Genomic DNA, 56,762 nt, shown 5'->3' on the forward strand with positions numbered 1-56,762 from the left:
CGCCCATGATCGCACCCGCGGTGCCTCACCCTCCGGGCGCGGGGCACTAGGGTTCGCACCATGATCGCGCGGCCCGCCGGGCTCTCCCGGGCAGTTCCCGCGCTGTATTCGCTGGCGCTCGCGGCCCTGATCCTCGGTCCCCTGCTCGGCCCGGGATACCTGCTGCTGCGCGACGCGGTGAGCACCCCGCGCTCCTTCCTCACCGATTCGGCGCTGGGGCTGACCGACGCCGCCGCGCGCGCGGTCCCGCAGGACGCCGCGATCGCCGCGCTGACCTCGCTGCTGGACGGCGGCCTGGTGGTGAAGGCGATCCTGCTGGCGGCGCTGTGGCTGGCGGGCTGGGGCGCGGCCCGGATGGTCGCCGCGCTACTCCCCACGACCGGGCTCGGCCCGCAGCTGCTGGCCTCGACGGTGATGCTGTGGAACCCGTACGTGGCCGAGCGGCTGCTGCAGGGGCACTGGAGCCTGCTGACCGGGTACGCGGCGCTGCCGTGGGCGGTGCTCGCCGCGCTGCGCCTGCGACGCTCGGCGCGTCCGTGGTCGCCGGGGTCGTGGTGCCCGCTCGGGTTGACGCTGGCGGCGGCCGGGCTCACCCCGACCGGCGCGCTGCTCGCCACCACCCTGGCCGCGGTGCTGCTGGCCGCCCCCGGTGGCGCGGGCTCGCGGTGGCCGCGCCTCGCGGTGGCCGCGGCGCTCGCCGCGTCGGCGTCGGCGCCGTGGCTGACCGCGACCGCGCTCTCCGGCGCCGGGGCGCAGGGGTCGGACCCGACCGGGGTGGCCGCGTTCGCCGCGCGCGCCGAGCCGGGACTCGGGACGCTCGGCAGCCTGGCCGGGCTGGGCGGGATCTGGAACTCCGCGGCGGTCCCGGCGACCAGGACGGGGCTGTTCGCCGTCGCGGGAACCGTGGTGCTGCTGGCGGTGGTCGCGTGCGGCCTGCCCGCGCTGTGGCGGCGCCGCGGCAACCCGGTGATCGCCGCTCTGGCTGTGGTCGCGGCCGCGGCCGTGCTGCTGCCCGCGCTGGCCGCGACCGGATGGGGCATGACCGCGGGCGAATGGGCGGTGACCCGGGTCCCCGGTGCCGGGTTGCTGCGCGACGCGCAGAAATGGGTGGCGCTGGCGGCGCCGTTCTACGCGCTGGCCGCCGCGGCCGGGGCCGGGACGCTCGGCCGGCTCGGCGTCCGGACGTCGGCCGGGCGGGTCCGGTCGGGGCAGGCCGCCGCCGTCGGGATCGTCGCGGTGCTGCTCGCGCTGCCCGACCTGGCCTGGGGCGTGGGCGGGGCGCTGCGGCCGGTGCACTATCCGCCGGCCTGGGAGCGCGTCGCCTGGCAGCTGCGGGCCGCCGACGAGAGCGGCGACGTCGCGGTGCTGCCCGCCGGGATGTTCCGGCTGTTCCCCTACAGCGGCGACGCCCCGGTGCTCGACCCGGCGCCGCGGATGCTGCCCGAGGACGTGCTGCAGACCGGCGAGCTGATCGTCGCGGCGGGCACCGTCGAGGGCGAGGGCGGCCGGGCCCGCGACGTCGAACGGCTGTTGCTGGCCGGCGAGGACGCGGACGGACTCGCCCGGCTGGGGGTGCGGTGGGTGCTGGTCGAACACGGCACGCCCGGCCCGCTGGGGCAGTCGCGCCGCACCCTCGACCGGCTCGACGAGGTGTACTCCGACGAGGAGTTGTCGCTGCACCGGGTGGCCGGGGACGTCGCCGCTACCGGTGCCGAGGCCGGCAGGAGGGCGGCCTCGGTCGTCGCCCATCTGGTGTGGGCGGCGCTGCTAGCCGGCAGCGCGTCGGTTCTGCTCGCCCATCACGTCCGCACCGGTCGGGGCCGGGGCCGCGCCGATCAGGCCTGAGACCGGCCGGCCCGCCGCCGACGCCGTCAGCACGGTGCGCACGCCGGACGCGGTCTGCGTCCAGGAGAACTCCGCGGCCCGTGCGCGGGCCTTCTCGCCGAGCTCGGCGCGCCGCTCAGCGTCCACGAGCAGCGACTCCACCGCCTCGGTCAGGTCCGCGACGTCGCCCGCCGCGACCTCGTCGCCGCCGACCAGCGACCCGGTGACGCCGTCGATGATCGAATCGGTCAGGCCCCGCGAGCTGCGGTAGCCGACGGTCGGGACACCGTGCAGGGCGGCCTCGATCACCGCGAGACCCCAGCCCTCCTTGCGGGAGGGCATCACGTGCACCCAGGCCCGGGAGAGCAGCTCGTGCTTGCGTTCCTCGGGAACGTGCCCGTGGAAGGTGACCGCGTCGGCGATCCCGAGCTCGTGTGCGCGCTCGCGGAGGTTCTCCTCCCACCAGCCGCCGCCGATCACGTCCAGATGCAGGTCCGGGGTGTCGCGGCGCAGCGTCGCGACCGCGGAGAGCGCGTCCTCGATCTGCTTGTGCGGCACCAGGCGCGAGAGCACGCAGACGCTGGGGTGCTCGGTGCGGGTGTCCTCGGACCCGATCCGCACGGCGGGCGGGACCGAGTCGGCGCCGTTGCGCACCACGGCGATCCGCTCCCGGTCGACGCCGAGCGCGGTGAGCTCCTCCGCGGACGGCAGCGACACCGTCAGGTACTGGTTGCGGCGGTGCACCCGCGGCGACAGGGTCGACTCCACCCACCAGCCGACGCGCGCCATCAACCGGCCGGCCACCGGCCACTGTTCGCGGTGGCAGTGGTGCACCAGCACCGTGACCGGCGCGCCCGCGACCGCACGCGCGAAGAAGGGGATGCCGTTCTGGGTGTCGATCACCGCGTCGGGGCGCACGCCCTTGAGCGGTCCGAACCCCAGCCGACCGAGCGCGATCGCGGCCAGCGCCCGCGGGTAGACCGTGAGCCGTCCGCCGCCGCGGCTGATCGCGATGCCGTCGAGGGTGTCGGTGCGGGGCGCCCCCCGGTAGCGGGCCGTGCGCAGGGTGACCTTGATCCCCTGCTCCGCGAGACCGGCCCCGACCTGCTCCAGGTACCGCTCGCTGCCGCCGCCCTGCGGGTGCCCGCTGTCACGCCAGCACAACAGCAGAACCTCGCGCACGGTCACAACTCCTGGATCGGATGGCTACGGCCGCGGTGGCGGTCAAGAGGACACAATAACCGCTGCGCAGCGCGCTGGTGTCCGCTACGGTGATCCGTCGATCCGGGCACCGCGGCACGGCCGCTATGGTTCCTACCCGTGACCGCGCTTCCCGTGACCCGCATTTTCGCCCGCCGGGCCACCCTCCGACGGTCCGTCGGACTGCTCGGCGACTTCCGCCACGAGCAGGACGATCCCGACCTGTTCTACGGGTCGCTGGCGCGCGATTCGCTGGAACTGATCGAGGACCTGTACGCCGGGATGACGGGCCAGGACCTCACCGGCCGGACCGTGCTCGACGTCGGCGGCGGTCCCGGGTACTTCGCGGAGGCCTTCCACCGCGCCGGCGCGCGATACATCCCGGTCGAGCCCGACCCGACCGAGATGCACGCGGCGGGACTGACGGTCGGCGGCGCGATCAGGGGATCCGGGATGGCGCTGCCGTTCCGCGACGACAGCGTCGACATCTGCTTCTCCTCCAACGTCGCCGAGCACGTCCCCGAGCCGTGGACCATGGCCGACGAGATGCTGCGGGTCACCAAGCCGGGCGGGCTGATGGTGCTCTCGTACACGCTCTGGTGGGGACCGTTCGGCGGACACGAGACCGGCCCCTGGCACGTGTTCGGCGGCGAGTACGCGGCCCGCCGCTACGCCCGCAAGAACGGCCGCGAGCCCAAGAACCGGTTCGGGGTGTCGCTGTTCGACGTCGGGGCCGCCGACGGATTGCGCTGGGCGCGTTCCACTCCCGACGGCGAACTGCTCGCCGCGTTCCCGAGGTATCACCCGCGCTGGGCCTGGTGGATGGTCCGCGTCCCCGCCCTGCGCGAACTGCTGGTGAGCAACCTCGTGGTGGTGCTCCGCAAGCGGTAGGCGCTTCGCGCTCGTGCGCGGTTGACGAGTGTCTGGACTCGTCAACCGCGCACGGGCGGCGCAGCCGCCTACGCTTCTGGGCCATGACCGGACTGGCCCTGGACATCGGTGGCACCAAGCTCGCGGCGGGACTGATCTCCCGCGAGGGGGAACTGCTCACCGAGAAGCGCACCCCGACCCCGACGAGCGGGGTGTGGGACGCCGCGGCGACGCTGCTGCGCACCGTCGCCGACGGACACACCGTCACCGGCATCGGCATCGCCTCCGCGGGACCGGTCGACATCGAGGCCGGCACCGTCAGCCCGCTGAACATCCCCGACTGGCGCGACTTCCCGGTCGTCGAGGCGGTGCGCGGGCTGTTCCCCGGGGTGCCGGTGCGGATGGCGATGGACGGGACCTGCACGGCGCTGGGCGAGTACCACTTCGGTGCGGGCCGCGGGACCGGCAACATGCTCGGCATGATCGTCTCCACCGGGGTGGGCGGCGGGGTGGTGCTCGGCGGCCGGGCCGTCGGCGGCCGCACCGGGAACGCCGGGCACATCGGGCACGTCGTGGTGCCGGGCGCCGAGGACGTCGCCTGCGCGTGCGGCGGCCTCGGTTGCCTGGAGGCGGTGGCCAGCGGGCCGTCGTCGGTGCGGTGGGCGAACGCGCGCGGCTGGGCGGGCTCGACCGGGCTCGAGCTCGCCGAGTCCGCGCGGGCGGGGGACGCCGTCGCGCTGGCCGCGCTGCGCAGGTCCGGGTCCGCGGTGGGGGTGGCGATCGCCTCGGCGGCCGCGCTCCTGGACCTGGACCTGGCGGTCGTCGGCGGCGGATTCGCGCAGGCGGGACCGCCGATGTGGGAGCCCATGGTCGAGGCCGCCGCCCGTCGTGCCCGGCTGTCCTTCACCCGCGATCTGCGGATCGTGCCCGCGGCGCTCGGCGGGCGCGCGACGCTGATCGGCGCGGGGGCGTTGACGCTGGTCGACTAGCCTTTTCCATTTTCGTTACGGTCCCGACCGAAACTGGGTCTTGTTTACCCTCCACGATTCTGTAACGTGTTCTAGTGTGCTTCTCACCACACTTCGACTTCCCGCGAGGGAACGACGGATCGAGGGCTTGTGAGCACAACAGGAACCGCCCCGGACAACGCGGCCGAGATCGCCCGGCCCAGCGACTCCAAGCGCGACCCCGAGGACCTGCGCCGCGCGCTGCAGGGCTGGCTGACCGGCCGCCTCCACAAGGGCGCAGACCCCCAGGTCTCGGATGTCCGGCTGCCCGACGCCAACGGCATCTCCAGCGAGACCATCCTCTTCGACGCGACCTGGACCGAATCCGCCGAAGATGCGGTCCATGCGGAGCCCGGCGCCCGCAGGACCCACGAACTGGTGGCCCGCGTCGAGCCGACCGCCGTGTCGATGCCGGTCTTTCCCAGCTACGCGATGGGCACCCAGTTCGACGTGATGAAGGCGGTCGGCGAACTCTCCGACGTGCCCGTCCCGACGGCCTACTGGTCCGAATCCGACCCCGCCGCGCTGGGTGCGCCCTTCTTCGTGATGCAACGCATCGAGGGCATCGTCCCGCCCGATGTGATGCCCTACAACTTCGGGTCGTGGCTCTCGGAGGCCAGCGACGAGCAGCGCGGCACCCTGCAGGACGAATCGGTCTCGGTGCTCGCCCGGCTGCATGCCATCGAGGATCCGCACCGGCACTTCGACTTCCTGCGCCTGCACGACGCGGGCCCCGGCGCCGAGGAGTCGTTCCGGGCGCACCTGGCCCGCCAGCGCGGCTACTACGAGTGGGCGACGGCCGCCGGGCCGCGCTCGCCGCTGATCGAGAAGTGCCTCGACTGGCTCGAGGCGAACGTGCCTGCCGACGATTCCCCCGCCGTGCTCTGTTGGGGCGACGCGCGGATCGGCAACATCATGTACCGCGACTTCCAGCCGGTGGCGGTGCTCGACTGGGAGATGGCGGCGCTCGGCCCCCGCGAGATGGACGTGGCGTGGATGTACTTCCTGCACAGGTTCTTCGAGGACCTCGCCGGTGTCGCCGGGCTGCCCGGCCTGCCCGAGTTCATGCGCCGCGACGACATGATCGCGCAGTACGAGGCGCGCACCGGGCACCGCTGCCAGAACTTCGACTACTACAGCCTGTACGCGGCGTTGCGGCACGCGACGATCATGTTCCGCGTGCAGTCCCGCGCGATCGCCTTCGGCCAGGCGCAGCAGCCGCAGGACCCGGACGACATGATCCTGCACCGCGGCACGCTCGAGTCCATGCTCGACGGCACCTACTGGGCGCGGCTGTCGTGACGCCGCCGCGTACCGAGGAGGGGCCGACGCCGTAACCGTTCCAGGCCAGCGAACTCCGACACGACAACCGAAATCCGGACCAGCAAGGAAGATTCCATGACTGACTACGACAAGCTCTTCATCGGCGGGAAGTGGGTGGCCCCCGCCACCGACGAACGCCTCGAGGTGTTCTCGCCCGCGACCGAGGAGCGGGTGGGCAGCGTCCCGGTCGCCGCCCCCGCCGACATCGACGCCGCGATCGCCGCCGCCCGCACGGCACTCGAGACCGGACCCTGGCCGCAGACCACCCCGGCGCAGCGTGCCGAGATCCTCGTCAAGGCGGCGAAGCTGATCGAGGAGCGTTCCGACGAGCTGTGCACGCTGATCACGTCCGAGATGGGCGCGCCGCGGGCGGGCGTCGAACTGATGCAGAAGACCCCGACGCTAGCCGTGCTGAACAGCTACGCGGCGCTGGCCGAGACGTTCTCCTGGGAGGAGGAGCGCACCGGACCGTTCGGCCTCTGCAAGGTCATGCGCGAGCCGGTCGGTGTCGTCGCCGCCGTCATCGCCTGGAACGTCCCGCTGTTCCTACTGGTCAACAAGCTGGCACCCGCCATCATCTCCGGCTGCACCATGGTGCTCAAGCCCGCGCCGGAGACCCCGATGAACGCCAACCTGGTCGCGGAGATCTTCGCCGAGGCCGGCCTGCCCGAGGGCGTGCTGTCCATCGTCCCCGGCGGCGCGGAGACCGGCGAGTACCTGGTCTCGCACCCCGACGTCGACAAGATCACCTTCACCGGCAGCAGCGCCGTCGGGCGCAAGATCGGCGCGATCGCCGCGCAGAACCTCAAGCGTTGTTCGCTCGAGCTCGGTGGCAAGTCCGCCGCGATCCTGCTCGAGGACATGGACGTCCCGGCGACCATGCCGATGCTGATCATGTCGGGCCTGATGAACTCCGGCCAGGCGTGCGTCGGCCAGACCCGCATCCTGGCACCGCGGTCTCGGTACGACGAGATCGTGGAGTCCATGGTGCAGTTCGCCGGGTTCATGCCGATGGGCATGCCCGATGACCCGGCCGCCCAGCTCGGCCCGATCATCACCGAGAAGCAGCGCGACAAGGTGCTCGGCTACATCGAGAAGGGCAAGGAGGAGGGCGCCCGTCTCGTCCTCGGTGGCGGCGTGCCTGCCGGCCTCGAGCAGGGCTACTTCGTCGAGCCGACCATCTTCGCCGATGTCGACAACTCGATGACGATCGCGCGCGAGGAGATCTTCGGACCGGTCCTGTCGGTGATCCCCTACGACACCATCGACGACGCGATCAAGATCGCCAACGACTCGGACTACGGCCTGGCCGGGTCGGTGTACACCACCGACATCGAGAAGGGCCTCGAGGTCGCCAAGCAGATCCGCACCGGCACCTTCGGGATCAACTGGTACGCCTTCGATCCCGGTTCGCCGTTCGGCGGCTACAAGAACTCCGGCATCGGCCGAGAGAACGGGCCCGAGGGCCTCGACGAGTACTGCGAGCTCAAGTCGGTGCTGATGCCCCCCGGCTACGGCGCCTGATCGGCGACAGGACCCAGAACGGCCCCGCGAACCATCCGGTTCGCGGGGCCGTTCGTCTGTTGTTGGCTAGCTGCCGAAGGAGAGGGCGGAGCTGCCGTCGGAGCTGCCGCCGGGCAGGAGACCCACCTGCATGACCTGGGGCTCGTCGATGACGGGGTGCATCAGGTCGAGCAGGGCCACGCAGCCGCCGACGACGCCGTACAGCCCGGTCGGGATCTCGTGGGTGGTGCTGTTGACGGTCTGGCCGGGCAGCGCACCGAACAGCGTCAGCGGGTTGGACACGTTCGGGTACACGACGACGCCCGGATCGAGCAGCTTGGCCGGGTTGTCGACCACCGCGGGGACGTCCTTCGCGTTGATCACGAAGGCCTGGCATCCGGTCAGGCTCAGGATGGGGTTCGGGTTCTTGATGGACATGGTGATGCTGTTGCCCGACGACGACGCCTTGACCACGGGCGGCAGGATCGCCGCCGCGGACGCCGTGGCCGGCATGGTCATCGTGACGGTGGCGACGGTGGCGACGGCGATCGCTGCGCCGCCGGCGAGACGCTTGAGACCGCCCCGGGTTGCTGCCTGCATATTCGACCCTCTCAACTGAACGTGTGTCCACATGAACACTGACAAACCGAAAGGGTAAGGCGTCGGCCGGTTCTCGCGCGGACGTTCGACGAAACCGTTGAACAATTCACACGGCACGGCCGCCCGGGCACCTATCCTTCGGGAGTGAACCGGCCTGCCCCCAACCCGAAACAGAACTCGACCACCGACGACGAGAGCACGCTCACCGTGATCCTCGCCTTCGGCGCGAATCTTGCGATAGCCGTGGCGAAGTCGTTCGCCGCCGCCCTGACCGGATCCGCGTCGATGGTCGCGGAGGCGACCCACTCCTGGGCGGACACCGGCAACGAGGTGCTCCTGCTCATCGCCAACCGGCGGTCCCGGCGCCCGGCCGACCCGGCGCATCCGCTCGGGTTCGGCCGCGAGGCCTACATCTGGTCCATGTTCGCGGCGCTCGGACTGTTCGCGCTCGGCGCCGGGGTCTCCATCACGCACGGCGTCCAGGAACTGCTCGACCCGGAACCGGCCGGCGACTTCGGGGTGGCCTATGCGGTGCTGGGGATCTCGTTCGTGCTCGAGGCGATCTCGTTCCGGCAGGCGTTCCGGCAGCTGCGCACGGAGGCATCCGATGCCGACCGGGACCTGCTCGAGCACGCTCTCAACACCTCCGACCCGACGGTCCGCGCCGTCTTCGCCGAGGACGCCGCCGCGCTCATCGGGCTCGTCATCGCCTTCGCGGGCGTGCTCGCACACCAGCTGACCGGATCCCCGATCCCCGACGCCATCGGCTCGATCGCGGTCGGTGTCCTGCTCGGCGTGATCGCGGTGATCCTCATCGACCGCAACCGGAGGTTCCTGGTCGGTGAGGAGGCCTCACCGCAGCTGCGCGGCGCCGGCCTCGAGGCACTGCTCGCACTGCCCGAGGTGAGCCGGGTGACCCTGCTGCGGATGGAGTACCTCGGACCGCGCCAGGTGTACCTGGTCGCGGGGGTCGACCTGGTGGGCGATCTCGCCGAGCACACCGTGGCCGGCATCCTGCGCGACCTGGAGGCGCGGCTCGAGGCGCGCCCGCACATCGTCAAGGCCGTGCTCACGCTGTCGAACGCGGACGAACCGAGCCTGCGGGCCTGATCACGCCCGCTCACCGTCGCCGAAACGGCCGATGCCGCATCGGTTCACGCGCGTGAACCGATGCGGCATCGGAGAAGAGCGGCGGGTCGGACTATCCCAGACGCTGCTTGAGCGCCTCGAACTCGTCGCGGATGCCGGAGGGCACCTTCTCGCCGAGGAACTCGAACCACTCGGTGATGAGCGGGATCTCCTGCTTCCACTCGTCGACGTTGACGGCCAGCGCCTCGTCGACGTCGGCGGCATCCACGTCCAGTCCGGTCAGCTCCAGGTCCGCGGCGGTCGGCACGAAGCCGATCGGGGTGGTCTGCGCGCCCGCCTTGTGCTCGATGCGGTCGACGATCCACTTGAGCACGCGGGAGTTCTCACCGAACCCGGGCCACAGGAACCGGCCGTCGTCGCCGCGACGGAACCAGTTCACGTAGAAGATCTTCGGGAGCTTCTCCGAGTCGGCGTTCTTGCCGAGGGTGATCCAGTGGTTCAGGTAGTCGCCGGCGTTGTAGCCGATGAACGGGATCATCGCCATCGGGTCGCGACGCACGGTGCCCACCGCGCCCTCGGCGGCCGCGGTCTGCTCGGAGGACAGGGTGGCACCGAGGAAGGTGCCGTGCTGCCAGTCGAAGGACTCGCTCACCAGCGGGACGGTCGTCTTGCGGCGTCCACCGAACAGGATGGCCGAGATCGGCACGCCCTGCGGGTCGTCCCACTCGGGGGCCAGGATCGGGCACTGCGACATCGGGGTGCAGTAGCGCGAGTTCGGGTGGGCGGCCTTCTCCCCGGACTCGGGGGTCCAGTCGTTGCCCTTCCAGTCGACCAGGTGCTGCGGGTCGCCCTCGAGCCCCTCCCACCACACGTCGCCGTCGTCGGTCAGGCCGACGTTCGTGTACAGCGAGTTGCCGGCCTCGAGCGTCTTCATGGCGTTCGGGTTCGAGCCGTAGTTGGTGCCCGGCGCGACGCCGAAGAAGCCGAACTCCGGGTTCACGGCGTACAGGCGGCCGTCCTCACCGAAGCGCATCCACGCGATGTCGTCGCCGAGGGTCTCGGCGCGCCAGCCGGGGATGGTCGGCTGGATCATCGCGAGGTTGGTCTTGCCACACGCGGACGGGAACGCCGCCGCGACGTAGTAGGCCTTGTCCTCCGGGGAGATCAGCTTGAGGATCAGCATGTGCTCGGCCAGCCAGCCCTCGTCGTGGGCCATGGCCGACGCGATGCGCAGCGAGTAGCACTTCTTGCCCAGGAGGGCGTTGCCGCCGTAGCCGGAGCCGTAGCTCCAGATCTCGCGGTCCTCGGGGAAGTGGGTGATGTACTTGGTGTCGTTGCAGGGCCACGGCACGTCGGCCTGACCCTCGGCCAGCGGCGCACCCACGGAGTGCAGGGCCTTCACGAACGGCTTGTCGGTGCCCAGCTTGTCCAGCGCCGCCTGGCCCATGCGGGTCATGATGCGCATGGAGACGACGACGTACTCGGAGTCGGTGATCTCTACGCCCAGCTTCGGGTCGTCGGCACCGAGCGGGCCCATGCAGAACGGCACCACGTACATGGTTCGTCCACGCATGCTGCCGCGGTACAGGTCGGTCATCAGGCCGCGCATCTCGGCCGGGTCCATCCAATTGTTGGTGGGGCCGGCGTCGATCTCCTCGCGGGAGCAGATGTAGGTCCGCGACTCGACGCGGGCGACATCGGAGGGATCCGAGTTGCCGAGGAACGAGTTCGGCTTCTTCTCGGCGTTGAGCCGCGTGAAGGTGCCCGCCTCGACCAGCTTGTCGGTGAGCCGCTCCCACTCCTCGTCGGAGCCGTCGGCGAACACGACGCGGTCGGGCTGGGTGAGCTCGGCAACCTCTTGCACCCAGGCGAGCAGCTCGCTGTGCGAGGTGGGTGCGGTGCCGTCAGTTCCGTTCAGACCGGGAATGGTCGCTGAGGTCATCAAACTCTCCTGGGTGTGCCGGAACCTTTCAAACCACCGTCAGCTGCACGAATGCATCTGGCGATGTGGCCGGTTTTCCCCTCTCGGCGGGGCGCATCCCGCTGCTCCATCGCCGCATGCGTGCGAACGCAAACGGCAATCGGAGGACACGGGCGCCGGGTGTCCTGGTACGAGGTTAACGCTGAGTGTCTCCCCGTAGGGAATCGGGTCTTGTCCGATGAGTCACAAGACCGATTCAGTGATCGCTTGCGGGGCGTTCCGGGATCTCATCCGGGACGTTCTGGCCGCTCTCCAGGGCCGACGGGGCACACCTTTTGACAGCATCGCACCCCTACTGGGCGCGCAACGCGGGTGCGTTCGCGTCGGCAGGGATGCGCAAGGGGGCCGGGCTGTGGACAATGTCGCGCGCGAGGCCTGAGACGGCCGGAGACAGACGAACACCCCCGGTGTCGACCCGAGGACGAGCGCTCGTCCTGAAGGAGGGGAACCCCGACGGTCCCCTCCGCCGACTCCGGAGGTGTTCGTGTCTAGCCGTTCAGATGGGCCTAGCTACCGTTGTTGATGACGTTGGTGATGGTGTCGCCGAGAACGTCGCTGATCGAGCCGGTGGAGCTGAGCTGGCCCTCGGCCGAGCCGAGGCCGGCACCGTCCGCGACGCTGAGCACGGTCTCACCCGGGTTCGGGATGCGCACGGTGAAGCAGGCGGTCAGGTTCGGCATTTCCTCGCTGACGCCGACGGTGCCGGCCACACCGGTGCCCCGGCTGGTGATCTGCGAGCCGGGAGCGGAGTTCTCCGGGACCTTGTAGGTCATCTTCAGGGTGACCGGGTTGCCGGAGTTGACGAACCAGCCGGTGTGGGTGACCTTCCAGCCGTCGCCGTTCTTGGTGGGGGTCACCACCTCCTCGTTCTGACCGGTGGGGATGCCCACCTGGAACGCCGTCACGGTCGCCTTGACGGGAGCACCGAAGCCCACCGGCGGGATGTCGTTGATGGTGTTGACGTACGGGTTGCCGATGCCGGTGGTGGAGACGACCGTCGTGTAGGTCACGAGGGTGCCGGGTGCGGCCTGGGCGTTCGAGACCGTCTTGGAGTAGTTGTGCGTGATCCCCCAGGTGGAGGCGTTGTTCTTGCTGTGGGTGCTGGACTGGTTGCACGCGGCGGCGCTCGCGGTACCGGCGCTGAGGCCGACGGTCAGACCGGTCGCGACGAGGGCCGCGGACGCAGCCACGGCCGCGGCGCGGCGCATCGGGGTGTGGGACATGTGGAGATCTCCATTCGATCAGTTGCAGGGCCAACCACGTAATGCCGACCTGTTGCGGCCCACGGGGCGCCAGATTTACCTGAGTGGGCGATGTCATCGCACCGTGACCTTTATACGGACAAGTGTCCAACCCCACAGGGGAATGCGAAAATCCGTTCAGGGCACAGCTCGGGCCCGGCGTGGTCCACCCCGTCCACGGCCGCGGAGGGGCACTCTCGGAGTGCGGCGCCCTAGAGGCTGCCGTGATCGGTGCGGGCCCAGCGGACCTCGCCGTCGGCCCCGCGGTGGGCCTGCCAGGACTCGTACCCGCCCCCGCCGTCGACGGTGGTGACGTGATCGGCGAGCCCGTCTTCGTCCAGGTCAGACGCGACATAGAGGGTCGCGCCCGTCGAGTAGGTCCTGGTGTCGAGTTCGCCGTCCCCGTCGAGGTCCACGGTCGGGGCGTGCAACTCCCACTCCCCGGCTTCCGGGCTCATCGGGTGCGGGGCGGTCCCGAGCGTGCCGAGCAGCAGCATGTCGTCGTGCATCATCGCCGCGGCTCCTTCCTTGGGATGGACTGGTCGCTGGATAGTTGGACGCAGCGCGGCCCCGAACGGTTCCGCCGTTACCCAACGGTGACGTGTGCGAACGACTCGAGCACCGTCAGGTCACGCTCGCAGGCGGCCAGCTTTCCGGCCCGGCTGCCCGCCGTCTCCCTCAGCTGTCGGTCCAACGCGGCCAGCCGGGCCTCGGACTCGAGCAGGCGGTCGCGATGCGTCGCCAGGACCGCTTCGGCACACCGCGCTTCGACGTCGACGAGCCGCCCCAGCACCCGTTGTTCCAACACCGACCGCACCGTCGCCAGGGTCTCCACGGTCCACTGGCGCAGGTGTGTGCGGTCGGCGAGATGTCCGCGGGCCCGGGTCAGCCACCACGCCGCGGCGGCGCCGAGGAGCAGGGTGACCGGGATGCTGACCAGGTCGAGCGCGGGCATCGTCGACAGCGGCGCCATCACCATCCGGCCCAGACCCAGCCCGGCGGACGCCCCGAGCACGATCATCATCCGGTCCTCGATCCCACGGTGCCGCGGCGACGGCGGCTCGATCGACGGCACCGATGACAATCGGTTCTCGTCGGGCAACGCCGCGCCGAGCACCTGCCCGCCGATCTCGGCCAGGCGTGCGTCCGTCGCCTCGTCGACCCTCGCAGTGAGCTCCGCGACCGCCGCCCGCAATCGCGACGGATACGAGGCCAGCGCGGCGCGATCGGCCCGGTCGAGGGCCGCCCTGGCCGCGGCGGACTCGGCCCGAACCCGGTCGTTCACCTCGTGCACCAGGTCCACCCGGGCCAGCGCGGCGACCCGGCGCAGTACCGCGGCCCTTTCCGTCCGCCAGCCTTCCCGGTCCGCGATGAGCGCCGCGCGCTCGGCCCGCAGCGTCGCGGTGTCGTCGCCCGCACGGAGCGAGACGACGCTCGCGCGAACCAGCTCCCCGGTCCGTTCGGCCACGCCCGCGACCCGCTGCCGCAGCTGTGCCTCCCGCCGCGGGGCGGACTCGTGCGCCTCCAGCAGTGCGGCACGCAACTCGTCGAGTCCGGAACCGTCGGGCGCGGAGACCGGATGGATCACCACCCCCGCGAAACGGGGGGCGTGCGCGGCGAGCAGGTCGGCGTTGCGCCGCGCGACCGCCGCCCAACCGTCGTGCGCGTCGACCTTGGTGAGCGCGAACACCACCGTGTGCGCGAACTCGGCACCGCCCCGCAGCAGATCGAGTTCCTCCCGCCCGAGCGGCGCGGCTGCGTCCAGCACCATCAGCGCCACGCCTGCCGACGGATCGGGCAGCTCGGTGTAGCGCAGCGCACGACTGCGGGGCTCCGCCGCCGTCAGCGCGCCGATCAGGTCACCGCGACCGCTTCCGGACGCGCCGAGGACCGCGACCGACGCCGCACCGCCGCGCTCCGGCCCCGTCGGCGCCGGGCGTTCCAGGCCGGCCAGCGCGGCGGGGTTCCATCGGCGCAGGACGGCCGCCAGCTCCGGCGGCACCGGGTCGGTCACCGGACGTCCCCCCGGACCCACTCCCGGACCGCCTGCCGGTGCAGCGCGAGGGCGGCCCTGGTGCTGCACGCGCCGAAGCCGCCGTTCATGCGGCCCCGCCACGCCCGCGCCCGCCGCAGCGCGAGCCCTGGGTCGTCCGGCAACGCCTCCGGCGCCGCAGTCCGCTCGCTGGGGTGGATCGCCGCGACGGCGACGGCCAGCGCCTCGTCGCCCGCCAGGTATGCCTCCACCGCGTCTCGGACGTCGGCGGTCCCGGTCAGCGCCCGCAGCCCCGCCATCAGTGCCGCGGCGCGGGCGGACCGGACGGAGGCGATCCGCTCGAGCACCGCGGTCCGCATCTCGTCGACGCCGTCGGCCGCAGTCGTGAGAGCTCCGCCGCGCCGGGCGCTCACCGGCAGGCAGGGCGCGCCGAGGACGCTCGCGGCGCGCTCGGTGGCGGCGGCGGGGTCGGCGACGGTGTCCACCTTGTTCAGCACGGCCAGACCCCGCTCCCCCGCGACGCTCGCCGCGGCGACGTCCGCACGGCGCGGCGGGTCGCACGTGACGAGGACGACCACCTCCGCGGTCAGCGCCGGATCGTCGGCGCCCGGCACGTCCCAGGCCGCGGTCTCGACGACCTCGACGCCCACCGTCGGGCCGAGGGCCGCCACGACCGCGGACCTGCCGACGCCCGCGCGCCCGGTCACCTGCACCCGCACCGGCGCTCGATACCGCTCCACGGCCCGGGTCACCAGAGCCCCGGCCGCCGGATCAGCCTCCGTCACCGACCGGCGCAGGCCGTCCAAGGTCGCACCGAAATTCACCGACGCCACGGCGTCACCCCCCCCCCCCCCGAAAAGAAGAACGCGCCCACCCCCGGGCACGCACCGAATGATCGCAGCAACCGCGGCACCCTGCCCCGCGAGTCCCGGAAATACGTCGAGCATGTCGAGGAAACAGCAGGTCGAGGTGCCCCCGCGGGGAGTCAGCGCGGTGACGCGACGCGCGGGCGGGCCCCGACGCGACGGTGCTCGCTCGAGAAAGTCTCAACTTTCACTTCAGACCCACCTGCCACAACGCTCCGTCATGCGTGACAATGGTCGGGTGAATGACGCGAAATCCCGGGTGGCAGGGGCCGCCGAACAGGGTTCCCGCCTGTACCCCCGGGTGACCAGTTTCCGCTCGCGCCGCGGCGCCCTGACCGACCCTCAGCAGCAGACGTGGGACCGGCTGTGGCCCACGATCGGCACCGACGTGTCCGACGCCCCGCTGGACGTCGCCGGGTGGTTCGGCCGCGAGGCACCGACCATCGTGGAGATCGGCAGCGGCACCGGCACCGCGACCGCGGCGATGGCCAAGGCGGAGCCGCACGCGAACCTCATCGCGATCGAGGTGTACCGGCCGGGCCTGGCCCAGCTGCTGCAGGCGATCGAGCGGGACGCCATCCCCAACATCCGGGTGCTGCGCGGCGACGCCGTCGACGTGCTCGAGAACATGCTGGGACCGGAGTCCCTGATCGGTGTCCGGGTGTTCTTCCCCGACCCCTGGCCCAAGGCCCGCCACCACAAGCGCCGGCTGCTGCAGGCGCCGACGTTCAAGCTGATCGCGGAACGGCTGATGCCCGGCGGCGTGCTGCACGTCGCCACCGACCACGCCGAGTACGCCGAATGGATCGCCGAGGCCGGCAATGCCGAACCCCTGCTGACGCCGCTCGACTGGGATGATCTGGCGCAGGGCCCGGCCGATTCACCGATGACCCACGAACGACCGGTCACCAAGTTCGAGAACAAGGCGCAGCAGGTTGGCCGACCCATCACCGAGCTGATCTGGGGAAAGGTTCGAGCATGAGCGTGAGCGAACGGTTACCGGACACGTCACCGACGGACCCGATGGGCGCGAACTCACTCGCGGACGAGCCCCGTGAGATGAAGCACCAGAAGCGGGTCCTGCTGGTGTGGGACGCGCCGAACCTGGACATGGGCCTCGGCGCGATCCTCGGCGGCCGCCCCACCGCCGCCTACCGGCCACGATTCGACGCCCTCGGGCGCTGGCTGCTGGGCCGGACCGCCGAACTGTCCGGCACGAGCGCGGTGCGTCTCGAGCCGGAGGCGACGGTGTTCACGAACATCGCCTCGGGCAGTGCCGACGTTGTCCGCCCGTGGGTCGAAGCCTTGCGTAATGTGGGTTTCGCGGTGTTCGCCAAGCCGAAGATCGATGAGGACAGCGATGTCGACGCCGACATGCTCGACCACATCGCCCTTCGCGCTCGGGATGGTGGGCTGGCCGGGATCATGGTCGCCTCCGCCGACGGTCAGGCTTTTCGCGAGCCGTTGGAGGACATCGCCGCAACCGGTGTTCCGGTGCAGGTTCTGGGCTTCCGCGAGCACGCGAGCTGGGCGGTCGCCTCGGAGACCCTCGAGTTCGTCGATCTCGAGGACATCCCCGGGGTGTTCCGTGAGCCGCTGCCACGGGTGAGCCTGGAGTCCCTGCCCGACGAGGGTGCCTGGTTGCAGCCGTTCAGACCGCTGTCGGCCCTGCTCATCGGGCGTCAAGGAGTGCAATAGTGTTCGCCACCTGGGGTCGACTGGTCTACCGCCTCCGATTCGCCGTGATCGGAGCGATGGTCGGGCTGATGCTCGCCCTCGGTGCGTATGGCCTGGGCATCGAGAACCACCTCAGCCAGAGCGGCTGGGACGACCCCGGCTCCGAATCGGTGGCGGCGGCCAAGCTGGCCGACGGCACCTTCGGCCGCGACACCCTCGCCGACGTGATCCCGCTGTACACCGCGCCCGAGGGAAAGACCGTCGACGACCCGGCGTTCGGGGCCAAGATCACCAAGAGTCTCGACGACCTGGCGGCGAACAACCCGGACGAGATCCTCAAGGTCAACGCCAGCTACTGGTCGACCAAGCTCGCGGCGATGGCCGACAAGACCAAGGAGCACGCGTTCGCCAGCGTCGCCATCAAGGGCGACAACGACACCGAGGTCGCGGCCAACTTCAAGAAGGTCCGCGACCAGTTCTACATCGACGGCGTCGACGTCAAGCTCACCGGGCTGCAGCCGGTCACCGGCACGCTCAACGACACCATGGCCAACGACGTGAAGCGGATGGAGATCCTGGCCATCCCGGCGGTCGCCGTCCTGCTGTTCTTCATCTTCGGCGGCATCGTCGCTGCGGCGCTGCCGCTGATCGTCGGCGGCCTGACCATCATCGCCGCCAACGGCGTGGTCAAGCTGATCACCCAGTTCACCGAGGTCAACGCCTTCGTGCTGCCGGTGGTCTCGCTGATCGGCCTCGGCCTGGCGATCGACTACGGCCTGTTCATGGTGAGCCGCTTCCGCGAGGAGATCGCCGAGGGCTACAGCACCGGCGACGCGGTGCGCCGGACGGTGATGACCGCCGGGCGCACCGTGATCTTCTCGGCGACGATGATCGTCGCCAGCCTCGGCGGCCTGCTGATCTTCCCGCAGGGATTCCTCAAGTCGGTCGCCTACGGCGCCATCGCGGCCGTCATGCTGGCCGCGGTGATCTCGGTCACGGTGCTGCCTGCCATCCTCGGCATTCTCGGCCGCCGGGTGGACGCGCTGGGACTGAAGTTCATGCGCAAGACCAAGACCACCGACGAGATCGAGAACAGCTTCTGGGGCCGGCTGACCCAGTGGGTGATGAAGCACCCGCTCAAGGTGACCATCCCGATCGTGGTCGGCCTGCTGCTGCTCACCATCCCGATCTCGAACATCAAGTTCGGCGGCATCAACGAGACCTACCTGCCGCCGGACAACCCCACCCGCGTCGCGCAGGGCGAGTTCAACGACCTGTTCCCGAACTCCCGGTCCGAGCCGGTCAAGCTGGTGATCGACGGCGCCCAAGGGACGGCGCAGATCACCCAGATCGTCAGGGAGGCCAACGCCGCGCCCGGACTCATCGAGAAGTTCACGATCAACAACCCGACCAAGGACGGGGTGACGGTCTTCAAGGCCGGCCTGGTCGACCGCAACGACTCGGCCGAGACCATCGACTACCTCCGGGCCATGGACGTCCCCGACGGGGTGACCATGCTGGTCGGCGGGACACCCGCGATCGAGCAGGACTCGATCGCCGCGCTGCTGGACAACCTGCCGCTGATGGTCACCCTGGTGGTGCTGCTGACCACGCTGCTGATGTTCCTGGCCTTCGGGTCGCTGGTGCTGCCGATCAAGGCCGTGCTGATGACCGCGCTCGGGCTCGGCGCCACCCTCGGCATCCTGACCTGGATCTTCATCGACGGCAACGGCGCCGGGCTGCTCAACTTCACGCCGGGACCGATCATGTCGCCGGTGCTGGTGCTGATCATGGCGATCATCTACGGCCTGTCCACCGACTACGAGGTGTTCCTGCTGTCCCGGATGGTGGAGGCGCGGGCGCAGGGCGCCAGCACCACCGAGGCCGTCCGGGTCGGCACCGCGCACACCGGCCGCATCATCTCCGCGGCCGCGCTGATCCTCATCGTCGTCACCGGCGCCTTCGCGTTCTCCGAGCTGGTGATGATGAAGTACATCGCCTACGGCATGATCGCCGCACTCGTCATCGACGCCACCCTGATCCGCATGTTCCTGGTGCCCGCGACCATGAAGCTCCTCGGCGACGACTGCTGGTGGGCGCCGGCCTGGATGAAGCGCATCCAGGAGAAGCTGGGCCTGGGCGAGCCGATCCTCGCGGACGAGCGGATGCCGTCCGACGTGCCGGTGATCGCGACGCCGCCGATGCCCGTGCCGGTCGAGCCGCGGCCCGCGAACCCCACGCCGCTCACCCGGGCCGCGGTGGAGCGGGTCCTGCCCGCCCGCACGTCGGCCGCCACCGCCGTCGTGGAGCCCGCGGCGCCGCCGTCGGAACCGCTGACGGAACCGATCCCCCGGGCGCACCCTCCCGTCGTCGCGCCGGAGCGGGCCCCGCGTCGGGCGCCCACCCCGCGCCCGTCGGGTGCGGTCGAGCCCAAATCCGCCCAGGCCGAGCGGGATTCGCGCCCCATCGAGAGCTGGCTGGCCGAACTCAAGGTCCCGAAGCCCGCGCAGGCATCCGTGCCGCAGACCAACGGCTCGGACGAGTCCGCCGGCCAGGTGGAGGATCAGGGCAGGCACCGGCACTCGGCCGGCTCGCCGACCGTGAGCGTCAGCGAGCTGCTCGCCCGCCACCAGGAGGACTGAGGACGAGGGCGAGCAGCCGCAGGCCGGGTGGCTAGGCCTCCACCCGGCCGCGCTGGGCGCCCTCGGCGAACGCGCGGGCGTACCGGGTCCCCGCCGCCAGCAACAACAGCCCGACCCCGATGAACGCCAGCACCCGGAACATCCCATCCAACGTCGCCAGGTCGAACAGGAAGAGCTTGGCCAGCGCCGCGAAGGTGAGGGTCAGGCCCGCGCCGAGCGCGAGATGCGCCCGCTCCGGGTGCGCGAGCCCCCACCGGAGCGCCGCCGTCGCGAGCACCATCGCGACCAGGGTGGCCGCGCAGTGTCCGGCGATGAATCCCCTGTCCACACCCAGCGTCGCGACACCGGTGGCCACCACCGCCGCGGTGCCCGCGTAGAGCGCGCCGATCCCTGCCGCGACCCAGGCCACGTCTGCCCGCCGATCATCGAGTAGACCCATCGAATGCGCCTGCCCGACAACGAGAACCATCAGGGTCGCCAGCATCGCCCCGGACACGATGACGGCGAGCGAGCCGACCGCGTCGGCCTGATTCACCAGTACCCCCGGCGGGGCGGCGTCGAGGAACAGCAGCGCGCCGATCGCCCCGAAGCCGACCCCAGCGCCGTAGCCGATCCGGGAGCGGGCCTGCCCGGCGACCGCGACCAGTCCGAGCGCCACCGCGAGCAGCACCACCGGGAGCGCGTCCCGTGAGCTGGCGCCGATGCTCGCCTGCAGCACGGCCAGCGACGCGACCGCCGACATGGCGATCCGGGTGTGCCCGGGCAACGGGCGCACGACTGCCAGCACGGCGAGCAACCCGGCCGCGAGCCCGCACTGCAGCGCCACCTCGGTCCAGCGGCCCGCGACGCCGCCCGAGAACAGCAGCGGCAGCGCCGAGAGTGCGAGCATCACCGTCGCGGTGACGTCGCGGGCATTGCGCCGCACCAGCACCACCGCCGATCCGATACCGAACACGGCGACCACCACCGCCAGGGCCAGCAGCGCGGCCGCGACCGGACGGTGCGCGCCGGACCACGGCGAGGCCCCGGTCCAGGTGGCGTCGGCGAGGGCGATCAGCATCCCGAGCACCGCCGGAATCGCCCGTGCCGCATGCAGGTACGGCCAGTCCCGGCCGAGCTGCGGCGGGAACGCGGCGACCTGGAGGAGCACCAGGAAGACGAGCAGCGTGACGGTGAGCCCGTCGGCCAGCGCCGGGGCGAGGACCGCCACCGCGACCACGGTCAATGCGGCCAGCGGTTGCGACTGCCAGCGCATCGCCAGCGTCATCCCACCCGCGGCGATCCCGAAGGCGACCGCGAGGCCGAGCGCGGGCGGCAGCCAGCCGTAGTACGAGGTCGCGGCGATCACGTCCAGGTAGCCGCCCGCGACGCCGGTGCCGGCCAGGGCGATGCCGCCGACCCGGCCCCCCGGACGATCGAACACCCGGATGCCCGCGCCGACCAGGGCCGCGGCGAACACCGCACCGAAGACCACCCGGGCGACGGGGCCGAAGAACCCGGCCTGCGCGGCCAGCACCAGCAGCATCAGCACACCGATCAGGGTCACCGCCGCACCCGCGACAGCGAGCACGCGGCTGACCACGCCGTCGCGCTGCCACCACGGCTCCCGCGGCTCCCGCTCGGGGGCCTGCGGACGAATCGGCGGCCACGGGACGGGTGTCGACGGGGCCGGCGGTCCCGCGTGCGGAACGGGCTGCGGCGCAAGCCGAGTCGGCGGTGTTGGTTGCGGGAGGTACGTCGGTTGCTGCGGGACCGGCGGCGGTGCGTACGCCTGCGGCGCGGGGGTCTCGAGCTGCGACCGGAGCCGTGTCAGGTCCTCGGCGACCTCGCGCATGTGCAGCCCGAGCGCGTCGAACTCGCCGGACAGCCGCGCGACCAACTGCGGATCGACCTGGGGGCTTGCGGGATTGACCATGTATCAACGATCGGCGCACGGGCCGTCGGGGGCATGAGTAGTCCTACTCGATCGGCATGGGGGTTTTGTGTGGCATCGCCCCGGGGCGGTGCGCGGGGGTCAGCCCAGCATCCGCTTCCAGGTGGTGCCGAACGGGTGCTTGGCGGCCAGGGAGCCGAACCGCACCTTCCCCCGCACCACGAGGTGCAGCGGACCGATCGGGGGTCCGGTGCGCACCTTGTTGGTGGCGCTGCCTGCGACCGTCTCGACGCCGTTGAGGTCGACGGTGGCCTCCGGCGGGACGATGAGCGAGATGGAGCTGAAGTAATCGGCCACGATGATCTCCACGACCTGGCTCGTCATGATCGCCTCGGTGAAGTCCAGCGTGACGTCGGACATCATGCTGTCGACGTGCACCGTCGGCGGCACCTGCCACTTGCCCTTGCGGGTGACCGTCGACATCCGTCCCCGCAGCACGCTGCCGGGATGGGCGACCGCACCCTGGTACGGGTCGGCGGGCGCGAACTGCGGCTGCGGCTGCGGCTGCGGCTGCGGCTGCGGCTGCGGCTGTGCATAGGACACGGGCTGCGAATACGGTGCGGGCTGCGGATAGGGCGCGGGCTGCGGGGCGTACTCGCCGACCAGCTGTATTCCCGGAAGGTCGACGAGCACCACGTTCAGCTCGCCCCTGGTCCGCGCGGCAAGGGCGGTGTCCATCCGCTCGGTGAACTCACCGAGCGAGAGCATCCCCTGCCCGACCGCACGCTGGAGCAGCTGCCCGACGTGCTCTCGTTCCGCATCGGATACCCGCAGATCCTTCGCATCCATGCCAACACGATATGCGGATTCGCCGCAGTGGTGCACGTACGGAGGTCCCGCACTCCGTGTCCGCACCACTGCGGCGAAGCCGCATTCAGAGCCCGCGTTCGATGACGTACCGGGTCAGCTCGACGCGGTTCGCCAGCTGGAGCTTGCGGAGCGTGGCCTGGACATGGTTCTCGACCGTGCGGTGACTGAGCGTGAGCCGGGTGGCGATCTGCTTGGCGCTCAAGCCCTTCGCGACCAGCCGCAGCACCTCCGTCTCGCGTTCGGTGAGCCGGGGCGCCTCGGGGGCGCGGTCATCGGCGGGGCCGGCCGCCATCCGCCGGTACTCGCCGAGCACCAGCCCGGCCAGCCCCGGGGTGAACACCGCCTGGCCCGCGGCGGTGGCCCGGACGGCGTCCACCAGCTCGGCCGCCGACGCGCTCTTGACCAGATAGCCGGTGGCCCCCGCCTTGATCGCCTCGAGCACGTCCTCACGCTCCGCCGACGCCGACAACACCAGCACCGTCGAGTCCGGCGAGGCCGCCAGCACCTCGGCCGTGGCCTGGGCCCCGTTCCCGTCGGGGAGCTGCATGTCCATCAGCACGACCGCGGGCCGCACCGCCGCGGCCCTCGTGCGCGCCGCCGCCACGCCGTCCGCGGTGGCGACCACCGCGAAACCGGCCGCCTCGAGGTCGCGGGCCACGCCGTCCCGCCAGATCGGGTGGTCGTCGACGACCATGACCGTCAGCGGCTCCATCCCGTTCACCCCTTCCCCGACGCCTGCTTGCGTACCCGGATCTCCCATTCGACGCCCTCTCCCGGCGTGTTTTCAAGCGTCGCCGTGCCGCCGAGGTCCGCGACCCGGCCGAGGATGGAGCGCGAGACCCCCATCCGCCCCTCCGACTCGGCCTCCGCGAGCCGGCCGGGGGCGAACCCGATGCCGTCGTCGCGCACGGAGACGATGACCTCCTCGCCGATGTCCTCCAGCAGCACATAGGCTTTCGCGCCCGGACCCGCGTGCAGCGCGACGTTCGACAGCGCGGTCCGCACCACGGCCGCGACCTGCGTGGCCCGCTCCCGTGCCATCAGCACCGGGACGGCAGGCGCCGACACCGACACCGTGGTGCTCGCCTCGCCGCGCAGCAGCGGGCTCAGGTCCACGTCGCCGCCGCCCAGTACCGGCGTCGCCTGCTCGGAGATCAGCTCCCGCAGGGCCACCTCCTGCTCGCCCGCCAGGGTCGCCAATTCCGCCGTCGGGCCGCCGATCTCGGCGCCCCGACGGCGGACGTACGCGAGCACCTGCAACACCCCGTCGTGCACCTCGCGGCCGAGCCGCTCCCGTTCCTCCGCCGCGGCGGTCAGGCGCGCGGCGCGCTCGAGCTGCGCGTGCGATCGACGCGCGGTGTTGGCGGCCAGCCCCAGCGCGAGCCCCACCGAGATCAATACCGGCGCGGTGGCGTCGCGCCACAGATCGAGATCGATCTGGCCCCGGACCAGCGCGCTGACCACCGAGACCGCGGCCCCGGACACCACCCCGAGCCACGGCCCGCCCAGGATCGCCGCGGAGATCACCGCGTTCGTGGCCCACAGCGTGGTGGGCAGGGTCTGGTGCGTGGAGTACCAGTCCTGATCGGACACCAGGCGGGTCGAGGCCATCAACGCCACGACCACCACCTGGTCGGCCGCGACCAGCCACCGCCGCGCCGCCGCGTGCCGGGACAGCCCGACCGCCGCCAGCCCGGACCACACCACCATCAACGCGACCACGGCCCAGCTCAGCGTCGGCCGCGTGTAGTTCGACACCGACGCGACCTGGTAGCTGACCGCGTACACCAAGGTGGCCAACCGGAACACCTGCGCGGCCCGCCACAGCGGCTCGGTGGCCCGTGAGTCTTTCCGGTCCTCCTGCGAACCGCAGTGACTTTCGGCGGCGGTGCCGCCCCGACTCACGGCACCTCGTCCGGGGTCGCCGGGAACAGCGGGACCCGCGGGTCGGCGACCTCGACCTCGTCCGGCACCTCCTCCTGGTCGGAGGCGAGCAGCGACCGGACCGCGGTGTTGAGCACCGCGACGATCGGCACCGCGAGCAGACCGCCGACGATCCCGGCGAGCACGATGCCGGTGGTGATCGCCAGCACCACCGCCAGCGGGTGCAGCCGGACGGCACGCCCGAGCAGCAGCGGCTGCAGCACGTGCCCCTCGAGCTGCATGATCCCGATGATGATGCCGAGGGTGATCAGGGCCGTGATCAGCCCCTTCGTGACCAGCGCGACGAGGACCGCGACGAACCCGGTGACGAAGGCACCGACGATCGGGATGAACGCGCCGACGAAGACCAGCGAGGCCAGCGGCAACGCCAGCGGGACCCCGAGAATCGCCAGCCCGATCCCGATCCCGACGGCGTCGGCCGCCGCCACCGCGACGGTGGCCCGCACGTACCCGACGAGGGAACCGAAGCCCTGGCTGCCGGCCAGCCGGACCCGCTCGCGCGAGGCCGCCGGGATCACCCGCGTGACGAACTCCCAGATCTGGTCGCCGCCGTAGAGGAAGAAGATGACGGTGAACAGCGTCAGCGCGGCGCCGGTGAACAGCTCCCCGATCACCTTGCCGGTCGTCAGCGCCCCGCTGGTCACCGCCTCCTTGTTGTCCTGGATCGACTTGACCACCGAGTCGCCGGCCTGCCGGATCTGGTCCTCGGAGAAGTGGAAGGGGCCCGCGGTCAGCCATTGCTGCATCTGCTCGACGGAATGGGTGAACTGCTCGGTCAGCTCCGGCAGCCCCGCGATGAACTGCTCGACGACGAAGGTCATGATCCCGGCGACCACGCCGATCGCGACGACCAGCACCACCACCACGGCCGCCGACCTCGGCACGCCCTTGTTCTGCATCCAGTCCACCAGCGGGTAGAGCAGCGCGGCCGCCAGCAGGGCCAGGCCGACGGGGATGAGCACCGTGTCCAGCCTGCTGATCACGTATCCGAGGGTGAGCAGTCCGGCGAACAGCACGAGCAGACGCCACGTCCATTCGGCGCCGAGCCGGACGATCGGATGCACCGCACGGGCGTCACCGGCCTGCGGGAGGCCCGATCGCGGCTCGTTCGCGCTCACCTCAGCGAGACTATTCGGCCGACCCTGAGTTGTGCGGGAGGCGGTGATCGGCGCGGCCCGGCGGATGAGGTCCAGGTCACGCCGCGACGACGTGGTGCGCTCGGCAACTGGGCCGCACGACTAAGTTGGTCCTGTGCTGGCATCCTCCTATCGAGCGGTCGCGCTGACCATGCGTAGTCGGTGGCCGCTCTACATGGGTTCGATGATCTTGGCCAACTTCTTCGGCGCCGTGCTCGTGCTGGCCTTCATCCGGTACGGCCTACCCATCTCGGAGTCCCAGGCGATCATCGCGGACCGCGTCCGCAACGTCATCATCTTCGGCATCTACCTGTTCTTCGCCGGGATCGTCAGCCTCGGCGCGGCGGCGATGATGCTGCGGTCGGTGGTCCGCTGGCAGCTGCGCGGGGGCCCGCCGACCCGCAGCGAGCAGATGGCCGCGCTGCACGCCCCGCTCCGGCAGGCGATCGTGCACCTGGTCCTGTGGGTCATCGGCGGCATGCTGTTCGTCTTCCTCACCGTCTGGGAGATGCCGGAGCTCGCCGTCGCGGTCGTCGTGACGGTGTGCATGGCGGCGACCACCACCTTCGGGTTCACCTACATGCTCGGCGAGCGGATCCTGCGGCCGGTCGCCGCGAAGGCGCTGAGCGAGGGGCAGTTCGACCGCCTCCTCGCGCCGGGCGTCGGACCCCGGATGGCGATGACCTGGGGCCTGGGCACGCTGATGCCCGTCATCGGGATCATCCTGCTGTGTGCCACCCAGTTGAGCACCGACCTGCAGTTCTCGACCAACGCGCTGGCCGTCGCGATCATCCTGCTGTCCGGGCTGGCCATCACCACCGCGTTCTCCCTCTCCATGCTCACCGCCAGCCAGATCTCGGATCCGATCCGGCAGCTCCGCAGGGCCATCGAGCGGGTGCAGCGCGGGGCCACCGATGTCCAGGTGGAGGTGTTCGACGGCAGCGAGATCGGCCGGCTGCAGGTCGGGTTCAACCGGATGATGAAGGACGCGGGCGAGCGCAAGCTGCTGCGCGAGCTGTTCGGCCAGCACGTCGGGGAGGACGTGGCCCGCCGGGCGCTGCAGTTCGGCACGGAGCTGGGCGGCGAGACCCGGTTCGTGGCCGTGCTGTTCGTGGACATGGTCGGCTCGACCGGCGCGGCCGCCGAGCAGCCCCCCGGCGAGGTGGTCCGGCTGCTCAACGAGTTCTTCCGTGTCGTCGTCGACGTCGTCGACCAACACAACGGCTTCGTCAACAAGTTCATGGGCGACGCCGCGCTGGCCATCTTCGGCGCGCCGCTGGACCGGCCGGACGCGCCGTCGGCGGCGCTGGCCGCGGCCAGGGAGCTGCGCTTCGCGCTGAACGACATCACCGGGCTCGACATCGGTATCGGCGTGTCCGCCGGCCTGGCGGTGGCCGGGAACATCGGCGCCGCCGAGCGATTCGAGTACACCGTGATCGGCGACCCCGTCAACGAGGCGTCCCGGCTGACCGAGCTGGCCAAGCTGCGGCCGAGCCGGGTGCTGGCCTCGACCAGCGCCCTGTACTTCGCGGACGACGAGGAACAGGCCGAATGGGAGCTCGGTGATCAGGTTCAGCTGCGGGGCCGCAACCGGGTCACCCACCTCGCCTGGCCGGTGCAGTATCCCTAGCGGGGCGACCCCGCCTGGTTACGCTGGGCAGGTGGTCACGCCGCAGCCCGACCGGAGCGAGGTCGTCCCCCACTGGCCGGAGGGGTCCCTACCCGACCGTCCCCGCGGGCGGTTCTGGTGGCTCAAATGGGTCGCCGGGGTGTTGCTCGTCGCCCTGCTCGTGGCCGAGGGCGTGTATCTGTGGCCGCGGCTGCACGAATCGTGGACGGCGCTCTCCGAGATCCACTGGGGCTGGCTGGCCGCGTGCATCGTCGCGCAGGCCGTGTCGCTCAGCGGCTACGGGCGCGTCCAGAAGCAGCTGCTCCGGGCCGGCGGGGTGGCCGTGAGCCAGGGCAAGTCCGTCTCGGTGGTCTATGCGTCCACCGCGATGGCCGTGACGCTGCCTGCGGGGCAGGTCTTCTCGACCGCCTTCACCTACCGGGAAACCCGCCGCTGGGGCGCCAGTCCCGTCGTCGCATCGTGGCAGCTGGCGATCTCCGGGGTGATCGCGGGCGTCGGGTTGGCGCTGATCGGGGTCCTCGGTGCGCTGTTGGTCGGCGGCTCGGTCAGCCCCTTCACGCTGACCTTCTCCATCGCGGGACTGATCGCCCTCGTCTTCGCGGTCCGCTATGTCACGGCGCACCCGAACTCGATCGAGGCGGCCGTCCGCTGGGTGCTGGTGCGGGTCAACGCGATGCGCAGCAAGCCGGCCGACACGGGGATGGCCGCGGTCCGGGAGATGCTCGAGCAGCTCGAGTCGGTCCAGCTCGGCAGGCGCGACGGCGCGCTGACGCTCGGCTGGTCCGCGGTGCACCGGATCGGGGACCTCGCCTGCCTCGCCGCGGCCTGCTACGCCATCGGTGCCGAGCCCGCGCTGTCCGGGCTGCTGATCGCGTTCGCCGCGGGCAAGGCCGTCGCCACCATCCCGCTCGCGCCCGGCGGTCTGGTGTTCGTCGACGCCACCCTGATCGCCACCCTCACCACCGCCGCCAGCATCAGTGCCTCGCAGGCCGTGGCGGCCGCGTTCGTCTACCGCGGTGTGAGCTTCATCCTCGTCGCGATCGTCGGCTGGATCGTCTTCCTCTTCCTGTTCCGCCGCCATCAGCACGAGGATCTGGAGTTCGACGTCGAGCTCGAGCGCAGCGAAAAACGGGCGCTGCACGAGTCCCCCGCCGCCGAGAACACGGGCCTCGAGGGCCCGGAGCGCGAGCGATCACACCGGAAAAAGAGCTGATCAGCGGATAGTTTGAGCGCACTCGTCCTGCGGGGGTGCTTATCACCCGATTCGGGCGATTGCCTTCTCCGCAGTGGTCGATCTCACATAGCCTAACTCTCATGCCATGTACGGGCGACACGCCGTGAGCCGCGGAAAGCTCTGATCAGGTCTCTCTCCACCGCGGGATTCGAGTATGTCGACCGCCTCCTCTCACACCAGGAGCCGACATGAAGTGGAATCGCCAAGTCCCGTCCGGTATGCCGTCGCACCGCTACCGGTCGCATTTCGACCGGGTACCCACGCCACCCGACGACGGCATCGGACGTCAGTGGCCCTCCAACCGCCTCACCGCCGCCCCGCTGTGGGCGCCGGTCGATCTCCGCGACGGCAACCAGGCCCTCCCGGAGCCGATGGACACAGCCCGCAAGCGGCTGATGTTCGAACAGCTGGTCCGGATGGGATACAAGGAAATCGAGTGCGGTTACCCGGCCGCCAGCCAGGCCGACTTCGACTTCACCCGCGACCTGGTGACCTTCGACCTGGTGCCGGACGACGTGACCGTCGTGGCGTTCACCGCCGCCCGGCCCGAGCTGATCGACCGGACCTTCGAATCGGTGCGCGGCCTCGCCAACGTGGTGATCCACACCTACGTCCCCACGGCGCCGCTGTGGCGATCCATGGTGCTGGGCCAGGACCGCAAGGAGTTGCTGCGCCACATCCTGAAGTCCGCGGAGGACGTGGCCCGCGTCGGCGACACGATTCCGGGCATGCGGTACCAATTCGCCGCCGAGGTGTTCAACCTGACCGAGCCGGACTTCGTCCTCGAGATCTGCAACAGCCTCACCGAACTGTGGGACGCCAGCCCGGACCGGCCGGTCTCCCACAACTTCCCGACCACCGTCGAGACGGCCACACCGAACGTCTACGCCGATCAGATCGAGTACATGCACCGGCACCTCGACCGTCGCGAATCGGTGATCCTGTCGATCCACACGCACAACGACCGCGGCACCGGCGTCGCCTCCTCGGAGCTGGCGATGCTCGCGGGCGCGCAGCGGGTGGAGGGTTGCCTGTTCGGCAACGGCGAGCGGACCGGGAACGTGGACCTCGTGACGCTGGGGCTGAACCTGCACTCGCAGGGCGTCGACCCGATGATCGACTTCTCCGACCTCGACTCCGTGCGTCGAACGGTGGAGTACTGCAACAGGATCGACGTGCACCCGCGGCACCCGTACGGCGGCGACCTGGTGTTCACGGCCTTCTCCGGCTCCCATCAGGACGCGATCAAGAAGGGGTTCAGCAAGCACAACACCGAGGCGAAGTCCGCCGGGATCGAACCCATGCAGGCGGCGTGGGACATGCCGTACCTGCCGATCGACCCCGCCGACATCGGCCGCGACTACGAGGCGATCATCCGGGTGAACAGCCAGTCCGGAAAGGGCGGTGTCGCGTACCTGCTGCAGACCGGATACGGGCTGGACATGCCGCGCGGGCTGCAGATCGACTTCGCGCGCAGGGTGCAGCACATCACCGATGACGGCGGCGGCGAGGTCAGCGCCGAGGAGCTGTGGAAGCTGCTCACCTCGGAGTACGCCCACCACGGCGTGCTCGACAAGTGGTCGGTCCAGCACCTCGGGGACGGCCTCGACCACCTCGAGGTCCGCGCGACCCTCGGCGAGATGCAGATCGACGGCGAGGCCTCGGCCAGCGGGCCCGTCGAGGCGCTGACCCGGATCCTCGCCGCACACGGACGCGAGGTGGAGGTGCTGGCGATGGCGCTGCAGTCGGTCGCCGAGGGCGCGGGCGGCCAGGCCATCACCTTCGCCCAGTGCCGGGTGGACGGCAAGACCCAGTGGGGCATGGGTGTCGAGAAGTCGGTCACGGCCTCGACGCTGAGGGCCGTGCTGGCGGCGGCCGCGCCCGACTGATCCCGCGCACCGAACAGGCGATTCCCACGGGACCGCCGGCCGAGTCCTCGGCCGGCGGTCCCGTCGTGTGACCCACATCACCTCGCCGTCCGGAAATATCCCCGGCGGCGGCACCGTTGGACGAGGCACCTGCTTGAAAATTGAACTACTTACAAGGAGCCTTCATGACCACCGCCATCGCCCTCCCCACCCTGACCACCGGCACCTGGGCCATCGACCCCAGCCACTCGACCGTCGGCTTCTCGGTGCGCCACCTGATGGTCAGCAAGGTCCGCGGGCGGTTCCAGGACTTCTCCGGCGCCATCACCGTCGCCGAGGACGGCACCCCGTCCGTCAGCGCCGAGATCAAGGTCGCGTCCATCACCACCGACAACGAGCAGCGCGACAACCACCTCCGCGCGGCCGACTTCTTCGACGCCGAGCAGTTCCCGACCGCCACCTTCACCTCCACCGGCGTGCGCGCCAAGGGCGAGGACTTCGTGGTGGACGGCGACTTCACCCTGCACGGCGTGACCCGCCCGGTCGAGCTCAAGCTCGAGTTCAACGGCGTCAACCCGGGCATGGGCCACGGACCCGTCGCCGGCTTCGAGGCCAGCACCGTGATCAACCGCAAGGACTTCGGCATCAGCATCGACATGCCGCTCGAGGGCGGCGGCGCCGTCGTCGGCGACAAGATCACCATCACCCTCGAGATCGAGGCCGGTCTGCAGGCCTGACCCGCTCGCCTACCGCGCACCCGTCGCGTCCCAGCCCCCTGGGGACACGACGGGTGCGCGTTGTCGTGCGACGCTGCATCGCACCGGCTTCCGCGGGACGGGACGCGTCGACGGTCGCGGCGCGCGGGGCCCTCCACGACCGCCGCGGCGACCCGGCGGCCTACCCTGGACGCGTGAACAAGCGCCTACACGTCCTGGCCGTCCTGGCCGTCGACGTCGTGTTGGTCATCGTGTTCTGCGCGATCGGCCGCCGCACCCACGATGAGGCCAACGCGCTCGTCGGGCTCGCCACCACCGCATGGCCGTTCCTCGGGGGACTCGCGGTCGGCTGGCTGACGAACGAGGCGCTGTACCGCAACAAGTCGGTGCCGGAGTCGGTGTTCCCGGCCGGTGTGATCATCTGGTTGTGCACGGTCCTCGTCGGGATGATCCTGCGGGCGGTCAGCGGCCAGGGCACCGCGTTCAGCTTCATCGTCGTCGCGACCTGCGTTCTGGCGGCGTTCCTGCTCGGCTGGCGCGCGATCTACGGGGTCGTCCGGAGGCGCTCCACCGCCGCCTAACAACTTGGCCTCGAGTCCCGGCGGGGACTCGTCGCGCGTGAGACAGTTTGCCGATGAGCGAACTCACGTCGCCGCCCCGGGATCCCAAGGCCGACCGTGGTTTCTTCGGCCAGCCGGTCGCGCTCGCGAACCTGTTCGGCGTCGAGATGTGGGAACGGTTCTCGTTCTACGGGATGCAGGGCATCCTCATCTACTACCTGTACTACTCGGTGGCCGACGGTGGGCTCGGCATCTCCCAGGCCGCCGCGACCAGCATCGTCGGCGCGTACGGCGGCACCGTCTACCTCTCGACCATCCTCGGCGGCTGGGTGGCCGACCGCATCCTCGGCTCCGAGCGCACCCTGTTCTACAGCGCGATCCTGGTCATGTGCGGCCACATCGCGCTGGCCGCGATCCCGGGCCTGGCCGGCGTCGGGGTCGGCCTGGTCGCGATCGCGATCGGCAGCGGCGGCCTCAAGGCCAACGCCACCTCGCTGGTCGGCGACCTCTACGCGGAGAACGACGACCGCCGCGACGCCGGGTTCTCCATCTTCTACATGGGCATCAACCTGGGCGCCCTGATCGGACCGCTGCTGACCGGGTGGGCGCAGGACACGTGGGGATTCCACGTCGGTTTCGCGCTGGCCGCGATCGGGATGGCGCTGGGCCTGATCCAGTACACGCTCGGCCGCAAGCGGCTCGCCGGGATCGGCGAGCGGCCCCCGGACCCGATGCCGCACTCGCAACGGCTGCGGTACGCGGCGGTCGGCGCCGTCGCGTTGCTCGTGGTCCTCGCGCTCTGCCTGACCGGGGTCATCACCACCGACAACCTCTCCGACGTGGTCGTCGGCCTGACGATCGCCGCCTCGATCGCGTACTTCCTGGTGATCCTGACCAGCAAGCACATCACCAGCACCGAGCGCAGCCGCGTGATCGCGTTCATCCCGATGTTCCTGGCCAGCGCCGCGTTCTGGTCGCTGTTCCAGCAGCAGTTCACCGTCGTCGCGATCTACGCGGACAAACGGCTGGATCGCAACCTGTTCGGTTGGGACTTCCCGGCCTCCTGGGTGCAGTCGATCAATCCGGTCTTCATCATCATCTTCGCCGGTGTCTTCGCGGCCGCGTGGACCAAACTCGGCCCCCGCCAACCGTCCTCGCCGCTCAAGTTCGCGGCGGGCACCATCATCATGGGCCTGGCCTTCCTCGCGTTCCTGCCGTTCGCGGGTGGCGGGCCGAACAGCACCCCGCTGCTGGGCCTGATGTTCATCCTGTTGTTGTTCACCTTCGCCGAACTCTTCCTCTCCCCTGTCGGCCTGTCACTGTCGACAAAGTTGGCGCCCAAGGCATTTCACACCCAGATGGTCGCGCTGTTCTTCCTGTCGGTCGCCCTGGGCTCGTCGATGGCGGGCACGCTGGCGAAGTACTACAACGAGAACGACGAGGCGCCGTACTTCACCTGGGTGGGGGCGGCATCGATCTCGGTCGGCGTCGTGATGATCCTGCTCTCGCCGTGGATCAGCCGAATGATGCGCGGCGTGCACTAGCGACGCCCGCCGCCGGACCCCTTGTGCGCCGTGTCGCCGCGGGCGGACGATGGTTGGGAGCCATGAGGGGTGGCTCGACCACAGGTTCGTCCCAATCAAAAGGTGTGAGCACAATGTCCACCAGGATCACCAAAACCCTCGCTGCGACCGCGATCGCCCTGACAGTCGGTGTCTTCGCGGCCCCCGCCGCCTCCGCAAGCGAAACCGCGGCCGCGACGCCCGCCCTGGGCTCTGTCGCCCTGTGCTTCAGTCTCCCGCTCGGGTCCGCCGCCCTCGTCTGGTGCATCTGAACGCGCCGCGAGAAGCCCCGTCGCGATCGAGGGGCTGGATCGACCCTAGAACGACCAACTAAACGCACGCCGTCGGCCTGCGCGTTGTCAACGCGGGATCTGGGCCTGGATCGGTCGTAGGAACCGTCCGGCCGCATCCACCGCGGGGGCCGAGCTGTCCGCCCCCGCGACGAACACCGCAAACGCAATATCGTCGCCTGGGGGCCCCTCCCGCTTGCGGGGGACGATGCCGACGAACCAGCCGTGCGCGGCGGCGTCGCCGACCTCGGCGGTGCCGGTCTTGCCGCGCAGGTCGGCGATGTCCGCGAGCTGGGTGGCGGTGCCGGCCGTGACCGTCTCGCGCATCATGGTCCGCAGCTGCTCGGTGACCTGTGGGGGCGCCGGGGCAGGCGTCGTGTTCGCGACGCCCGGCATCCCCGCGACCAGCGTCGGCGCGGGCGTGGAGCCCTTGGCGATGGACGCCGCGACCAGCGCCATCCCGAACGGTGTCGCGGTCACCTGCCCCTGCCCGATCGCGGATTCGACGCGCTGCGCCGGGGTGTCCGCGGGCGGCACGCTGCCGGTGACCGTGGTCAGCCCGGGCGTCACGTAATCCACCCCGAGACCGAACTGCAGGGCCGCGTCGGGCAACGCGGTCGGCGGCAGCGCGACCGCGAGCGCGCCCATGGTGGTGTTGCAGGAACGGGCGAACGCGGTGTGCAGCGGCACCGAGCCGAGGTCGAAATTGTCGTCGTTGGGGATGGTGCGCCCCTCGATGTTCGCGCTGCCCGGGCACGGCAACACGGTGTCGGGGGTGACCGAACCTGCCTGCAGCGCAGCGGAAGTGGTGACCGTCTTGAAGGTCGACCCCGGCGGGTACAGTCCGGTCAGGGCGATCGGGCCCTGCGCGGCGGCGGCCGGGTTCTGCGCGACCGCGAGCACCGCCCCGGTCGACGGCCGCAGCGCGACGATCGCGGCCTGCTGCGGGAGCGCGGCGATGGCGGCCTGGGCGGCGCCCTGGATCGCGGGGTCGAGGGTGGTGGCGATGTCGGGCTGGGGCGTGCCGTCCTCACCGGCCAGCCGCTCCGCGGATCCGTTGGCGCGCACCAGCTGTACCGCCCAGCCGGCGGAGGCGTCCTGGCCCTGCTGCCACAACTTCCGGAGCCCGTCGAGGGTGGGTGAGGTCATGGCCTTGTCCGCGGTGAGCAACCGTGTCTGCTTCACCAGCTGCACGCCGGGGATCGCGGTGAGCCGGTCGGCGATCGGCTGGAAGTCCGTGTCCCGCAGCGTGATCGCGGTGACCGTCTTGCCCTGGGATCCGGCCAGATCCGCCTGCAGCGAGGCCGCGGTGATCGTGGGGGCCACCGGGCCGAGCAGCTGCGCGACCGCGGCGGCGGTACCGGCCGGGTCGGCGATCGTCGCCGGGTCGAGGTTGACCAGGGTGACGGTCTGCTCGGTCATCAGCGGGCGCCCCGCGGCGTCGAGCACCTGCGGGGAGCCCCCGGCGAGGGTGGTGTAGCGCAGCGTGGTGTCCGCGGTCAGTCCCGGCGCCAGCAGCTGCGGGTCCCAGGGGATCTTGCCGCCGTCGGCGACGGACTGGCCGCCGCCGGTGGTGGTGTAGCTCCAGGTGTGCGCCGAGTCGGGCTCGGCGGTCGGGGTGGCGCTCGTGGTCCCGGCCGCGGGCGTCGTCGTGGGCTCGGCGGCAGCTTCGGCGCCGAGGGTCCAGTCCGCGTCGAGGGTGAAGGTGCCCGCGTCGCTGTCGGTGCCCGCGACCACGAAGGTCGCGTCCCGGGCGGCGAGGCCGTCGAACATCTGGGTGATCGCGGCCGCCGCGGCGGCCGGGTCGCTGGTGAGATCGGCGGCCGCCTGCGCGTTCCGCTGGGTGAGCGCGTCCGCGAACTGCCGCGCGGCGACCTCCGTCTCCGTCTCCGACTGCCCGATGGTGCATCCGCCCAGTACCAGCGCCGACACCGCGATCCCCACCACACCCAGCTTCATCCGCATGGCCTCGAGGTTAGGCGGCCCCGCCGCCGGCGCGCCGATTTGGCACCGCGCGCCACCAAAAGGCTGAGTCGATCCGTAGCGCATTCACCGAAATGAGCGTATGACTGTAATCAAGTAATCATCGCAACCTTCGAGGTGAGTTCGATGGGATACACAGGACACGGCGGACGCAGATTCGGACGGCCGGGCGGCTGGCAGCAGGCCGATATCCCCGACGCCAGCGACGCGAGCGAGTGGTTCGCCGGGCGGCTGCCCGAGGACTGGTTCACCGGCCCGGCCACCGTGACGGTGGACCGCGAGGAGATCGTCGTCACCGGCGAGCTGCCCGCACCGGAGGAGACATCCCAGGCCGCCGTCGACGGCCGGATCTCCCGGTTCCGGGAGACCACCAGGGCGGACCGGATGCGGATCGCCGACGAGGCGGAGGCCCGCTACGGGCGCAAGGTGGCCTGGGGCGTCACCCTGGGCGAGCGGCACGTGCTGTTCACCCACCTGGCGGTGCCCGTGATGACCCGGTTGCGCCAGCCCGAGCGCCGGGTGCTCGACACCCTTGTCGACGCCGGAGTGGCCCGTTCCAGGGCGGACGCGCTGACCTGGGCGGTCAAGCTCGCGGGCGAGCACAGCGAACAGTGGCTGGCCGAACTGCGCGAGGCGATGGGCCGGGTGGACGAGCTGCGCTCCGAGGGACCGAACATCTGAGGCGCCGCTCATAAATCCCTTGTCGAACCGACGGGATCGCCCTATCGTGGTGGCCGTCTTGTTGTCGACGATCGGAGAAGGGCCCTTGCTCATCCAGAGGTAGTGAACGCATCGCGCCGTGTGCTCGTGCACGCCGGCGCCCGCACCCACCTCTAGGAGCACCCATGGCCCAGTCCTATCTCGCCCTTTCCGATCTCTCCTTCCACTGGCCCGACGGCGAACTCGCGTTCGATGGCCTCGACGCCGTATTCGGCACCGGCACAACCGGACTCGTCGGACTCAACGGCGCCGGCAAGTCCACCCTGCTGCGGCTGATCGCCGGCGAGCTGGCCCCCGACCGCGGCTCGGTGACCGTGCACGGGTCGATGGCGTACCTGCGCCAGGACCTCGCATTGGATCCGGATCGCCGAGTGGACGCCATCCTCGGCATCGAATCTCAGCGAAAGGCCCTGCACCGCATCGAATCCGGTGCAGGCACGGACGAGGACTTCGCCGGTGCCGCCGGACACTGGGACATCGAGGAGCGTGCCGTGGCCACCCTCGACCGGCTCGGGCTCGCGCACATCGCCCCGTCGACCGACGCGCTCGGCCGAACTGTCGGCACGCTGTCGGGCGGGGAGACGATGCTGCTCGGCCTCACCGCCGCGCTGCTCGGCGAACCGCAGGTGCTGCTGCTCGACGAACCGACCAACAACCTCGACCTGGCGGCGAAGGCCCGGCTCTACGCCGCGGTCGCGCAGTTCCCTGGCACCGCCATCGTGGTCAGCCACGACCGCGAGATGCTCGAGCGGGTGGATTCCATCGCCGAGCTGCGCCGCGGGGAACTGCGGATGTTCGGCGGCAACTTCAGCGCCTACCGGGCGGCGATCGACGCCGAGCAGGAGGCGGCCCGCGCGGCGGTCCGCGACGCGCGCAGCGACGTGCGCAAGCAGGGCCGTGAACTCGTCGAGGCGCAGACGAAGATCGCGCGCAGGGTGCGGTACGGGAAGAAGATGGAGGGCAGTGTCCCGCGAATCCTGGCCGGCGAACGCAAGCGTCAGGCCCAGGTGTCGGCGGGCAAGCTGCGCGGCAGCCACGTCGACAAGCTGGAGGAGGCGCGGCAGGCCCTCACCGAGGCGCAGGAGCTGATCCGCGACGACCGCGAGATCCGAATCGACCTGCCGGACACCGCAGTCCACCCGGGCCAGCGGGTGATCGAGCTCGAGGACGTCACGCTGGCCTGCGGTCCGACGGTGTCGCTGACGGTGTCCGGGCCGGAGCGCATCGCGTTGGTCGGGCGCAACGGGATCGGCAAGACCACCCTGCTGCGGGCCATCGCCGACGCTGGCCCGCGGGTGCCGTGGCGGTCGTTGCCGCAGCGTCTCGACATCTTCGACGGCGATCGGACCGTGGCACAGAACGTCGCCGATGCCGCTCCGCACGCGACACCGGAGCAGATCCGGGCCCGACTGGCCCGGTTCCTGTTTCGCGGTGCCGCGGCCGACACCCCCGCCTCGGCCCTGTCGGGCGGGGAACAGCTGCGGGCGGCACTGGCGCGGATCCTGTTGGCCGAGCCCGCGCCGCGACTGCTCATGCTCGACGAGCCGACCAACAACCTGGATCTGCCCAGCCTGGCGCACCTCACCTCGGCCCTCGCCGAGTTCCGGGGTGCGCTGGTGGTCGCCAGCCACGACCTGCCCTTCCTCCGGGAGATCGCAGCTACTCGATGGATCGAACTCACCGAGGACGGGCTACGGGAGGTGGATCCGCGCTAACCTCGGGTTCCGCCTGCCGCACCGCCGGACCGCCGTGCGGGCACATCTCGATCCGAGGACGCCGATGACACACGACGCACGCATCCATGCCTTTCGCGACGACGCCCTCGGCGACCTCGACGCCACCGGTGTCGCCGAGCGGATCGCCTCCGGTGAGCTGTCCTCCCACGACGCGGTGCTGGCCTCGATCGAACGCGCCGAGACGGTCCGGGACTCCCTGAACGCCATCGCCTTCCCCGACTTCGATCGGGCCCTGACCCGGGCCGCTGGGCCGCACGCGGGCGTCTTCGCGGGTGTCCCGACGATCGTCAAGGACAACGTCGACATCGCGGGCCTGCCGTCGAATCACGGCAGCGCGGCGTTCGCGGCGCGGCCCGCGCGAGCGGACAGCGACTTCGCCAGGCAGTTCCTGTCCACCGGCGCGGTCCCGATCGGCAAGAGCCGACTGCCCGAGTTCGGCTTCAGCGCCTCGAACGAGTACGCGACGGCCGAGCCCGTGCACAATCCGTGGAACCCGGAGTACTCCTCCGGAGCCTCCTCCGGTGGTTCTGCGGCGTTGGTCGCGGCGGGGGTGCTCCCGTTCGCGCACGCCAACGACGGCGGCGGGTCGATCCGGATCCCGGCGGCGGCGTGCGGTCTCGTCGGCCTCAAACCGACCCGGGGGCGCACGGTGGCGGACCCGGCGGACAAGGCGATGCCGATCCGGATCGTCGCGCAGGGGGTGCTGACGCGGTCGGTTCGGGACACCGCACGGTTCTATGCCGCGGCCGAAACCTATTACCGCAATCCGAAGCTCCCGCCGATCCGGCTCGTCGAGGGCCCCGGCCGCACCCGGCTACGGATCGGCGTGATCATCGACTCGATCACTGGGATCCCGACGGACGACGAGACGCGCGCCTCCGTTGCCGCGACCGCAAACCTGCTCACCGAACTCGGTCACCGCGTCGAGGAGGCGCCGCTGCCGGTCGGCCGGTCCTTCGTCGAGGACTTCTCGAACTACTGGGGATTCCTGTCGTTCGCGATCTGCGCGGGTGGGAAGAGAGTGCTCGGCCCGGACTTCGACCGGGCCAAGACCGACAACCTCACCCGCGGGCTGGACGCGATGTACCGCAGGAACATCGCGAAGACGCCGCAGGTGCTGTACCGGTTGCGGCGCACGCATCGGCAATACGCGCAGATGTTCCAGAAGTACGACGTGCTGCTCTCCCCCGTCCTCGCACACACCACCCCGAAGCTCGGATACCTCTCTCCGGCACAGAGTTTCGAGGAACTGTTCACCAGGCTGGTCAACTACACCGCGTTCACCCCGCTGAACAACGCGTCCGGCGGTCCCGCCATCTCGCTTCCGCTGCACGAGACCGCGGCGGGACTGCCCCTGGCCTCGCACTTCTCGGCCGATCACGGCGACGAGCGCACCCTGCTCGAGCTCGCGTACGAGCTGGAGCAGGCCCGGCCGTGGCGGCGGATCCAGGACTGAGGACCGCCCGGCGATCGACGCCCGGACCGGGTGCACGGCACCATGGGTGAGGTGAACTCGTACTGGGCGCAGTGGTCGGCCTACCTCCCCCTCGCCGTCGCCGCGGCGATGGTCCTGCTGGGCCCACTGTGGGCGGTGACCCGGCACGCGGTGACCCTCGTGCACGAAGCCGGACACGCGATCGCCGCGGTCGCGACGGGGCGACGGCTCACCGGGATCCGGCTGCACTCGGACACCTCGGGCCTGACCCTCTCGCGCGGTAAGCCCCGCGGCCCCGGCATGGTGCTCACCGCGGCGGCAGGCTTCCTGGCGCCCTCGCTCCTCGGCCTGGCGGGCGCGCTCCTGATCGCGTCCGGTCAGCTCCGGATGCTGCTGTGGGGTGCGGTCGCGCTGATCGTCGCGATGGTGCCGTTCATCCGCAACGTGTTCGGTCTGCTGGTGCTCGTGATCTGCGGATCGGCGGTCGGCATCGTCGCCTACTACGGATCACCGACGCTGCAACTGCATTTCGCGTACACCGGGATCTGGCTGCTGCTGTTCGGCAACCTGCACACCATCGTCGAGGCGGCCCGCACCCGCTCCGGCCGCTCGGACCTCGACCAGCTGCGGTCGCTGAGCCACCTGCCGCGGCTGCTGTGGGTGATCCTGCTCGTTGCGGTCGCGGTCGGGACCGGGGTGTTGGCCTGGCGGGCGCAGTACCTCGGTTGAGGGGTGTGTGCTGGACCGACCGGCCCAGTGTCAGCGGGCCCCCGCGTACGACCGCATCTCGTAGTCGTCGAGCGGGAAGCTGTGCGCCTCCCGGAACGCGTTCACCGTCGAAGTGGGCCGCAGGATCGCCGCCTCACCGTGCTGGTTGAAGTAGTAGCTGTGCGCGGTCTGGCAGCTGCCGCCGTAGAACACCGAGTCGCCCAGCTTCGCGGTCATCCGGTCCAGGAACTCTGCGTTCGCCTGCTCGGTCACCTCGAACACGTCGGCGCCGCGCCTGCGCAGCTCGCCGAACAGCCGGTCCATGTGCGCCATCTGCGACTCGATGGTGGTGAAGTACGACAGGCCGCTGTACGAGTACGGGCTGGCGAGGCTCAGGAAGTTCGGGAAGCGCGGCACCGACACGCCCTCGTATGCCTGGAACCGGTTGTCCCGCCACCACTTCCCCAGGTTGCGGCCCTCGCGGCCGATCACCTCGATGGCCGGGAAGTTCACGTCCCACAGGTTGAAGCCGGTGGCCAGGATCAGCGTGTCGATCTCGGTGCGGCTGCCGTCGGCGGTGACGATCGCATTCGGCTCGATCCGCTCGATCGTGCCGGTCTCCAGGCGCACGTGCGGCCTGGTGAACGTGCGGTAGTAGCTGTTGGAGAAGGTCGGCCGCTTGCAGCCGAAGTCGTAGTCCGGGGTCAGCTTGCGCCGCAGCTCCGCATCCCCGACCTGGGCTCGCAGGTGCGCACGCGCGGCCGCGGCCGCGGCCTTGTTCAGGAACTTCGCCTGCTTGAAGTGCAGCACCGCGCTCACCATCAGCAGCTCCAGCACCGATCCGCTCACCGCGCGGGCCGCCCTCTGCGCCAGCGGAATCCGCGCGAACAGTTTCTGCACCGGCCCGGGGATGGGCACGTCCACCTTCGGCACCACATAAATCGGGGTGCGCTGGTAGACCGTCAGCTCGGCCACCCGGCGGGCCACCTCCGGGATCAACTGCACGGCCGTGGCGCCGGTCCCGATGATGGCCGCGCGCCTGCCCGTCAGGTCGTAGGAGTCGTCCCAGGCGGTGGTGTGCACGACCTTTCCCTCGAACGACTCGATGCCGGGGATGTCCGGCAGGTGCGGCTGCGAAAGGAACCCGGTCGCGGTCAGCAGGTACCGCGCGGTGATCTGCTCGCCGCCCTCGACGGACACCACCCAGCGCTGGGCGTCCTCGTCCCAGCGGGCGCCCTCGACCACCGCACCGAAGCGCATGTGCCGGCGCAGGTCGTACTTGTCCGCGACGTGTCCGGCATACCTCTCGAGCTCCGCCCCCGGCGCGAACAGCCGCGACCAGTACGGGTTCGGTTCGAACGAGTACGAGTAGCTGACGGACGGGATGTCGACGGCGAGGCCCGGGTAGCGGTTGACGTGCCAGGTTCCGCCGAGCGCGTCCTCGCGCTCGAGGATCGCGATGTCGGTCAGGCCCATCCGCTTGAGCTGGATCGCGGCACCCATACCGCCGAATCCGGCGCCGACGATCACCGCGTCGTGATGCACGTTCTGGTCCACAGGTCCAACCCTTCGCCGATGTGCGTTACATGCAGTATCACGCACTTTTCGTCCCGGCAACACCCCCAATGCCTTCGGCTGTGGTGCGGATGCGGAGTCCCCGCCCTCCGTATCCGCACCACTGCGGCAACGCCGCATCAATCCCGGGGCAGCCCCAGCATCCGCTCACCGATTACGTTCAGCTGCACCTCGGTGGTGCCGCCGTAGATGGTGGTCGCGCGGCCGGCGATGAGCTGTTCCATCGCCTTGTCGCTCGGCTCCCCCGGCACCGCGACCGTGCCCGCGGCCCCCAGCTCCGCGACCACGAACTCCGAGATCGCCTGCCCCAGGCCCATGCCGAGCAGCTTCCCGACCGACGAGGTGGTGCTCACGTCGGCGCCGGAGAGCTGCTTCAGGACCACCCGCGACCCGATCAGGTCGATGGCCTGGCTCTCCGCGATCAGTTCACCGAAGCGGTACCGCCCGACCGGCCCCAGCTCCCGACCACGCACGAACTGCATCAGGTCGGCATCGCTGGCGTAGGCCTCCATCTTCTGGCTCAGCGCCACCCGCTCACCGGCGAGGGTGGTGCGCGCGACGTGCCAGCCGTCGTTCACCTCGCCGACCATGTTCGCGTCCGGGATGAAGACGTCGTCCAGGAACACCTCGTTGAACAGGGCCGAGCCCGTCATCTCGCGCAGCGGGCGCACGGTCACGCCCGGGGTCGACATGTCCAGCACGAAGTAGGTGATGCCCTCGTGCTTCGGCTTGGTCGGGTCGGTCCTGGCGATGAGCATCGCCCAGTCCGCGAACTGCGCCACGCTGGTCCAGATCTTCTGGCCGTTGATCGTCCAGCCGTCGTCGACCTTCTCCGCCCTGGTGGTCAGCGACGCGAGGTCCGAGCCGGCCCCCGGCTCCGAGAACAGCTGGCACCACACCAGATCACCGCGCAGTGTCGGGACCACCAGGTCCTGCTTCTGCTGCTCCGACCCGTGCCCGACCACGGCGGAGACCGCCCAGCCGCCCATCAGCAGCTGTGGCATCGCGATGCCGGCGGTCTTGACCTCCTGCGAGATGACGATCTGCTCCAGCGGTCCGGCGCCCCGCCCGTACGGCTTGGGCAGGTGCGGCTGCACCCAGCCGCCGTCGCCGAGCGCGATCAACTGATCGTCCTCGTCCTCGATCACCGCGATCGGGGCCAGCTCGGCCCGCACCGCGGCCCGGATGGCGTCGGCCTCTTCCGGGAGCTCGAGCACCGACGTCCGGGACACCCCGGCCAGGGCCTGCTCCGCCACCCGGTTCACCCGCTCCTCGCGGGTGCCCAGCACGCCCCGGATCGCGAGCGCCCGGCGGTAGTACAGGTGCGCGTCGTGCTCCCAGGTGAACCCGATCCCGCCGTGCACCTGGATGCAGTCCTGCGCCACCTGCACGGCGGCGTCGGCCACGATCACCGCCGCGACGTCGGCCGCGAAGTCCGCGGTCTCGTCACCCTTGTCGAGCGCCGACGCCGCGTCCCACACCACCGCGCGCGCCTTCTCCAGAGCGATGCCCATGTGCGCGCACTTGTGCTTGACGCCCTGGAACTGGCCGATCGGCCTGCCGAACTGCACCCGAGTCTTGGCATACTCGGCCGCCGTCGACACGCACCAGGACATGATGCCGATGGCTTCCGCCCCGAGCACCACCGCGGCGATCGCCCGCACCCGCTGCTCGCCCAGTCCGTCGAGCACCCGCTCCGCCGCCACCAGCACGCCGTCCGCCTCGACCCGCGCCGACCCCCGGAGCACGTCGATGCTGTCCTGGCCGGTCACCGTCAGATCGGCCGAATCAACCACCATCCAACGGATCTCATCACCGATCCGGGCGGGGAGCAGCAGCACGTCGGCGTGCTCGCCGCCCAGTACCGCGTCGGTGCCTCCGGTCAGCCGGTAACCCCCCTGATCGGGTTCCACGTGAAACGGCGTGCCGAGCGCGAGCGCCGCGGTGCGGGAGCCGTCGACAAGACCGGGCAGCACCTCGATGCCGGCCTTCGAATCGGCGGCCGCGAGCACCGCGGCCGCGAGCGCGGTGGGGACGAAGGGGCCGGGGGAAATGGTGCGGCCCAGCGCCTCCAGCGCCACGGCCAGAGTGAGCAGGCCGGCGCCGTGGCCACCGCGATCCTCCGGCACGTGCAGCCCCAGCAGGTCCTGGCCCACCAGCGCCTGCCAGAATCCCGGGAACTTGGCCTCGGACGTCGCCTCGACCGCGGCGCGAACCTGCTCGGTCGTGATGGTCCGCTCGGCGAACGCGCTCACCGAGTCGGCCAGCGCCGCATGCTCCTCACTCAGCCCGAGTCCGAGCTCATAACTGTTGCGCGCCATGCCGTTCCCGCCCTCAGCCCAGCCGGTTCGCGAGATCGCCGATGGTCCAGGGACCCTCGGATTCGATGGTCTCGCCGCCCTGCCAGTTGATCAGCTCGGTGACGGCGCCACCCTGGACCGCGTATACCTTGCCGGTGAGCTTGCAGTCGCCCGACGCGAGCCGGGCGACCAGCGGGGAGATGTTCGCCGGTGCGAAGGCGTCGAACTCGCCCTCAGGGACCTCGGCGGCGAACAGCGCGCCCATGCCGGGGGTGGCCAGCGTCAGCCGGGTGCGCGCGATCGGGGCGATCGCGTTGACCCGCACCCCGTATCGTTCGAGCTCGTCCGCGGCGACCAAGGTCAGCGCCGCGATGCCGGCCTTGGCCGCGCCGTAGTTGCCCTGGCCGGCGTTCGGCATGAACGTGCCCGAGGCGGAGGCGGTGTTGATGACCGACGCGTTGACTGCCTCGCCGGCCTTGCTCCGTGCCTTCCAGTAGGCGGCCGCGTGGTGCAGCGTGGCGGCGTGACCCTTGAGGTGCACGGCGATCACCGCGTCCCACTGACTCTCCTCCATGCCCGCGATGAACGCGTCGCGCAGGATGCCCGCGTTGTTCACCAGCACATCGAGGCCGCCGAACTCGCTCACGGCCTGGTCGACGAGCGCCTTGGCGCCCTCCCAGGTCGCCACGTTGTCGGTGTTCGCGACGGCCTTCCCGCCGGCCGCGACGATCTCGTCGACGACCTGCTGCGCCGGTCCGGCGTCGGAGCCGGTTCCGTCGTTGGCGCCGCCGAGATCGTTGACCACGACGCTGGCGCCCTCGGCGGCGAAGAGCAGGGCGTGTTCACGGCCGATCCCGCGGCCCGCGCCGGTGACGATCGCCACCCGTCCGTCCAGGCTTCTAATCGAACCAGTTCCCATCAGTTGTTCACTCCCAAGGTCGATGAAAGGTGTTGTGCCGAATCAGTTGTCGGAGATGACGGCGAGGCCGTCCTTGATCACCAGTTCGTCGCCGACGGTCGTCTCGTAGGCGTACGCCCGTGAGTCCTTGTGGCCCGCAGGGAAACCAGAAGGACTCACGGCCCAGAAGCGGGTGACGATGTCCTGCTCGGGCAGCACCGGCTTGGCGAACCGCACCGCGAGCCGGCGGAGCCGCTCGGTCCTGCCGTCGGCCAGCTGGGTGAGCGCGCCCCACGAGGTGAACGCCATCGTGCACAGACCGTGGTTGATGATCCCGGGCAGACCGGACATCTTGGCGATCTCGTCGTCCAGGTGGATCGGCATCGGGTCGCCCGACGCGGGCGAGTAGCGGAACGTCTGGTCCTTGTCGATATGCGCGAGCACCCGGGCCGCCGGGGTCAGCTCCCGCAGCGCCTCGTCGAAGCGGTGACCGGGCGCCTTGTCCCCGAGACCCGGGCCCGCGTCGACCTTCCGGAAGAAGGCGGTCATCCACTGCTCGTTGACCAGTTCACCCGTGTCCGTGCGGGTCTCGACGTACACGACCACGGTCGAGCCGTTCTCCCTGCCCTCGAACCCGATCGGTTTGGCGCGCACCACCAGGGTGTCGCCGGGGTAGATCGGGCGGTGGAAGTGGAAGTCCTGCTCGCCGTGCACCAGCTTCATCAGCAGCTCCACCGGGGCCACCGACAGCGCGGCGGGCGCCATCGAGAAGAAGGCGGGCACCACCGCGAACACCGGCGGGGCGATCTCGCCCCGCCGGTGCCGCTCGATCGGGTCGTTGGTGGCGGCCGCGTACTCGGCGATCCGCTCTGCGGTCACCTCGAACCGCTCCTCGTCCGTCCAGACGCCGAGGCCCGAGGTGTCGAATTGGACTGCGTTGCCTTTGTCGACGGGCTTCGTCATCGGACTCAGCCGACCAGCTCGGCGAACTTCGCGAGCGAGGCGTCGAGGTCCGCGGCGGCGTTCTTGGCGACGGCCTTGCCGATCGGCCCGACGATCATGGTGCCCTTGAAGCTCGCGTCGATGACGGCCTTCGAGCCCGAACCGGCCGGCTCGACCTTGAGGGTGAACTCGACGGTGACGCCGGCCATGCCGGTGCCGGCGATCTTGACGAGGTTCGGCGCGTCGACCTCGGTGACGGTCCACTCGATCTTGTTGGCCATGCCCATCACGGAGACGACCTCGGTGAAGGTCGCGCCGAGCGCGACCGCGGTGGGCAGTTCGCTCTTCCAGCCCTGATGGATGGTCAGCCAGTCCTCCCAGCGGGACAGGTCGGAGAGCGCGGCCCAGGTCTTCTCGGGCGCGGCGGGCAGGTCGGCTGAGACGGAGACGGTAGCCATGGTGAAACTCCTTGCGGGTGAGGTTGTTTGCTTTTCCTGAGGGTTCGTCGGTGCCCCGATCTGGCTAGCGGTCGGCCGGCTTGTACGCGGTGACGACGACGGCGCCGCCGAGGCCGATGTTGTGCTGCAGCGCGACCCCGGACTTCGTGGCCGCGGCCGGCACCTGACGCTTGTCCGCGGTGCCGCGCAGCTGCCAGGTGAGCTCACTGCACTGGGCCAGGCCGGTGGCGCCGAGCGGGTGCCCCTTGGAGATCAGGCCGCCGGACGGGTTGACCACCCACTGTCCGCCGTACGTGGTGGCACCGGCGTCGACCAGCTTGCCGCCGTCACCCTCGGGGCACAGCCCGAGCGCCTCGTAGGTGAGCAGCTCGTTGGCCGAGAAGCAGTCGTGCAGCTCGATGACATCCACATCGGCGGCGGTGATGCCGGCCTGCTCGTACACCTTTCGGGTCGCGACCCGGGTCATGTCGGCACCGACGAGGCTGATCGCGCTCTTGTCGGCGAAGGTGGACTCCATGTCGGTGACCATCGCCTGGCCGACGATCTCCACGGCCTGGCCGGCGAGTCCGTGCTTGTCCACGAACGCCTCGCTCGCGACGATCACGGCGCCGGAGCCGTCCGAGGTCGGCGAGCACTGCAGCTTGGTCAGCGGGCCGTAGATCCGCTTGGAGGCGAGGACCTCCTCGAGCGTGTACTCGTCCTGGAACTGGGCATACGGGTTGTTCATCGAGTGCTTGTGGTTCTTGACGCCGATCTTGGCGAAGTGCTCCTCGGTGGTGCCGTACCGCTCCATGTGTTCCTTGCCCGCGGCACCGAACATGTACGGCGCGGGCGGCATCGCGAACTCCTGCAGCTCGGCGAGGGCGAGCAGGTGCCGCATCATCGGCTGTTCGCGATCGTCGTAGGTGGTGCCGAGCGAGCCGGCCTGCATCTTCTCGAAGCCGAGCGCGAGGCTGCAGTCGGCCTGGCCGCTCCGCACGGCCTGGGTGGCCAGGTACAGCGCCGTCGAGCCGGTCGAACAGTTGTTGTTGACGTTGACGATCGGGATACCGGTCAGGCCCAGCTCGTACACGGCGCGCTGACCCGAGGTGGACTCGCCGTAGACGTAGCCGACGTAGGCCTGCTCTATCTCGCGGTAGTCGATGCCCGCGTCCTCGAGCGCCTTGGTACCCGCCTCGCGCGCCATGTCCGGGTAGTCCCACTCGCGGGCCCCCGGCTTCTCGAACTTCGTCATGCCGACGCCGACGACGAAAACCCTGTTGCTCATTTCCACTCCTGAGTGAGAGAACAAAACTGTCTGCGACACGCTGTCTCACTAAAGTAAGTGAGACAGACTGTCCCGTCAATCACTCGGGTGGGTATCGTGGGGTCGATGCCAGAGAGAGTCGACGCCCTGACGCGCCCCGGACCGGACGGTCGCGCCACCCGGTGGGACGACCACAAGGCGGATCGCCGGGACCGGATCCTCGAGGCCGCCATCGACGCCATCAACGAGGGCGGCTCCGACGTCGGGGTCAAGCAGATCGCCGAGCGCGCGGGCGTGCCCCGGTCGGTGGTGTACCGGATCTTCAAGGACCGCGGCGACCTCGACGAACAGCTGCGGGCACGGATCATCGAGCGCCTGATGGTGCACGTGACGCCCGCCCTGACGCCGGCAGGCACCATCGAGGCGGCGATCGGCAGCGCGGTCGACAACTACCTGCGCTGGATCGTCGAGGCGCCGCGGCTGCACCAGTTCCTCGGCACCGGCTCCCCGAGCCACCGCACCATCGGTTCGCGGGTGGTCACGGGCACGAAAACCGCCATCGCGGTGCAGCTGACCGAGCTGCTCGAGTCGGTACTCCGATCCCTGCGCAAGGACACCGATCTCGCCGAGACGCTGGCGTTCGGCCTGATCGGCCTCGTCGATGTGAGCGTCAACCGGTGGCTGAGCAATCCGCAGTCGGGGCTCAGCGTCGAACAGCTGGCGGACTTCCTCAGCGTGTCGATCTGGCAGGTGCTCGACGGCAACCTGAGGCGGATCGGGGTCACCCTCGATCCGTCGACCCCCCTCAGCGACCTGACCTGACCCGAATCGTTCAGTCGCCGAAGTCGAGATGGACCGGCTCGGCCTGTGCCCGTGCGGTTCCCGAGAGGCGCCGGATTGCGGCGAGACCCTCCGGCGTTCCGGGCCAATGCCTTTCGATCGCCTCGGATCCCGCCCTGTGCGTGACTGAGCGCAACGCGATCGCGACGATCACAGCGTCATCCGCATACCCGAGGACGGGAATGAAATCAGGTATCAAGTCGAAGGGCATCGCCAGATAGGCCAGCAGCAGCCCCAGCCGTACCCGTACTCCGCGCGGCACAGCAGGGTCCGCGCCCAGCCTCTTGATCAGACGGACCACGTCGGGAAGTAATCGGAGCGCGTCCTTGACGCCGACCTCGTCCGGCTTGGTGATCCACAGGGCGATCAGCAGTGCCAGCCAGAGGAGGAGCAGGCCACAGGCGACAGACAGGGCTATCGACCACCACATACATCAATCAGAGCACAGGGCAACCGGTCGGTGGAGGTGATGATGCGGGCCCGCCGGCGCTCCACCCACTCATTTGAACAACTGAGCAAGTATTGAGGTAAGTGGTTATGCTCCCCCCGTGAACAGCCCGAACGACGCCGTGCTCGCTATGCACATGAGCGACGGCCTGGTGAACGCGCCGACCTCACTGCTGTTCGGGATCGTCGCGGTCGCGGGCATCGCCCTGGCCGCGCGGAAGGCCCGAGCCGAGCTCGACGAGCGGACCGCGCCGATGGCAGGCCTGGTGGCCGCGTTCATCTTCGCCGTGCAGATGGTGAACTTCCCGATCCTGCCCGGCGCCAGCGGCCACCTGCTCGGCGGAGCCCTCGCCGCGATCCTGGTCGGCCCCTACACCGGCGCGCTGTGCGTGGCGATCGTGCTGGTCGTGCAGTCGTTGCTCTTCGCGGACGGCGGCCTCACCGCGCTCGGCACCAACATCACCAACATGGCCCTGATCGGAGTCGGCGCCGGCTACGCGGTGGCCGTGGCGCTACGGCCCCTCCTGCTCCGGCTCGGCAGCTCCGGCCTGGCCGCGCTGGCTTTCGTTGCCGCGTTGGTGAACACGCTGGCGGCCGCGTCCGGCTTCCTGCTCGAGTATGCGCTCGGCGGCGCGGGCGACACGTCCCTCGACACGGTCGCCTGGTACATGCTCGGCACCCACACCCTGATCGGTGTCGGCGAGGGGTTGATCACCGCGCTCACCGTGGTCGCCGTCGCCAGGGCCCGGCCCGACCTGGTGTACCTGCTGCGGACCGCGCCCCGACGGACCGTGGAGGTGCCGGCGTGACATCCCGAAGGTCCTGGTTCCTTGCCGGTTTCGCCGTCGTGGCCCTGTTCGTCGCGGGCGTCGTCAGCTACCTCGCCAGCTCGAGTCCCGATGGCCTGGACTCGACCACGCTGCGCGGCTGCACGATCGTCGAGACGGAGGCGGGCGAGACCCTGACCGGCACCTGCATCGCCCAGAGCGCCGGAGACCACCACCTCGCCGACGGCCCGCTCGCGGACTACGCGGTCGCGGGCAACGACACCTTGACCGGAATCGCCGGAATCCTCGGCGTGAGTGCGACGTTCGCGGTCGCGGGTGGGCTGTTCTGGCTGATCGCGCGCTCGGGCCGCGGCCGCAGGACCTGAGGATGGGCGCCGGTCACGCGCACCCGCTCTACCGCGAGGGCGACTCCCCGGTACACCGGTTGCCGGTCGAGGTGAAGGTCGTCGCGGCGACCGTCGGGGTGTTCGCGGTGGTCGCAACGGTTCGCGAGCAGATGTGGGCCTTCGGCCTGTATGCCGTTGTCCTGCTGGTGGTGTGGCGGGTCGCCCGGATTCCGCTGCGCTGGATCGCGCCGCGGATGCTCATCGAGGCACCGTTCGTGGTTCTCGCGGTGCTGCTCCCCTTCGGCGAGGGCGGCGAACGCGTGCGATGGGCGGGGCTGTCACTGTCGGTCGCGGGTCTCTACGCGGCCTGGGGCATTCTGATCAAGGGCACGCTCGGGGTGCTCATCTCGCTGACCTTCGCGGCCACCACCAGGACCGCGGACCTGCCCCGGGGGCTGACCCGACTGCGGGCTCCCGCGATGGTCACCACCATCGTCGTCCTGATGCTGCGCTACATGGATCTGCTTGCCGCGGAAGCGAACCGGATGCGGATCGCCCGGGTGTCCCGCGGTGACGACCCTCGCACCCTGCGGCAGGCCGGCGCCACGGCGCGCGGGGTGGGCGGGCTGTTCCTGCGGACCTACGAGCGTGGCGAACGAGTGCATCTCGCGATGGCGTCCCGCGGGTTCACCGGCTCGATGCCGGACCTCGGCGCGCCCGTGGCGACGGCGCGCGACTGGCTGCTCGGCCTCGCCCCGGCCGTCGGAGCGGTCGCCGTCTGCCTGTCGGCGCTGGCGGTGTCCGCATGAGTGCCTGCGCCGCCCCGACCGCCGCGGTGCGGGTTCGTGGCCTCGGGTTCGCCTATCCCGACGGTCGCGTGGCGCTGCGCGATATCGACCTGGAGGTCGGCGTCGGCGAGCGGATCGCGCTGCTCGGTCCCAACGGCGCCGGCAAGACCACCCTCATGCTCCAGCTGAACGGGGTGCTCTCGCCCACCGCGGGTCGCGTCGAGATCGGCGGCCTCCCGGTCGAGCGCCGCACCCTGCGCGAGGCCCGGCGGCGGGTCGGCATCGTCTTCCAGGATCCGGACGATCAGCTGTTCATGCCGACCGTCGCGCAGGACGTCGCGTTCGGGCCGGCGAACTTCGGCGTCACCGGCGACGAGCTGCACGCTCGGGTGTCCGGCGCGCTGGCGGCGGTCGGCATGAGCGAGCACGCCGAGCGGTCGCCGTCGCACCTGTCCGGCGGGCAGCGTCGACGGGTCGCCCTCGCCACGGTGCTGGCCTGCCGGCCGGACGTGCTGGTCCTCGACGAGCCGTCCGCGAACCTCGACCCGGTGGCCCGCCGGGAACTGGCCGAGGTCCTGCTCGGCCTGGACACCACCCTCGTGCTGGTCACCCACGACCTGCCCTACGCCGCGCAGCTGTGCGACCGGGCGGTGATCATCGACGACGGCCGGCTCGTCGCGGACGGCCCGGTGCTCGAGCTGCTCGCGGATTCGGAGCTGCTGGGCCGACACCGGCTGGAGCTGCCGTGGGGGTTCGAGGTCCCGCTCGGGTAGCCGCCCAAAGTTAGTTAGTGTGCGATTCGTTCGTGTACGATCTACTGCATGTCCACCGTCGAACAGACCGACCCGCTCGCCCTCGACCGGCAGGTCTGCTTCGCGCTGGCCGTGGCCAACCGCGCGGTGCTCTCGGTGTACCGCCCGCTGCTCGAGCCGATGGGCCTGACCCACCCGCAATACCTGGTGATGCTCGCGCTCTGGGGCGAGGCACCGATGTCGGTGAAGGCGATCGGCAGCGCCCTGCAGCTCGATTCGCCGACCCTCTCGCCGCTGCTCAAGCGACTCGAGTCGTCGGGGCTGATCACCAGGTCCCGCAGCAGCGAGGACGAGCGGCAGCTGGTCGTCGATCTGACCGAGTCCGGACGGGCATTGCGGGCCCGGGCCGAGCAGATCCCACCCGCGGTGGTGGCACGCCTCGGCGTCGGCCTGCCCGAGCTCGAGGAGCTGCACGACGTTCTCACCCGGATCAACCGGGCCGCACTCAAGGCAGGAGCACTGGATCAGTGAGCGCCACCCGACCGAACCCGCTTCAGTGGGTCGCCTACGCCTGCGGCGCCAAGCTGCCCGCATCCATGAACGACTGGGTGCTCAACGACCTCACGGGCGACCACTACGTCGTCCGGCATCTCGTCCGCGCGATGGTGCCGTTCCTGCCGCTGTTCGCGCTCTTCATGCTGTTCCCGGGACCGCTGTGGCTGCGGGCGTCGATGGTCCTTCTCGGGGTGTTGCTCGCCCTGTTCTACTCGGTGGTCTACATCCACCAGAACAGGGCGCGGCGCCTACAGAAGAACGGGCTGCCCATGGACCTGGACAACCCGCGGCGCCGGGCCGCGCGCGAGGCGGAGGAGGACGCCTACCGCCGCCTCTGGACGCGGTAGCCGCCCGGCCCGCTACACGCCCGACTCGACCGATCGTCCGGAGCTGATCCACGCGTCCGTGCCGCCCGCGACGTTCACCGCGTTGATCCCCGCCGCCCCGAGCAGGGACGCGCCCTGCGCACTGCGTCCACCCATCGCGCAGATCACGAAGACGGTGGGCGCGGCGGGCACCTCGTCGATGCGGGAGACGAGCTCGCCGAGCGGGATCAGCCGGACACCCGGCACGTGCCCGCGGGCGTACTCGTCGGCCTCGCGCACGTCGATCACCGGCGCACCGGCGGCCAGGGCGGCGTCGAGCGCCGCCAGATCCACTTCCTGCATGGGTTCCTCTCCTCGTCGAATACCCCGAAACTTTACCCGAGGGGGTATTTCGACCCTCAGTAGCGCGCGACGGCCCCGTCCACCGCACCCTGCAGCCCCTCGGCCACCAGCCGCGCGATGTCGGCCGGCTTCTCCGGGATCTCGACCACGGGAGTGTCGAGGTACACGCTCGCCCGCGACACCTTCCCGGGCTCCGGACCGTAGCTGAGGCCCATGTAGACCAGGACCGGCCGGACTCCGAGCTTCACCGCCCGGCTCATGATGTGGCCGATCCCGCTGCCGATCTTCTGCAGCCGCGTGGGGTCCTCCTCGTTGCAGGTCCCCTCCGGGAAGATCGCCAGGTCATCACCCCGGCACATCCGCTCGGCGCACACGTCCATCATCCGCTGACCGGCCGCGTTGACCGCGCGCATCCCGTGATTCTTGCCCCGGAAGACCGGGATGCCGCCCATCAGGTCCACCCGCTCGCGCCGCTTCGGCTCGAGGAAGAGCTCGTCCTTCGCCAGCACCCTGGTCCGGCCGATCGCCGGGCGCAGCTCGCTGGCCCACGCCGCGGCGGCCACCGTGTACGGATCGCTCTGGGTCAGGTGGTTGACGGCGAGGACCAGCCGGGAATCCGACCGCACCAGGGCCCGGACCTGCTCCTTCGCGCCGTCTGCGTAGGTCACCCGGGGCCGGAACTTCAGCGCGAGCAGGCCGTAGGCGGACTTGGCGGCCAGCCGATTCTGCTGGTGTCGCAGATAGAAGTCGTAGACCTCGTCGCAGTTGTCCAGCGCAACATCGGGCTTGTTCATGCCCACACTGTACGGAGATAATGCGATCCCTGCCCGTTGGAGCAGTTTCCTTGCCCGACAACCGAATTCAACCCAGCTACCCGGGTGAACGCAACTGAACGCGCGTCCGGATGGCCACGCCGGGGTACCCCGAACTAGCATCATGGGAATGAGCATCGCCTTCGTTCAGTCCACGTGGCATCGACCCATCGTCGACCGAGCACGAGACGCCTTCGTCACGCAGTGGCGGACACTGGGCCACACCTCCGGCGAGATCGAGTTCTTCGAGACCCCCGGCGCCTTCGAGATCCCGCTGCACGCGCTGCGCCTCGCCCGCACCGGCCGGTTCCGGGCCATCGTGGCCGCCGGACTGGTCGTCGACGGTGGCATCTACCGCCACGAGTTCGTGGCGTCCGCGGTGATCGACGGGCTGATGCGGGTCCAGCTGGACACCGACGTCCCGGTCTTCTCCGCCGTGCTCACCCCGCACCACTTCCACGAGCACGAGGACCACGCCACCTTCTTCGCGAACCATTTCGACAAGAAGGGCGCGGAGGTCGCGCAGGCCTGCTCGCTCACCCTCGCCTCGCTGGACGCGATCAAGTAGCGGCGACCGCCTGCCCCCTCAGGAGGACAGCCCGCCGAGGAACTCGAGCATCGCCGCGTTCACCTCGGCGGGCTTTTCCATCTGCACGAAGTGTCCGGCGTCCGGGATGATGCGGGTGGAGACCAGTCCGGGGACCAGCCGACCCATCGTCGCGAACGGGTCGCTGCCCATCATCTCGAGCACCGGGTCCTTGGCGCCGGCGATGAAGGCCACCGGCACCTCTACCGGGCGCTCGTGCAGTGACTCGTTCTGCGACCAGACGGCATCCTCGGCCCGATACCAGTTGAGGCCGCCGGTGAACCCCGTCCTCTCGAATTCCGTGACGTAGTAGTCGAATTCGTCCTCATCGAGCCAACTCCACGGCAGCGCAGGCGGCTCGGGCAGCACGTCCAGATAGCCATTGCCCTCGGAGGGGAACTCCCAGCAGTCGAGGTAGCGGTTCGCGCCGCTGAGCGCATGGAAGATCTTGGCCAGGAAGGCGCGGGTGTTGTCGCCGAGCTCCCGGTCCGCGACGCCCGGCTCCTGGAAGTAGTGCACGTGCGCAAAGTGCTTGGACGCCAGATACTTGAACCCGACGCTCGGCTGCACAGGCAGTCGCGGCGCGCGTGGGACGCTCAGCTGCATCAGCGCGGACACCCGGTCGGGTGCCCAGGCCGGCAGGTCCCACGTCAGATGGGCACCGAAATCGTGGCCCGCGAACACGGCCCGCTCGATGCCCAGCGCATCGAGCAGGCCGACCATGTCGCCGACCGTGTGCGGCCGGTCGTAGTCGGAAACCTGCGCGGGCGCGCTCGTCCGCCCGTACCCGCGCATGTCCGGGGCGATGACGCGATAGCCCGCCGCGGAGAGCGCCTCGAGCTGATGCCGCCAGCTGAACCAGAGCCCCGGGAACCCGTGGCAGAGCACCACCGGCTCCCCCTCGCCCTGCTCGGCGAAATGCAGGTCGATCCCGTTGACCGCAACGGTCCGGTGCGTCGGCTGCCCCATGCTCATTCCTCCTCGCCGTCGTCGGCAATTCGCCACCCTAGCGGGCGCGATCCCTCGACAGTGGCGATCGCGAGGATCGCCGGCGCTGCGGCGTGGCGGGCTCCGTCAGGACACCCACCACGCCGAACTCCTCAGGCCCCGATCGGCTTTCCGAACAGGCCGGCGACCGCCTCGCCGACGACCTGAACCCACACCGGCCAGGTCTTCGCATCCAGCGCGATCGACCCGACGTCGGTGGTGCGGCACCCCTGCTGGGCCGGCACTCCGGCGAACCGATCGCGCAGCCACAGGATGACGCTCGGGACGGCGGCCACCTCCAAGCTCAGGTGCTCGCTGAAATGATCGCGCGTGTAGGTCACGCTCGCCGACGGGTCCTGACAGTAGGTCTCGACCAGCGTGTTCACCGGGCCGACCGGAACGAGCCAGTCCGGGTTCGACTGATAGATGTACATGGGCATGTCGGGCACCGACGTCCCCATCGCCGTCCGCGCGAGGGCCTTCTTGGCGACCGGATTCTGCAACGGATCGCCGCCGTCGAAGAATCCCTTCAGGTTGAGGAAGGGCGCCAGCGAGGAGTTCCACGCCACGCACAGGTTGTCCTTCGCCGCGAAGAGCGCGCGGCCGACCGGGTTGATGCGCTCGTCGACGAACGCCGCCAGCTCGGGATCCTCGCGGCTGACACCGATCACGCCCGACGCAACGATGCCGGAGCCGAGCGCGTTGTTCGCGTTCTCGACCAGCGCGCCGAGGTCCGCGGCGACGCCACCGGCCGCCGCGCCCACGATGTCGAGCTCGGGGGCATAGGACTTGCGCAGCTCGGCCGCGTGCCCGGTCGGGATCGAGCCGCCGGAGTAGCCGACCATCCCCACCTTCGTCGACGCGCCGTTCAGCTGCATCGGCGCGAAGTTCTCCGCCGCCCGGATACCGTCGAGGGTGATCCGCCCCGCCACGGGACCGGCGGCGAAGGACGAGTTCGGCCCCTGGTGATCGGGGACCACCACGGCCCAGCCCTGCGCCAGCGCGGCCTGCACCTCCAGGAACTGCGCGCCCGAGGTGACGGCACCGGTGAGCAGCCACGGCACCGACGCCTGCTGCATCACGTACGACGGAGCGCAGTATCGCCCGAGCGAGTCCTCGGCCATCTGAAACGACAGCAGCGGTCGCGGTGCCCCGTCCTTGGTTCCGCCGCGGGGCTTGATGACCGTCGCCACCGCGGGGATCGCCTCGTCCCGACCGTTGTTCGACCGGTACGAGACCTGCCAGGCATCGACGTTCAGCGGAATCACACTGAGGTTCGCCAGGTGGACCTGGCGGGCGGCGATGATCTCGCCGGGCGCCTTCGACGCCACCACCTCGGCGGGCGGGCTGTAGAACTCCGCGTCGAGCTCGGGGATCTTCGGCGGTACCGGGAAGGGCAGGGGCGGTTGCACGGCCACCTGTGGCGATACCCCGGGCGCACCGTCGCCCGCCGGCGCACCGAGCGCGGGGGCGGAGAACGCGACCTGCCCCATCGCCGCCACCGCGGCCACCACGCACACCCGGCGCAGCCCCCGCCCGAACATCCAGTCCCCTGCCATGACCGCGCCCTCCCCGTGCCGGTGTGCCTGATCGTGGTCCGCGCCCCGGCCCGGGTCTCGCGAGCAAACCACGGAAAGTTAGATACTTGTGTCTAACTTTGCTCGCATGACTGTAGAGCGCTGTGTGCCAGATGACAATGGCCGGAGTGAGATG

General features: G+C 70.5%; 52 protein-coding genes. 28 read left to right on the forward strand and 24 right to left on the reverse strand.

Features of this window, described 5'->3' with window-relative positions:
- Positions 1–60 precede the first annotated feature (60 nt).
- Positions 61–1,845: an MmpA family trehalose lipid delivery protein gene (locus ACFQS9_RS02080; RefSeq protein WP_378401062.1), complete on the forward strand. Its 1,785-nt coding sequence runs from the start codon at positions 61–63 to the stop codon at positions 1,843–1,845.
- On the opposite strand, the gene ACFQS9_RS02085 is transcribed toward ACFQS9_RS02080, so the two are convergent.
- A complete protein-coding gene (locus ACFQS9_RS02085; RefSeq protein WP_378401064.1) occupies positions 1,768–3,006 on the reverse strand; it encodes a glycosyltransferase family 4 protein in 1,239 nt (412 codons plus the stop codon). The two genes, ACFQS9_RS02080 and ACFQS9_RS02085, sit on opposite strands and share 78 nt — an antisense overlap.
- Before the next feature lie 153 nt (positions 3,007–3,159).
- Between ACFQS9_RS02085 and ACFQS9_RS02090 the strand changes: the two genes are divergently transcribed.
- From ACFQS9_RS02090 to ACFQS9_RS02105, 4 genes are all read left to right on the forward strand, one after another.
- Positions 3,160–3,915, forward strand: a complete 756-nt coding sequence (locus ACFQS9_RS02090; RefSeq protein ID WP_378401590.1) for a class I SAM-dependent methyltransferase — start codon at positions 3,160–3,162, stop codon at positions 3,913–3,915.
- Positions 3,916–3,998: 83 nt separating this feature from the next.
- Positions 3,999–4,883, forward strand: a complete 885-nt coding sequence (locus ACFQS9_RS02095; RefSeq protein ID WP_378401066.1) for an ROK family protein — start codon at positions 3,999–4,001, stop codon at positions 4,881–4,883.
- Between the two features lie 129 nt (positions 4,884–5,012).
- The gene (locus ACFQS9_RS02100; RefSeq protein WP_378401068.1) at positions 5,013–6,203 is read left to right on the forward strand and encodes a phosphotransferase family protein; all 1,191 of its coding nucleotides are present in this window, start codon (positions 5,013–5,015) and stop codon (positions 6,201–6,203) included.
- Positions 6,204–6,299: 96 nt separating this feature from the next.
- The gene (locus ACFQS9_RS02105; RefSeq protein ID WP_378401070.1) at positions 6,300–7,748 is read left to right on the forward strand and encodes an aldehyde dehydrogenase; all 1,449 of its coding nucleotides are present in this window, start codon (positions 6,300–6,302) and stop codon (positions 7,746–7,748) included.
- Between the two features lie 66 nt (positions 7,749–7,814).
- Here ACFQS9_RS02105 and ACFQS9_RS02110 read toward each other — a convergent pair whose 3' ends face one another.
- Positions 7,815–8,327 carry a hypothetical protein gene (locus ACFQS9_RS02110; RefSeq protein ID WP_378401072.1) on the reverse strand — a complete coding sequence of 171 codons (513 nt, stop codon included), beginning with the start codon at positions 8,325–8,327 and terminating at the stop codon, positions 7,815–7,817.
- 144 nt (positions 8,328–8,471) lie between these two features.
- Between ACFQS9_RS02110 and ACFQS9_RS02115 the strand changes: the two genes are divergently transcribed.
- A complete protein-coding gene (locus tag ACFQS9_RS02115) occupies positions 8,472–9,437 on the forward strand; it encodes a cation diffusion facilitator family transporter (protein WP_378401074.1) in 966 nt (321 codons plus the stop codon).
- Positions 9,438–9,528: 91 nt separating this feature from the next.
- On the opposite strand, the gene ACFQS9_RS02120 is transcribed toward ACFQS9_RS02115, so the two are convergent.
- The 5 genes from ACFQS9_RS02120 to ACFQS9_RS02140 form a co-directional block, all read right to left on the reverse strand.
- On the reverse strand, positions 9,529–11,358 hold the full coding sequence (locus tag ACFQS9_RS02120; protein WP_378401076.1) for a phosphoenolpyruvate carboxykinase (GTP): 1,830 nt from the start codon (positions 11,356–11,358) through the stop codon (positions 9,529–9,531).
- 545 nt (positions 11,359–11,903) lie between these two features.
- Entirely contained in the window at positions 11,904–12,620 is a 717-nt protein-coding gene (locus ACFQS9_RS02125; RefSeq protein ID WP_378401078.1) for a hypothetical protein, read from the reverse strand.
- Positions 12,621–12,850: 230 nt separating this feature from the next.
- The gene (locus ACFQS9_RS02130; protein ID WP_378401080.1) at positions 12,851–13,150 is read right to left on the reverse strand and encodes a DUF6802 family protein; all 300 of its coding nucleotides are present in this window, start codon (positions 13,148–13,150) and stop codon (positions 12,851–12,853) included.
- A gap of 74 nt (positions 13,151–13,224) precedes the next feature.
- Entirely contained in the window at positions 13,225–14,652 is a 1,428-nt protein-coding gene (locus tag ACFQS9_RS02135; RefSeq protein ID WP_378401082.1) for a hypothetical protein, read from the reverse strand.
- A complete protein-coding gene (locus tag ACFQS9_RS02140; protein WP_378401084.1) occupies positions 14,649–15,464 on the reverse strand; it encodes a hypothetical protein in 816 nt (271 codons plus the stop codon). Before ACFQS9_RS02140 ends, ACFQS9_RS02135 begins: the two co-directional genes overlap by 4 nt.
- Positions 15,465–15,717: 253 nt before the next feature.
- Between ACFQS9_RS02140 and trmB the strand changes: the two genes are divergently transcribed.
- Genes trmB through ACFQS9_RS02155 form a run of 3 tightly spaced genes read left to right on the forward strand, consistent with a single transcriptional unit; the run spans position 15,718 to position 19,816 of the window.
- Positions 15,718–16,479, forward strand: coding sequence for a tRNA (guanosine(46)-N7)-methyltransferase TrmB (gene trmB, locus ACFQS9_RS02145; RefSeq protein WP_378401086.1), 762 nt, complete (start codon positions 15,718–15,720; stop codon positions 16,477–16,479).
- The gene (locus ACFQS9_RS02150; protein ID WP_378401088.1) at positions 16,476–17,195 is read left to right on the forward strand and encodes an NYN domain-containing protein; all 720 of its coding nucleotides are present in this window, start codon (positions 16,476–16,478) and stop codon (positions 17,193–17,195) included. Before trmB ends, ACFQS9_RS02150 begins: the two co-directional genes overlap by 4 nt.
- Positions 17,195–19,816 (forward strand): MMPL family transporter, encoded by a 2,622-nt coding sequence (locus ACFQS9_RS02155; protein WP_378401090.1) that lies wholly within the window; start codon positions 17,195–17,197, stop codon positions 19,814–19,816. Before ACFQS9_RS02150 ends, ACFQS9_RS02155 begins: the two co-directional genes overlap by 1 nt.
- A 31-nt stretch (positions 19,817–19,847) precedes the next feature.
- Here the strand turns inward: ACFQS9_RS02155 and ACFQS9_RS02160 are convergent, their stop codons facing one another.
- The 5 genes from ACFQS9_RS02160 to ACFQS9_RS02180 form a co-directional block, all read right to left on the reverse strand.
- Positions 19,848–21,731, reverse strand: coding sequence for a DUF2339 domain-containing protein (locus ACFQS9_RS02160; RefSeq protein ID WP_378401093.1), 1,884 nt, complete (start codon positions 21,729–21,731; stop codon positions 19,848–19,850).
- 99 nt (positions 21,732–21,830) lie between these two features.
- Positions 21,831–22,538 (reverse strand): DUF1707 SHOCT-like domain-containing protein, encoded by a 708-nt coding sequence (locus ACFQS9_RS02165; protein ID WP_378401095.1) that lies wholly within the window; start codon positions 22,536–22,538, stop codon positions 21,831–21,833.
- A gap of 85 nt (positions 22,539–22,623) precedes the next feature.
- Positions 22,624–23,271, reverse strand: a complete 648-nt coding sequence (locus ACFQS9_RS02170; RefSeq protein WP_378401097.1) for a response regulator — start codon at positions 23,269–23,271, stop codon at positions 22,624–22,626.
- 5 nt (positions 23,272–23,276) lie between these two features.
- The gene (macS, locus tag ACFQS9_RS02175) at positions 23,277–24,386 is read right to left on the reverse strand and encodes a MacS family sensor histidine kinase (RefSeq protein ID WP_378401592.1); all 1,110 of its coding nucleotides are present in this window, start codon (positions 24,384–24,386) and stop codon (positions 23,277–23,279) included.
- 74 nt (positions 24,387–24,460) lie between these two features.
- Positions 24,461–25,621 carry an AI-2E family transporter gene (locus tag ACFQS9_RS02180; RefSeq protein ID WP_378401099.1) on the reverse strand — a complete coding sequence of 387 codons (1,161 nt, stop codon included), beginning with the start codon at positions 25,619–25,621 and terminating at the stop codon, positions 24,461–24,463.
- 193 nt (positions 25,622–25,814) lie between these two features.
- On the opposite strand from ACFQS9_RS02180, the gene ACFQS9_RS02185 reads away from it, so the two are divergent.
- From ACFQS9_RS02185 to ACFQS9_RS02215, 7 genes are all read left to right on the forward strand, one after another.
- Positions 25,815–27,269 (forward strand): adenylate/guanylate cyclase domain-containing protein, encoded by a 1,455-nt coding sequence (locus tag ACFQS9_RS02185; protein WP_378401594.1) that lies wholly within the window; start codon positions 25,815–25,817, stop codon positions 27,267–27,269.
- A 31-nt stretch (positions 27,270–27,300) separates the two neighbouring features.
- On the forward strand, positions 27,301–28,482 hold the full coding sequence (locus ACFQS9_RS02190) for a lysylphosphatidylglycerol synthase transmembrane domain-containing protein (RefSeq protein ID WP_378401101.1): 1,182 nt from the start codon (positions 27,301–27,303) through the stop codon (positions 28,480–28,482).
- A 209-nt stretch (positions 28,483–28,691) separates the two neighbouring features.
- Positions 28,692–30,392 carry a 2-isopropylmalate synthase gene (locus ACFQS9_RS02195; protein ID WP_378401103.1) on the forward strand — a complete coding sequence of 567 codons (1,701 nt, stop codon included), beginning with the start codon at positions 28,692–28,694 and terminating at the stop codon, positions 30,390–30,392.
- 164 nt (positions 30,393–30,556) lie between these two features.
- Positions 30,557–31,108, forward strand: coding sequence for a YceI family protein (locus ACFQS9_RS02200; RefSeq protein WP_378401105.1), 552 nt, complete (start codon positions 30,557–30,559; stop codon positions 31,106–31,108).
- A 173-nt stretch (positions 31,109–31,281) separates the two neighbouring features.
- The gene (locus tag ACFQS9_RS02205) at positions 31,282–31,668 is read left to right on the forward strand and encodes a DUF3054 domain-containing protein (protein WP_378401107.1); all 387 of its coding nucleotides are present in this window, start codon (positions 31,282–31,284) and stop codon (positions 31,666–31,668) included.
- Positions 31,669–31,721: 53 nt separating this feature from the next.
- Positions 31,722–33,191, forward strand: coding sequence for a peptide MFS transporter (locus tag ACFQS9_RS02210; protein ID WP_378401109.1), 1,470 nt, complete (start codon positions 31,722–31,724; stop codon positions 33,189–33,191).
- 113 nt (positions 33,192–33,304) lie between these two features.
- Positions 33,305–33,481 (forward strand): hypothetical protein, encoded by a 177-nt coding sequence (locus ACFQS9_RS02215; RefSeq protein WP_378401111.1) that lies wholly within the window; start codon positions 33,305–33,307, stop codon positions 33,479–33,481.
- An 87-nt stretch (positions 33,482–33,568) separates the two neighbouring features.
- Here the strand turns inward: ACFQS9_RS02215 and ACFQS9_RS02220 are convergent, their stop codons facing one another.
- Complete coding sequence (locus ACFQS9_RS02220) at positions 33,569–35,458, reverse strand: penicillin-binding transpeptidase domain-containing protein (RefSeq protein ID WP_417715317.1); 1,890 nt, start codon at positions 35,456–35,458, stop codon at positions 33,569–33,571.
- A 150-nt stretch (positions 35,459–35,608) separates the two neighbouring features.
- Here ACFQS9_RS02220 and ACFQS9_RS02225 point away from each other — a divergent pair, with 150 nt between their 5' ends.
- The 4 genes from ACFQS9_RS02225 to ACFQS9_RS02240 all read left to right on the forward strand — a co-directional run bounded on the left by ACFQS9_RS02225 (position 35,609) and on the right by ACFQS9_RS02240 (position 40,102).
- Positions 35,609–36,163 carry a hypothetical protein gene (locus ACFQS9_RS02225; RefSeq protein ID WP_378401116.1) on the forward strand — a complete coding sequence of 185 codons (555 nt, stop codon included), beginning with the start codon at positions 35,609–35,611 and terminating at the stop codon, positions 36,161–36,163.
- Positions 36,164–36,327: 164 nt separating this feature from the next.
- Positions 36,328–37,917, forward strand: a complete 1,590-nt coding sequence (locus ACFQS9_RS02230; RefSeq protein ID WP_378401118.1) for an ABC-F family ATP-binding cassette domain-containing protein — start codon at positions 36,328–36,330, stop codon at positions 37,915–37,917.
- A gap of 64 nt (positions 37,918–37,981) precedes the next feature.
- Positions 37,982–39,394: an amidase gene (locus ACFQS9_RS02235; protein WP_378401120.1), complete on the forward strand. Its 1,413-nt coding sequence runs from the start codon at positions 37,982–37,984 to the stop codon at positions 39,392–39,394.
- Between the two features lie 51 nt (positions 39,395–39,445).
- A complete protein-coding gene (locus ACFQS9_RS02240; protein ID WP_378401122.1) occupies positions 39,446–40,102 on the forward strand; it encodes a M50 family metallopeptidase in 657 nt (218 codons plus the stop codon).
- 30 nt (positions 40,103–40,132) lie between these two features.
- Here the strand turns inward: ACFQS9_RS02240 and ACFQS9_RS02245 are convergent, their stop codons facing one another.
- The 6 genes from ACFQS9_RS02245 to ACFQS9_RS02270 form a co-directional block, all read right to left on the reverse strand.
- Positions 40,133–41,638, reverse strand: coding sequence for a flavin-containing monooxygenase (locus tag ACFQS9_RS02245; RefSeq protein ID WP_378401124.1), 1,506 nt, complete (start codon positions 41,636–41,638; stop codon positions 40,133–40,135).
- A gap of 137 nt (positions 41,639–41,775) precedes the next feature.
- Positions 41,776–43,977, reverse strand: a complete 2,202-nt coding sequence (locus tag ACFQS9_RS02250; protein ID WP_378401126.1) for an acyl-CoA dehydrogenase — start codon at positions 43,975–43,977, stop codon at positions 41,776–41,778.
- Between the two features lie 13 nt (positions 43,978–43,990).
- Positions 43,991–44,860, reverse strand: a complete 870-nt coding sequence (locus ACFQS9_RS02255) for an SDR family oxidoreductase (RefSeq protein WP_378401596.1) — start codon at positions 44,858–44,860, stop codon at positions 43,991–43,993.
- Between the two features lie 57 nt (positions 44,861–44,917).
- Positions 44,918–45,817 carry a MaoC/PaaZ C-terminal domain-containing protein gene (locus ACFQS9_RS02260; protein ID WP_378401128.1) on the reverse strand — a complete coding sequence of 300 codons (900 nt, stop codon included), beginning with the start codon at positions 45,815–45,817 and terminating at the stop codon, positions 44,918–44,920.
- Positions 45,818–45,822: 5 nt separating this feature from the next.
- Positions 45,823–46,254: a type II toxin-antitoxin system Rv0910 family toxin gene (locus ACFQS9_RS02265; RefSeq protein WP_378401130.1), complete on the reverse strand. Its 432-nt coding sequence runs from the start codon at positions 46,252–46,254 to the stop codon at positions 45,823–45,825.
- Between the two features lie 64 nt (positions 46,255–46,318).
- Positions 46,319–47,521 carry a lipid-transfer protein gene (locus ACFQS9_RS02270; RefSeq protein ID WP_378401132.1) on the reverse strand — a complete coding sequence of 401 codons (1,203 nt, stop codon included), beginning with the start codon at positions 47,519–47,521 and terminating at the stop codon, positions 46,319–46,321.
- A 105-nt stretch (positions 47,522–47,626) separates the two neighbouring features.
- On the opposite strand from ACFQS9_RS02270, the gene ACFQS9_RS02275 reads away from it, so the two are divergent.
- Entirely contained in the window at positions 47,627–48,322 is a 696-nt protein-coding gene (locus ACFQS9_RS02275) for a TetR/AcrR family transcriptional regulator (RefSeq protein WP_378401134.1), read from the forward strand.
- A gap of 10 nt (positions 48,323–48,332) precedes the next feature.
- Here the strand turns inward: ACFQS9_RS02275 and ACFQS9_RS02280 are convergent, their stop codons facing one another.
- Positions 48,333–48,770 carry a YkvA family protein gene (locus ACFQS9_RS02280; RefSeq protein WP_378401136.1) on the reverse strand — a complete coding sequence of 146 codons (438 nt, stop codon included), beginning with the start codon at positions 48,768–48,770 and terminating at the stop codon, positions 48,333–48,335.
- Between the two features lie 148 nt (positions 48,771–48,918).
- Here ACFQS9_RS02280 and ACFQS9_RS02285 point away from each other — a divergent pair, with 148 nt between their 5' ends.
- From ACFQS9_RS02285 to ACFQS9_RS02310, 6 genes are read left to right on the forward strand one after another with little or no spacing between them, the layout of a single operon-like run.
- Positions 48,919–49,596, forward strand: coding sequence for an energy-coupling factor ABC transporter permease (locus ACFQS9_RS02285; RefSeq protein ID WP_378401598.1), 678 nt, complete (start codon positions 48,919–48,921; stop codon positions 49,594–49,596).
- Positions 49,593–49,940, forward strand: a complete 348-nt coding sequence (locus ACFQS9_RS02290; protein WP_378401137.1) for a PDGLE domain-containing protein — start codon at positions 49,593–49,595, stop codon at positions 49,938–49,940. Before ACFQS9_RS02285 ends, ACFQS9_RS02290 begins: the two co-directional genes overlap by 4 nt.
- A 2-nt stretch (positions 49,941–49,942) precedes the next feature.
- Complete coding sequence (gene cbiQ / locus ACFQS9_RS02295; RefSeq protein ID WP_378401139.1) at positions 49,943–50,710, forward strand: cobalt ECF transporter T component CbiQ; 768 nt, start codon at positions 49,943–49,945, stop codon at positions 50,708–50,710.
- Positions 50,707–51,462, forward strand: coding sequence for an energy-coupling factor ABC transporter ATP-binding protein (locus tag ACFQS9_RS02300; RefSeq protein WP_378401141.1), 756 nt, complete (start codon positions 50,707–50,709; stop codon positions 51,460–51,462). Before cbiQ ends, ACFQS9_RS02300 begins: the two co-directional genes overlap by 4 nt.
- A gap of 48 nt (positions 51,463–51,510) precedes the next feature.
- The gene (locus tag ACFQS9_RS02305; protein ID WP_378401143.1) at positions 51,511–51,972 is read left to right on the forward strand and encodes a MarR family winged helix-turn-helix transcriptional regulator; all 462 of its coding nucleotides are present in this window, start codon (positions 51,511–51,513) and stop codon (positions 51,970–51,972) included.
- On the forward strand, positions 51,969–52,343 hold the full coding sequence (locus tag ACFQS9_RS02310) for a DUF5313 family protein (RefSeq protein ID WP_378401145.1): 375 nt from the start codon (positions 51,969–51,971) through the stop codon (positions 52,341–52,343). The genes ACFQS9_RS02305 and ACFQS9_RS02310 overlap by 4 nt, the downstream gene beginning before the upstream one ends.
- Positions 52,344–52,355: 12 nt before the next feature.
- On the opposite strand, the gene ACFQS9_RS02315 is transcribed toward ACFQS9_RS02310, so the two are convergent.
- On the reverse strand, positions 52,356–52,664 hold the full coding sequence (locus tag ACFQS9_RS02315) for a rhodanese-like domain-containing protein (RefSeq protein WP_378401147.1): 309 nt from the start codon (positions 52,662–52,664) through the stop codon (positions 52,356–52,358).
- Between the two features lie 56 nt (positions 52,665–52,720).
- On the reverse strand, positions 52,721–53,458 hold the full coding sequence (locus ACFQS9_RS02320) for a lysophospholipid acyltransferase family protein (RefSeq protein WP_378401149.1): 738 nt from the start codon (positions 53,456–53,458) through the stop codon (positions 52,721–52,723).
- A 148-nt stretch (positions 53,459–53,606) separates the two neighbouring features.
- On the opposite strand from ACFQS9_RS02320, the gene ACFQS9_RS02325 reads away from it, so the two are divergent.
- Entirely contained in the window at positions 53,607–54,044 is a 438-nt protein-coding gene (locus ACFQS9_RS02325; RefSeq protein WP_378401151.1) for a 6,7-dimethyl-8-ribityllumazine synthase, read from the forward strand.
- A gap of 18 nt (positions 54,045–54,062) precedes the next feature.
- Here the strand turns inward: ACFQS9_RS02325 and ACFQS9_RS02330 are convergent, their stop codons facing one another.
- On the reverse strand, positions 54,063–55,037 hold the full coding sequence (locus ACFQS9_RS02330; protein WP_378401153.1) for an alpha/beta fold hydrolase: 975 nt from the start codon (positions 55,035–55,037) through the stop codon (positions 54,063–54,065).
- 125 nt (positions 55,038–55,162) lie between these two features.
- Positions 55,163–56,608 (reverse strand): lipase family protein, encoded by a 1,446-nt coding sequence (locus ACFQS9_RS02335; RefSeq protein WP_378401155.1) that lies wholly within the window; start codon positions 56,606–56,608, stop codon positions 55,163–55,165.
- Positions 56,609–56,762: the final 154 nt, after the last annotated feature.

This window comes from Rhodococcus daqingensis, assembly GCF_042665615.1.
Classification (GTDB): domain Bacteria; phylum Actinomycetota; class Actinomycetes; order Mycobacteriales; family Mycobacteriaceae; genus Rhodococcus_G; species Rhodococcus_G daqingensis.

Bases quoted from the DNA above. Each gene is read 5' to 3' on its own strand.
- ACFQS9_RS02080 (WP_378401062.1), top strand. From the start codon at position 61: ATGATCGCGCGGCCCGCCGGGCTCTCCCGGGCAGTTCCCGCGCTGTAT.
- ACFQS9_RS02095 (WP_378401066.1), top strand. From the start codon at position 3,999: ATGACCGGACTGGCCCTGGACATCGGTGGCACCAAGCTCGCGGCGGGA.
- ACFQS9_RS02105 (WP_378401070.1), top strand. From the start codon at position 6,300: ATGACTGACTACGACAAGCTCTTCATCGGCGGGAAGTGGGTGGCCCCC.
- ACFQS9_RS02110 (WP_378401072.1), bottom strand. From the start codon at position 8,327: ATGCAGGCAGCAACCCGGGGCGGTCTCAAGCGTCTCGCCGGCGGCGCA.
- ACFQS9_RS02120 (WP_378401076.1), bottom strand. From the start codon at position 11,358: ATGACCTCAGCGACCATTCCCGGTCTGAACGGAACTGACGGCACCGCA.
- ACFQS9_RS02125 (WP_378401078.1), bottom strand. From the start codon at position 12,620: ATGTCCCACACCCCGATGCGCCGCGCCGCGGCCGTGGCTGCGTCCGCG.
- ACFQS9_RS02130 (WP_378401080.1), bottom strand. From the start codon at position 13,150: ATGATGCACGACGACATGCTGCTGCTCGGCACGCTCGGGACCGCCCCG.
- trmB (WP_378401086.1), top strand. From the start codon at position 15,718: ATGCGTGACAATGGTCGGGTGAATGACGCGAAATCCCGGGTGGCAGGG.
- ACFQS9_RS02150 (WP_378401088.1), top strand. From the start codon at position 16,476: ATGAGCGTGAGCGAACGGTTACCGGACACGTCACCGACGGACCCGATG.
- ACFQS9_RS02160 (WP_378401093.1), bottom strand. From the start codon at position 21,731: ATGGTCAATCCCGCAAGCCCCCAGGTCGATCCGCAGTTGGTCGCGCGG.
- ACFQS9_RS02165 (WP_378401095.1), bottom strand. From the start codon at position 22,538: ATGGATGCGAAGGATCTGCGGGTATCCGATGCGGAACGAGAGCACGTC.
- ACFQS9_RS02170 (WP_378401097.1), bottom strand. From the start codon at position 23,271: ATGGAGCCGCTGACGGTCATGGTCGTCGACGACCACCCGATCTGGCGG.
- ACFQS9_RS02185 (WP_378401594.1), top strand. From the start codon at position 25,815: ATGGGTTCGATGATCTTGGCCAACTTCTTCGGCGCCGTGCTCGTGCTG.
- ACFQS9_RS02195 (WP_378401103.1), top strand. From the start codon at position 28,692: ATGAAGTGGAATCGCCAAGTCCCGTCCGGTATGCCGTCGCACCGCTAC.
- ACFQS9_RS02200 (WP_378401105.1), top strand. From the start codon at position 30,557: ATGACCACCGCCATCGCCCTCCCCACCCTGACCACCGGCACCTGGGCC.
- ACFQS9_RS02210 (WP_378401109.1), top strand. From the start codon at position 31,722: ATGAGCGAACTCACGTCGCCGCCCCGGGATCCCAAGGCCGACCGTGGT.
- ACFQS9_RS02215 (WP_378401111.1), top strand. From the start codon at position 33,305: ATGTCCACCAGGATCACCAAAACCCTCGCTGCGACCGCGATCGCCCTG.
- ACFQS9_RS02220 (WP_417715317.1), bottom strand. From the start codon at position 35,458: ATGAAGCTGGGTGTGGTGGGGATCGCGGTGTCGGCGCTGGTACTGGGC.
- ACFQS9_RS02225 (WP_378401116.1), top strand. From the start codon at position 35,609: ATGGGATACACAGGACACGGCGGACGCAGATTCGGACGGCCGGGCGGC.
- ACFQS9_RS02230 (WP_378401118.1), top strand. From the start codon at position 36,328: ATGGCCCAGTCCTATCTCGCCCTTTCCGATCTCTCCTTCCACTGGCCC.
- ACFQS9_RS02235 (WP_378401120.1), top strand. From the start codon at position 37,982: ATGACACACGACGCACGCATCCATGCCTTTCGCGACGACGCCCTCGGC.
- ACFQS9_RS02250 (WP_378401126.1), bottom strand. From the start codon at position 43,977: ATGGCGCGCAACAGTTATGAGCTCGGACTCGGGCTGAGTGAGGAGCAT.
- ACFQS9_RS02260 (WP_378401128.1), bottom strand. From the start codon at position 45,817: ATGACGAAGCCCGTCGACAAAGGCAACGCAGTCCAATTCGACACCTCG.
- ACFQS9_RS02265 (WP_378401130.1), bottom strand. From the start codon at position 46,254: ATGGCTACCGTCTCCGTCTCAGCCGACCTGCCCGCCGCGCCCGAGAAG.
- ACFQS9_RS02270 (WP_378401132.1), bottom strand. From the start codon at position 47,521: ATGAGCAACAGGGTTTTCGTCGTCGGCGTCGGCATGACGAAGTTCGAG.
- ACFQS9_RS02275 (WP_378401134.1), top strand. From the start codon at position 47,627: ATGCCAGAGAGAGTCGACGCCCTGACGCGCCCCGGACCGGACGGTCGC.
- ACFQS9_RS02280 (WP_378401136.1), bottom strand. From the start codon at position 48,770: ATGTGGTGGTCGATAGCCCTGTCTGTCGCCTGTGGCCTGCTCCTCCTC.
- ACFQS9_RS02285 (WP_378401598.1), top strand. From the start codon at position 48,919: ATGCACATGAGCGACGGCCTGGTGAACGCGCCGACCTCACTGCTGTTC.
- cbiQ (WP_378401139.1), top strand. From the start codon at position 49,943: ATGGGCGCCGGTCACGCGCACCCGCTCTACCGCGAGGGCGACTCCCCG.
- ACFQS9_RS02300 (WP_378401141.1), top strand. From the start codon at position 50,707: ATGAGTGCCTGCGCCGCCCCGACCGCCGCGGTGCGGGTTCGTGGCCTC.
- ACFQS9_RS02305 (WP_378401143.1), top strand. From the start codon at position 51,511: ATGTCCACCGTCGAACAGACCGACCCGCTCGCCCTCGACCGGCAGGTC.
- ACFQS9_RS02315 (WP_378401147.1), bottom strand. From the start codon at position 52,664: ATGCAGGAAGTGGATCTGGCGGCGCTCGACGCCGCCCTGGCCGCCGGT.
- ACFQS9_RS02320 (WP_378401149.1), bottom strand. From the start codon at position 53,458: ATGAACAAGCCCGATGTTGCGCTGGACAACTGCGACGAGGTCTACGAC.
- ACFQS9_RS02325 (WP_378401151.1), top strand. From the start codon at position 53,607: ATGAGCATCGCCTTCGTTCAGTCCACGTGGCATCGACCCATCGTCGAC.
- ACFQS9_RS02330 (WP_378401153.1), bottom strand. From the start codon at position 55,037: ATGAGCATGGGGCAGCCGACGCACCGGACCGTTGCGGTCAACGGGATC.
- ACFQS9_RS02335 (WP_378401155.1), bottom strand. From the start codon at position 56,608: ATGGCAGGGGACTGGATGTTCGGGCGGGGGCTGCGCCGGGTGTGCGTG.